The sequence below is a fragment of the Streptococcus sp. 151470009-6 genome, assembly GCF_053628175.1.
In genome coordinates, this window is the sequence record NZ_JBSEZF010000003.1 from 57672 (window position 1) to 113721 (window position 56050).

59 protein-coding genes (2 of these 59 only partly in view) are annotated in these 56050 nt (G+C 42.2%); 41 read left to right on the forward strand and 18 right to left on the reverse strand.

Features of this window, described 5'->3' with window-relative positions:
- The 4 genes from ACUW6H_RS05315 to ACUW6H_RS05330 all read left to right on the forward strand — a co-directional run.
- Positions 1-518, forward strand: partial view of an ABC transporter substrate-binding protein gene (locus ACUW6H_RS05315; RefSeq protein WP_454362163.1) — the 3' portion only. Its footprint begins 967 nt before the window's first position; the window shows 518 of its 1485 coding nt (coding positions 968-1485); its start codon lies off the left edge, out of view; its stop codon occupies positions 516-518.
- Between the two features lie 439 nt (positions 519-957).
- Positions 958-2151: an L-lactate MFS transporter gene (locus ACUW6H_RS05320; RefSeq protein WP_447266365.1), complete on the forward strand. Its 1194-nt coding sequence runs from the start codon at positions 958-960 to the stop codon at positions 2149-2151.
- 173 nt (positions 2152-2324) lie between these two features.
- Positions 2325-3311, forward strand: coding sequence for an oxygen-dependent tRNA uridine(34) hydroxylase TrhO (gene trhO / locus ACUW6H_RS05325; RefSeq protein WP_454362165.1), 987 nt, complete (start codon positions 2325-2327; stop codon positions 3309-3311).
- Between the two features lie 121 nt (positions 3312-3432).
- Positions 3433-4293: a DUF4299 family protein gene (locus ACUW6H_RS05330; protein ID WP_454362167.1), complete on the forward strand. Its 861-nt coding sequence runs from the start codon at positions 3433-3435 to the stop codon at positions 4291-4293.
- 62 nt (positions 4294-4355) lie between these two features.
- Here the strand turns inward: ACUW6H_RS05330 and ACUW6H_RS05335 are convergent, their stop codons facing one another.
- The 5 genes from ACUW6H_RS05335 to ACUW6H_RS05355 all read right to left on the reverse strand — a co-directional run bounded on the left by ACUW6H_RS05335 (position 4356) and on the right by ACUW6H_RS05355 (position 8511).
- Complete coding sequence (locus ACUW6H_RS05335; protein ID WP_454362169.1) at positions 4356-5318, reverse strand: DUF6574 domain-containing protein; 963 nt, start codon at positions 5316-5318, stop codon at positions 4356-4358.
- 62 nt (positions 5319-5380) lie between these two features.
- Positions 5381-6310, reverse strand: coding sequence for a DUF4097 family beta strand repeat-containing protein (locus ACUW6H_RS05340; RefSeq protein WP_454362171.1), 930 nt, complete (start codon positions 6308-6310; stop codon positions 5381-5383).
- Positions 6303-6896: a DUF1700 domain-containing protein gene (locus ACUW6H_RS05345; RefSeq protein WP_454362173.1), complete on the reverse strand. Its 594-nt coding sequence runs from the start codon at positions 6894-6896 to the stop codon at positions 6303-6305. Before ACUW6H_RS05345 ends, ACUW6H_RS05340 begins: the two co-directional genes overlap by 8 nt.
- The gene (locus ACUW6H_RS05350; RefSeq protein ID WP_000273861.1) at positions 6883-7209 is read right to left on the reverse strand and encodes a PadR family transcriptional regulator; all 327 of its coding nucleotides are present in this window, start codon (positions 7207-7209) and stop codon (positions 6883-6885) included. The genes ACUW6H_RS05345 and ACUW6H_RS05350 overlap by 14 nt, the downstream gene beginning before the upstream one ends.
- Positions 7210-7344: 135 nt before the next feature.
- Positions 7345-8511, reverse strand: coding sequence for a CynX/NimT family MFS transporter (locus ACUW6H_RS05355; RefSeq protein WP_454362176.1), 1167 nt, complete (start codon positions 8509-8511; stop codon positions 7345-7347).
- A gap of 221 nt (positions 8512-8732) precedes the next feature.
- On the opposite strand from ACUW6H_RS05355, the gene ACUW6H_RS05360 reads away from it, so the two are divergent.
- From ACUW6H_RS05360 to ACUW6H_RS05370, 3 genes are all read left to right on the forward strand, one after another.
- The gene (locus ACUW6H_RS05360) at positions 8733-9563 is read left to right on the forward strand and encodes a glycosyltransferase (protein WP_454362178.1); all 831 of its coding nucleotides are present in this window, start codon (positions 8733-8735) and stop codon (positions 9561-9563) included.
- A gap of 82 nt (positions 9564-9645) precedes the next feature.
- Entirely contained in the window at positions 9646-11502 is a 1857-nt protein-coding gene (locus ACUW6H_RS05365; RefSeq protein ID WP_001035411.1) for a polysaccharide biosynthesis protein, read from the forward strand.
- A gap of 166 nt (positions 11503-11668) precedes the next feature.
- Positions 11669-12091 carry a DUF805 domain-containing protein gene (locus ACUW6H_RS05370; protein ID WP_096408590.1) on the forward strand — a complete coding sequence of 141 codons (423 nt, stop codon included), beginning with the start codon at positions 11669-11671 and terminating at the stop codon, positions 12089-12091.
- A gap of 124 nt (positions 12092-12215) precedes the next feature.
- Here ACUW6H_RS05370 and ACUW6H_RS05375 read toward each other — a convergent pair whose 3' ends face one another.
- The 3 genes from ACUW6H_RS05375 to sdaAB are packed head-to-tail and all read right to left on the reverse strand — an operon-like array spanning position 12216 to position 14419.
- Positions 12216-12845: an HAD-IA family hydrolase gene (locus ACUW6H_RS05375; RefSeq protein WP_454362181.1), complete on the reverse strand. Its 630-nt coding sequence runs from the start codon at positions 12843-12845 to the stop codon at positions 12216-12218.
- Between the two features lie 21 nt (positions 12846-12866).
- Complete coding sequence (sdaAA, locus tag ACUW6H_RS05380; RefSeq protein WP_000500048.1) at positions 12867-13739, reverse strand: L-serine ammonia-lyase, iron-sulfur-dependent, subunit alpha; 873 nt, start codon at positions 13737-13739, stop codon at positions 12867-12869.
- An 8-nt stretch (positions 13740-13747) separates the two neighbouring features.
- A complete protein-coding gene (gene sdaAB / locus ACUW6H_RS05385; protein WP_061853263.1) occupies positions 13748-14419 on the reverse strand; it encodes an L-serine ammonia-lyase, iron-sulfur-dependent subunit beta in 672 nt (223 codons plus the stop codon).
- A gap of 241 nt (positions 14420-14660) precedes the next feature.
- On the opposite strand from sdaAB, the gene apf reads away from it, so the two are divergent.
- The gene (gene apf, locus ACUW6H_RS05390; protein WP_447266378.1) at positions 14661-15287 is read left to right on the forward strand and encodes an aggregation-promoting factor; all 627 of its coding nucleotides are present in this window, start codon (positions 14661-14663) and stop codon (positions 15285-15287) included.
- Positions 15288-15302: 15 nt separating this feature from the next.
- Here apf and ACUW6H_RS05395 read toward each other — a convergent pair whose 3' ends face one another.
- Positions 15303-16166, reverse strand: coding sequence for a helix-turn-helix domain-containing protein (locus tag ACUW6H_RS05395; protein ID WP_001268190.1), 864 nt, complete (start codon positions 16164-16166; stop codon positions 15303-15305).
- Positions 16167-16544: 378 nt separating this feature from the next.
- Here ACUW6H_RS05395 and ACUW6H_RS05400 point away from each other — a divergent pair, with 378 nt between their 5' ends.
- The 7 genes from ACUW6H_RS05400 (at position 16545) to mnmG (ending at position 24286) form a co-directional block, all read left to right on the forward strand.
- Positions 16545-16829 (forward strand): lactococcin 972 family bacteriocin, encoded by a 285-nt coding sequence (locus ACUW6H_RS05400; protein ID WP_000737526.1) that lies wholly within the window; start codon positions 16545-16547, stop codon positions 16827-16829.
- Between the two features lie 54 nt (positions 16830-16883).
- Positions 16884-18992 (forward strand): bacteriocin-associated integral membrane family protein, encoded by a 2109-nt coding sequence (locus ACUW6H_RS05405; RefSeq protein WP_049538052.1) that lies wholly within the window; start codon positions 16884-16886, stop codon positions 18990-18992.
- Entirely contained in the window at positions 18989-19618 is a 630-nt protein-coding gene (locus ACUW6H_RS05410) for an ABC transporter ATP-binding protein (protein ID WP_049538054.1), read from the forward strand. The genes ACUW6H_RS05405 and ACUW6H_RS05410 overlap by 4 nt, the downstream gene beginning before the upstream one ends.
- A gap of 501 nt (positions 19619-20119) precedes the next feature.
- Positions 20120-20326 carry a hypothetical protein gene (locus tag ACUW6H_RS05415; RefSeq protein ID WP_454362187.1) on the forward strand — a complete coding sequence of 69 codons (207 nt, stop codon included), beginning with the start codon at positions 20120-20122 and terminating at the stop codon, positions 20324-20326.
- Between the two features lie 321 nt (positions 20327-20647).
- Positions 20648-21769, forward strand: a complete 1122-nt coding sequence (mnmA, locus tag ACUW6H_RS05420) for a tRNA 2-thiouridine(34) synthase MnmA (RefSeq protein WP_454362189.1) — start codon at positions 20648-20650, stop codon at positions 21767-21769.
- 139 nt (positions 21770-21908) lie between these two features.
- Positions 21909-22364, forward strand: a complete 456-nt coding sequence (locus ACUW6H_RS05425) for an NUDIX hydrolase (protein WP_096408571.1) — start codon at positions 21909-21911, stop codon at positions 22362-22364.
- Positions 22365-22372: 8 nt separating this feature from the next.
- Positions 22373-24286 carry a tRNA uridine-5-carboxymethylaminomethyl(34) synthesis enzyme MnmG gene (gene mnmG, locus ACUW6H_RS05430; protein WP_454362192.1) on the forward strand — a complete coding sequence of 638 codons (1914 nt, stop codon included), beginning with the start codon at positions 22373-22375 and terminating at the stop codon, positions 24284-24286.
- Between the two features lie 49 nt (positions 24287-24335).
- Here the strand turns inward: mnmG and rnjA are convergent, their stop codons facing one another.
- Entirely contained in the window at positions 24336-26015 is a 1680-nt protein-coding gene (gene rnjA / locus ACUW6H_RS05435) for a ribonuclease J1 (RefSeq protein WP_096408568.1), read from the reverse strand.
- A gap of 1 nt (position 26016) precedes the next feature.
- Entirely contained in the window at positions 26017-26250 is a 234-nt protein-coding gene (locus ACUW6H_RS05440; RefSeq protein WP_000639585.1) for a DNA-dependent RNA polymerase subunit epsilon, read from the reverse strand.
- Positions 26251-26548: 298 nt separating this feature from the next.
- On the opposite strand from ACUW6H_RS05440, the gene ACUW6H_RS05445 reads away from it, so the two are divergent.
- The 15 genes from ACUW6H_RS05445 (at position 26549) to ACUW6H_RS05515 (ending at position 38427) form a co-directional block, all read left to right on the forward strand.
- Entirely contained in the window at positions 26549-26707 is a 159-nt protein-coding gene (locus ACUW6H_RS05445; protein ID WP_454362195.1) for a hypothetical protein, read from the forward strand.
- A 235-nt stretch (positions 26708-26942) separates the two neighbouring features.
- A complete protein-coding gene (locus tag ACUW6H_RS05450; RefSeq protein ID WP_454362197.1) occupies positions 26943-27158 on the forward strand; it encodes a hypothetical protein in 216 nt (71 codons plus the stop codon).
- A 253-nt stretch (positions 27159-27411) separates the two neighbouring features.
- Entirely contained in the window at positions 27412-28095 is a 684-nt protein-coding gene (gene tsaB, locus ACUW6H_RS05455) for a tRNA (adenosine(37)-N6)-threonylcarbamoyltransferase complex dimerization subunit type 1 TsaB (protein WP_454362199.1), read from the forward strand.
- Complete coding sequence (gene rimI / locus ACUW6H_RS05460; RefSeq protein ID WP_454362201.1) at positions 28092-28529, forward strand: ribosomal protein S18-alanine N-acetyltransferase; 438 nt, start codon at positions 28092-28094, stop codon at positions 28527-28529. Before tsaB ends, rimI begins: the two co-directional genes overlap by 4 nt.
- The gene (tsaD, locus tag ACUW6H_RS05465) at positions 28519-29529 is read left to right on the forward strand and encodes a tRNA (adenosine(37)-N6)-threonylcarbamoyltransferase complex transferase subunit TsaD (RefSeq protein WP_454362203.1); all 1011 of its coding nucleotides are present in this window, start codon (positions 28519-28521) and stop codon (positions 29527-29529) included. The genes rimI and tsaD overlap by 11 nt, the downstream gene beginning before the upstream one ends.
- A gap of 96 nt (positions 29530-29625) precedes the next feature.
- Complete coding sequence (locus ACUW6H_RS05470) at positions 29626-30489, forward strand: XRE/MutR family transcriptional regulator (RefSeq protein ID WP_454362205.1); 864 nt, start codon at positions 29626-29628, stop codon at positions 30487-30489.
- A gap of 115 nt (positions 30490-30604) precedes the next feature.
- Positions 30605-31273 carry a lysostaphin resistance A-like protein gene (locus tag ACUW6H_RS05475; protein WP_444817576.1) on the forward strand — a complete coding sequence of 223 codons (669 nt, stop codon included), beginning with the start codon at positions 30605-30607 and terminating at the stop codon, positions 31271-31273.
- 203 nt (positions 31274-31476) lie between these two features.
- A complete protein-coding gene (locus ACUW6H_RS05480; RefSeq protein WP_454362208.1) occupies positions 31477-32085 on the forward strand; it encodes a hypothetical protein in 609 nt (202 codons plus the stop codon).
- Between the two features lie 141 nt (positions 32086-32226).
- Positions 32227-32922 carry an AzlC family ABC transporter permease gene (locus ACUW6H_RS05485; protein ID WP_220106702.1) on the forward strand — a complete coding sequence of 232 codons (696 nt, stop codon included), beginning with the start codon at positions 32227-32229 and terminating at the stop codon, positions 32920-32922.
- Positions 32912-33235, forward strand: coding sequence for an AzlD domain-containing protein (locus tag ACUW6H_RS05490; RefSeq protein WP_454362211.1), 324 nt, complete (start codon positions 32912-32914; stop codon positions 33233-33235). The genes ACUW6H_RS05485 and ACUW6H_RS05490 overlap by 11 nt, the downstream gene beginning before the upstream one ends.
- Positions 33236-33337: 102 nt before the next feature.
- Positions 33338-34180 (forward strand): amino acid ABC transporter substrate-binding protein, encoded by an 843-nt coding sequence (locus tag ACUW6H_RS05495; RefSeq protein WP_096408542.1) that lies wholly within the window; start codon positions 33338-33340, stop codon positions 34178-34180.
- 152 nt (positions 34181-34332) lie between these two features.
- Positions 34333-35187 (forward strand): MetQ/NlpA family ABC transporter substrate-binding protein, encoded by an 855-nt coding sequence (locus tag ACUW6H_RS05500; protein ID WP_061407494.1) that lies wholly within the window; start codon positions 34333-34335, stop codon positions 35185-35187.
- A gap of 118 nt (positions 35188-35305) precedes the next feature.
- Positions 35306-36679: a M20 family metallopeptidase gene (locus tag ACUW6H_RS05505; protein WP_096408540.1), complete on the forward strand. Its 1374-nt coding sequence runs from the start codon at positions 35306-35308 to the stop codon at positions 36677-36679.
- Positions 36672-37733, forward strand: coding sequence for a methionine ABC transporter ATP-binding protein (locus ACUW6H_RS05510; protein WP_096408537.1), 1062 nt, complete (start codon positions 36672-36674; stop codon positions 37731-37733). The genes ACUW6H_RS05505 and ACUW6H_RS05510 overlap by 8 nt, the downstream gene beginning before the upstream one ends.
- Before the next feature lies 1 nt (position 37734).
- Positions 37735-38427, forward strand: coding sequence for a methionine ABC transporter permease (locus ACUW6H_RS05515; protein ID WP_096408535.1), 693 nt, complete (start codon positions 37735-37737; stop codon positions 38425-38427).
- A gap of 28 nt (positions 38428-38455) precedes the next feature.
- Here the strand turns inward: ACUW6H_RS05515 and ACUW6H_RS05520 are convergent, their stop codons facing one another.
- The gene (locus ACUW6H_RS05520; RefSeq protein ID WP_096408532.1) at positions 38456-39025 is read right to left on the reverse strand and encodes an MptD family putative ECF transporter S component; all 570 of its coding nucleotides are present in this window, start codon (positions 39023-39025) and stop codon (positions 38456-38458) included.
- A gap of 133 nt (positions 39026-39158) precedes the next feature.
- Between ACUW6H_RS05520 and ACUW6H_RS05525 the strand changes: the two genes are divergently transcribed.
- From ACUW6H_RS05525 to nrdI, 5 genes are all read left to right on the forward strand, one after another.
- Positions 39159-39773: a YesL family protein gene (locus ACUW6H_RS05525; protein ID WP_049536854.1), complete on the forward strand. Its 615-nt coding sequence runs from the start codon at positions 39159-39161 to the stop codon at positions 39771-39773.
- The gene (locus ACUW6H_RS05530; protein WP_454362219.1) at positions 39751-41421 is read left to right on the forward strand and encodes a sensor histidine kinase; all 1671 of its coding nucleotides are present in this window, start codon (positions 39751-39753) and stop codon (positions 41419-41421) included. Before ACUW6H_RS05525 ends, ACUW6H_RS05530 begins: the two co-directional genes overlap by 23 nt.
- An 11-nt stretch (positions 41422-41432) precedes the next feature.
- Positions 41433-42719 carry a response regulator transcription factor gene (locus tag ACUW6H_RS05535; RefSeq protein ID WP_454362221.1) on the forward strand — a complete coding sequence of 429 codons (1287 nt, stop codon included), beginning with the start codon at positions 41433-41435 and terminating at the stop codon, positions 42717-42719.
- 59 nt (positions 42720-42778) lie between these two features.
- Positions 42779-43312, forward strand: coding sequence for an ABC transporter permease (locus ACUW6H_RS05540; RefSeq protein WP_447266391.1), 534 nt, complete (start codon positions 42779-42781; stop codon positions 43310-43312).
- Positions 43313-43388: 76 nt separating this feature from the next.
- Complete coding sequence (gene nrdI, locus ACUW6H_RS05545) at positions 43389-43853, forward strand: class Ib ribonucleoside-diphosphate reductase assembly flavoprotein NrdI (RefSeq protein ID WP_454362224.1); 465 nt, start codon at positions 43389-43391, stop codon at positions 43851-43853.
- 109 nt (positions 43854-43962) lie between these two features.
- On the opposite strand, the gene ACUW6H_RS05550 is transcribed toward nrdI, so the two are convergent.
- Entirely contained in the window at positions 43963-44208 is a 246-nt protein-coding gene (locus tag ACUW6H_RS05550; protein ID WP_454362226.1) for a MarR family transcriptional regulator, read from the reverse strand.
- A 365-nt stretch (positions 44209-44573) separates the two neighbouring features.
- A complete protein-coding gene (gene argS / locus ACUW6H_RS05555; protein ID WP_268705679.1) occupies positions 44574-46262 on the reverse strand; it encodes an arginine--tRNA ligase in 1689 nt (562 codons plus the stop codon).
- A 156-nt stretch (positions 46263-46418) separates the two neighbouring features.
- Between argS and argR the strand changes: the two genes are divergently transcribed.
- Positions 46419-46865, forward strand: a complete 447-nt coding sequence (gene argR, locus ACUW6H_RS05560; RefSeq protein ID WP_004239711.1) for an arginine repressor — start codon at positions 46419-46421, stop codon at positions 46863-46865.
- Positions 46866-46915: 50 nt separating this feature from the next.
- Positions 46916-49450 carry a DNA mismatch repair protein MutS gene (gene mutS, locus ACUW6H_RS05565; protein ID WP_454362229.1) on the forward strand — a complete coding sequence of 845 codons (2535 nt, stop codon included), beginning with the start codon at positions 46916-46918 and terminating at the stop codon, positions 49448-49450.
- A 40-nt stretch (positions 49451-49490) separates the two neighbouring features.
- On the opposite strand, the gene ACUW6H_RS05570 is transcribed toward mutS, so the two are convergent.
- Complete coding sequence (locus ACUW6H_RS05570) at positions 49491-49949, reverse strand: DUF3021 domain-containing protein (RefSeq protein WP_268705677.1); 459 nt, start codon at positions 49947-49949, stop codon at positions 49491-49493.
- Entirely contained in the window at positions 49946-50386 is a 441-nt protein-coding gene (locus ACUW6H_RS05575) for a LytTR family DNA-binding domain-containing protein (RefSeq protein ID WP_268705676.1), read from the reverse strand. The genes ACUW6H_RS05570 and ACUW6H_RS05575 overlap by 4 nt, the downstream gene beginning before the upstream one ends.
- 208 nt (positions 50387-50594) lie before the next feature.
- Between ACUW6H_RS05575 and mutL the strand changes: the two genes are divergently transcribed.
- The gene (gene mutL, locus ACUW6H_RS05580; protein WP_454362232.1) at positions 50595-52544 is read left to right on the forward strand and encodes a DNA mismatch repair endonuclease MutL; all 1950 of its coding nucleotides are present in this window, start codon (positions 50595-50597) and stop codon (positions 52542-52544) included.
- A gap of 151 nt (positions 52545-52695) precedes the next feature.
- Here the strand turns inward: mutL and ACUW6H_RS05585 are convergent, their stop codons facing one another.
- The gene (locus ACUW6H_RS05585) at positions 52696-53193 is read right to left on the reverse strand and encodes a helix-turn-helix domain-containing protein (RefSeq protein ID WP_454362233.1); all 498 of its coding nucleotides are present in this window, start codon (positions 53191-53193) and stop codon (positions 52696-52698) included.
- 159 nt (positions 53194-53352) lie between these two features.
- Here ACUW6H_RS05585 and ruvA point away from each other — a divergent pair, with 159 nt between their 5' ends.
- Genes ruvA through ACUW6H_RS05600 form a run of 3 tightly spaced genes read left to right on the forward strand, consistent with a single transcriptional unit; the run spans position 53353 to position 55191 of the window.
- Complete coding sequence (ruvA, locus tag ACUW6H_RS05590) at positions 53353-53946, forward strand: Holliday junction branch migration protein RuvA (RefSeq protein ID WP_454362235.1); 594 nt, start codon at positions 53353-53355, stop codon at positions 53944-53946.
- A 9-nt stretch (positions 53947-53955) separates the two neighbouring features.
- A complete protein-coding gene (locus ACUW6H_RS05595; protein ID WP_096408506.1) occupies positions 53956-54516 on the forward strand; it encodes a DNA-3-methyladenine glycosylase I in 561 nt (186 codons plus the stop codon).
- Entirely contained in the window at positions 54517-55191 is a 675-nt protein-coding gene (locus ACUW6H_RS05600; RefSeq protein ID WP_454362237.1) for a CPBP family intramembrane glutamic endopeptidase, read from the forward strand.
- A gap of 45 nt (positions 55192-55236) precedes the next feature.
- Here the strand turns inward: ACUW6H_RS05600 and ACUW6H_RS05605 are convergent, their stop codons facing one another.
- A protein-coding gene (locus tag ACUW6H_RS05605; RefSeq protein WP_454362239.1) for a S66 family peptidase crosses the window boundary here: on the reverse strand, positions 55237-56050 show its 3' portion. 224 nt of this gene lie beyond the right edge of the window; only the last 814 of its 1038 coding nucleotides appear in the window; its start codon lies beyond the right edge, outside the window — the gene reads right to left on this strand; it ends in the stop codon at positions 55237-55239.

Consider the following 56050-nt stretch of genomic DNA (forward strand, 5'->3'; position numbering starts at 1 on the left):
CTAACTTTGTTATCTCAAACAACTCTAAGAACAAAGAAAAATCAATGGAAGTGTTGAACCTCTTGAACACGAACCCTGAACTCTTGAACGGACTTGTTTACGGTCCAGAAGGCAAGAACTGGGAGAAAATTCCAGGTAAAGAAAACCGTGTTCGTGTCCTTGAAGGATACAAAGGAAACACTCACATGGGTGGATGGAACACTGGTAACAACTGGATCCTTTACATCAACGAAAACGTTACAGACCAACAAATCGAAGATTCTAAGAAACAATTGGCAGAAGCTAAAGAATCTCCAGCGCTTGGATTCATCTTTAACACTGATAGCGTAAAATCTGAAATCTCTGCAATCACTAACACAATGCAACAATTCGATACAGCTATCAACACTGGTACTGTAGACCCTGATAAAGCTATTCCAGAATTGATGGAAAAATTGAAATCTGAAGGTGCATACCAAAAAGTATTGGATGAAATGCAAAAACAATACGACGAATTCTTGAAAAGCAAAAAATCATAAGACAAACTGATTTCGTGTATTCATTCCTAAAAAATGTTATCACTACCTCCTCTGGGACTCCCGGGGGAGGTAGTGGTTTTTTTATTAGAGTAGCTAAAAGTAAAAAAATCTTGTTAAAAACTTTGTGAAATACCAGTATAAAATAAAGATATCGATTAATTGGACTAATACCTCTATTAGTTTAATTAAGTAGATTTTTAGAATGAACTAGCTTATAATAAGAGTACGATGAAAGCGCTTAACATTGTGAAATTTAACTGGATTTTGATTTAAGAAGTGGACAGGATTTCTTCTTAAATGTTTCATTTATGTCTGATTTCAGCTTGTTCCTATTTTGTAAATTATGAAAGGTTCAAGTGAAACTCAGTAAGTGAAAATCCGATAAAAAGTTGTTTGCTATCCCTTTTGGGAACAAGAAATATTACATGAGGTTATTCATATGAAAAAAACACCCAATCGATGGTTAATTTTGGCTGCGGCCATTTTAACGAATCTCTCTCTAGGTGCAGGATACGCCTGGTCGGTCTTTCAGAAGGCACTCCTAGAAACCAATGCTAGTCAAGGATGGGTTCAAGCTCAGACTTCCTTAGCCTTTAGCATTTCTTTTGCTATGGTACCTGTTGGAATGATTCTTTTCGGACCCAAAGTAGATTCGGTTGGACCTAAAAAGTTTGTCTTTCTAGGTGGTATTCTCTTTGGTACAGGGATGTTTGCGACTGGTTTTGCCAACTCACTACCCGTGCTTTATCTAACGTACGGTGTCATCCTAGGACTTGGTATCGGCTCTGCTTATGGGGCATCTACGTCCGTTGCGACAAAGTGGTTCCCAGACAAAAAAGGCCTAGCTGGTGGATTGACAGCGGCAGGATTTGGCTTGGGTCCACTAATTATCGGACCGGTTGCAAAATCTTTGATTGCTTCTATGGGGATTTACTCTACCTTTAAGGTACTAGGTATCGTCCTTTTACTAGTGATCTGTACATCTTCCCTTGTTATGGCCAAAGCTCCTACTGTTGCTCCAGCGGCTGGGAATGCTCAACCAGAAGGAAAAACTTATAAAGAAATGCTCCGTGATGGAAATTACTGGCTTCTATGGTTGATTTATGTTCTTGGTGCTACAGGCGGAATGATGATTATCGGAACTGCAGCAGCGATCTCAGACCAATACCAACTTGTTGGAGAAGCGACCCTCTTCGTTATGCTGGTATCCATTGCAAATACATTTGGTCGTATCTTCTGGGGTACGGTATCTGATAAGATTGGCCGCTACCCTACCGTTATTGCCATGTTTGGAGCGGTCGCTACTGGTTTGTTGCTTACAGCCTTATTCAAAGGTCCTGGAAGCATCTTGGCCATCCTTGGAATCATGATGGTTGCCTTGTCATTTGGTGGCTTCCTCGGTTCCTTCCCAGGAATTACTGCTGAAAACTGGGGAGTGACCTACGTAGGGACAAACTATGGATGGATGTTTACTGCTTATGGTGTAGCTGCTATTGCTGGTCCTCAGTTAGGGGCACGTCTTGCACAGGCAAACCAAGGAGATTATACAATGGCCTTCTTTATCGTTATCGGTATGGCTATCATTGGTATTCTGCTCCAACTCTTCTATATGGCTAAAGCTAAAAAAGTTTAAAAATGAATCCTTGGATCATCCAAGGATTTTTTAAATTGGAGTAGACATTCGTTGGGATTAGCTCCTTTTTAATTTCCGGTCAAATAAATTGCATTCGTTTTCTCAAGTGGGTATACTAGAATAGTTGAATGAAAAATTCTGAAAATTCAAGAATAGAAAAGAGAACAAATCTTATGGCAAAAGATATTCGTGTCTTACTTTACTACCTCTATACTCCAATTGAAAATGCAGAGCAATTTGCGGCAGATCACTTGGCTTTCTGTAAATCAATCGGCCTTAAAGGTCGTATCCTAGTCGCTGACGAGGGAATCAACGGAACCGTTTCAGGTGACTATGAAACAACTCAAAAATACATGGACTACGTTCACAGCCTCCCAGGTATGGAAAACCTCTGGTTCAAGATTGACGAAGAAAATGAACAAGCCTTCAAGAAGATGTTTGTTCGCTACAAGAAAGAAATTGTCCACCTTGGTTTGGAAGACAACGACTTTGATAATGACATCAACCCACTTGAAACAACAGGTGCTTACTTGTCTCCAAAAGAGTTCAAAGAAGCCCTTCTTGATGAAGATACAGTAGTTCTTGACACACGTAACGATTACGAGTACGACCTAGGACATTTCCGTGGGGCTATCCGCCCAGACATCCGCAACTTCCGTGAGTTGCCACAATGGGTCCGTGATAACAAGGAAAAATTCATGGACAAGCGTGTTGTGGTTTACTGTACAGGTGGCGTTCGCTGTGAGAAATTCTCAGGTTGGATGGTTCGTGAAGGCTACAAAGATGTTGGCCAATTGCACGGAGGAATCGCAACTTACGGTAAAGACCCAGAAGTCCAAGGTGAGCTTTGGGATGGGAAAATGTACGTCTTTGACGAGCGTATCGCCGTTGATGTTAACCATGTTAATCCAACCATCGTAGGGAAAGACTGGTTTGATGGAACACCATGTGAACGCTATGTCAACTGTGGAAATCCCTTCTGTAACCGTCGTATCCTAACATCAGAAGAAAATGAAGACAAGTACCTTCGTGGATGCTCACACGAGTGCCGTGTTCACCCACGCAACCGCTATGTTGCTGAAAATGAATTGACACAAGCAGAAGTAATCGAGCGCCTAGCAGCTATCGGTGAAAGCTTGGATCAAGTCGCTACTGTATAACATCAAACAGTCCTCAGGGGCTGTTTTTCTATGCTTTTTATCTAAAAATCTAAAATTTGTTTCTGTATCTTTCAGGAAAATAGGGTATACTATGTGTAAACGATTTCAAAGGAGGCCAGTTATGGCGAAAACATTTTTTATCCCAAATAAAGAAAGCATTCTAGGACAACAGGAGGTCTTGACTGCCAAGTCCATCTTGGCCTTGGTGGAGGGCTTGGAGTCATACAGTTATGATGCGGTCTATCTTCGTCAGCCCCTCAATCGTCTCGAGTATATCGAGTGTGGGATTGTAGGTCAGTCGCAATTTCTCTTCAAGGTGAACTATGCGGATAGCCGAAAAGGCTATCAAGTGGTGATTCCAGACTTCCTTACCAGAGCGGACTGGGAGATTGTAGAAGCTCTCCTCCAAGCCCTATCGAGTAAGTTGGGGCAAGCGGTAGAAGGACTAGAAGGATTTGACTTTGAAACCTATTTCCGACAAACGGTCAAGCATTATCTAGCTGACAAAGCGGTTCGTTTAGTCTATTGCCAAGGGCTCTTGGCCCCTATCTATCTCAACAAGGAATACCTCGAGAGTTTTTTGGCTGAGGATGGATTGGCACGTTTTGAAGAGCTGGTCAAGAAAGTTCAAGGTTCTGATGCCTATCTTGCCAGTGTGAAATTTTACCCAGACGCCCAAGGCAAGGTGCACGGTATCTATCACCTGGCCCAGGGAGTCAAGACAATTTTGCCAAAGGAACCCTTTGTACCAGCACCCTATACCGAGCAGCTAGCAGGCAAGGAGCTTGTTTGGGAGATTGACCTAGTGACGATTTCTGGTGATGGCTCAAAAGCAGAAGACTATGAAGCCATCGCTCGCTTGGACTATGCAAGATTTCTAGAGTCACTACCAACAACATTTTACCACCAACTAGATGCCAATCAACTAGAAGTACAAGCCATCCTAGGACAAGACTTTGAAGAATTGGCAAGCATCGAGTAGACCTTGTCCAAAAAAGAGTAAGCATAAAAATCCCTGTCATTAACAAATGGCAGGGATTTTGGTTAAAAGAAGGTCAGGATGCGAAGGTAGTCCACTGTTAGCGCCAACTCTGCAATGAAGAAGGGTAAGAGAATAGCAGCATCAAGTAAGACAGCTAGTAAGAAACGATAAAATGGGTCAAGGCTACTGGTCTTACTTGGCTTGCTAATCACAAAGAGATTTCCAAGGGCAAAGATGGTCATGCTTAGAAGAGTGAGGATGCCAGCAAATCGTAAGCCACCAAAAAGTGCAAAGAAACTTGCTAGAGCTGTTAGGACAAGTGGGATAGCAAAGAGCCGGCTGTAACGATCGCAAGCTTCTTGGAATGTGAAGTCGCTCTCCTGGTCCAGCACACGTCGGACAGTAAAGCCTCCCAAAATGATAGAAAAGTAAAATAGAGCGCTAGCGACCAAGATAGAAAGCCCAGCAAAGAGATCTAAAGGAGGGAGCTGGTTAGGTAAACTATTGGCAATAGAGGCCATATAGCCGTAGTAGAGGTGCTTGATATGATAGATACTAAAGAAAAGGCTAATCGAGGATAGCAAAGTGAGCAAGCCAAAGACACTATAACGATGCCTTTGGTCCGTATTCTTGCTGGCAGTTGGTTCTTGGATAGCCTCCAGCAGCCAAGTCCAAAATAGTGCGATTTCTTCTTTTAATCGGGTAGTTTTACGAGGGTCAATATCTGGGATATAGGGGCTTTCTAAAGCCTTGCTGAGGATGCTTTTCTCTTTTACAGAGTTTTCTTGCTTGTGTCCCTCTTCAGCTTTCCCTTCTCCCTCTTCCTCGGTTTGGGCTTCTTCTATCGTTTCGGGAGCTTCCTCCTCATGCCTTTCCGACTCTTTAGATAAGATAGGAGTTTCTTGGCTTGCTTGTGGTTCGGTCTCTACAGTTTCCGAAGTCTCTGCTTGGTCGGGCTGGATTTCCGATTTCGTCTGAGCTGATTTCTTCTCAAGATCGGCGCTTTCAAACCATTCTTGTGTCATGGTGGAACCTCCTTTTTTATGGTCATTTTCTATTTTTAGATTAGCAGATGAAAGCGTTTTTGTCAATGGTTTCTAGATGGAGCAGAGTGCTCCTCTTTAGGTAGGTAGATATCCTGATTGGCTTTTGTAATGAGTAAATCCTTGATATCTGCTTTTTCGGTTTTATAAGGGTTGGCAAGTACATTCTCTTTTTGTCCACGATGTTCTTCTTTGGGTTGACGATAGATACCACCATGCTGAGAAGAAATTTCTAGATTGATACGGTCGGTCTCTTTCTGGGAGAGAATGAGTGTTAGAGTGGAATGGGCCTCTAGCTCAACCTTACCGTGAACCTGAATATTTTCAGCGTAGATGTGTCCCCCCTCCGTCTTGACCTGACTATCTGTCAGTTCGGTATCAAAGATATTGATGATATGGGGTGTCGTTAGTGTGCTGTTCTTGATAGAACTTTCTGTTAGTCTTAAGAGATAGCCTTTTGTTTTGATGGTTGCATTTTCAAGGTTGGCTTGACGAATATTAGTTTGTCCACGATTGGCTGAGACGGTGATAGCTTGCAGCTTTCTTCCTTTAGGTAGGGAGAGAACGACTTCGTCAAAACGATTAGAATAGTTGCTGGCGATACGAAGTAGGCTTTCGATTCCTGAACCGAGAAAACGATGTTGGGAGGCTTGTTTGTCAGTGACGCTCAGTGTTTTGTCACTCATGCCAGTAGTCAGATCGTGACGACCAGACACGGAAGGATGATAGCTGATATGGATCTTGTCATCTACAGACTCTGTGATGGTTAGGCTATGTTCTTCAAGGGTCAAATCAAGTTTTTCCACTTCACTTCCAAAGGTTACTTCTTCGATACGATTGTCATAGACGGGGTCTTTTGACATGGCAAGTAAACTTTGAATACCATTAGACTGGGCGCCTACAATGATCATGATAAAACCAAGGATTGTAGAAACCACACCAAAAATGAGAAATCCTTTCGTCAATTTACGCATGTCTGTCACCTCTCTTTCCTTTTTTAAGAATCCATTGCACCAAGCGGACGACTAGGAGGCCAAAGAAACGAGCTACATAGGAGATGCCTAGTAGAACAAGAGAAGAAGCACCGATAGCAAGCAAACCAGCCCCGAAAATCAAGATAAAGGCAGATTTGGCTTCGACCAGGACGCTAAAACTCTCTACGATAAAGAGTCCACCCAGCAGGATACCTGTCACAGAGACGGTAAAGAAGGCTAGAATGACGGAGACAGCCGCGATAAAAAGCCCGATAATGGTTAAGATAATTGCAATTCCAACAGGAATTCCGATAGGGGCTGCTAGTAAGGCAAGTAGGGCAATGTGTAGTAGTTGGCGGTCATTCTTTTGAGCAGGGGCTTCATTGACCTTTTTATCGAGAAGATCAGAGAGGATATCATGGGCAGCTTCTTTTGGTGTTCCTAGACTGGCAATGAGTTCCTCTTCGCCCTCTGGACCTGCATCGTCAAATAGTTCCTTAAAGTAGTCCATGGCTTCGATGCGGTCAACTTCAGGCAGTTTATGGAGATAGGTTTCTAACTGAGTCAGATAGTCAGTTCTTGTCATGGCGGATACTCCCTTCTATGATGCCGTTGACGGTTTCGGTATAGAGCGTCCACTCTTCCTTTAGAGTAACGAGCTGCTCTACGCCCCGATTGGTCAAGGAGTAGTATTTGCGCATACGCCCCTGAAACTCTCTAGAGTAGGTGGTGAGAAAGCCACTGGCTTCCAATTTTTTGAGAATGGGATAGAGCGTAGATTCTTTGATATTGGCGATGAGCTTAATGGTTTGACTAATCTCATAACCATAAGAATCCCCCTGCTCCAGTACAGCCAAGATGAGAAACTCGATCAAGGCAGAGGATGTTGGGAAGTACATGGGAAACCTCCTTTATATTATATAAAAATTTTATATATACTCTTTTCAAATATATTCTATCTCAATGTGAAAGCCCTGTCAAGAGAAATGTGTAAAAATTTTACATATAAAAAACTCCTAGTAAAAACTAGAAGTTTAGAGAATCTTATCAGCCCTATCCACCATAAAGAGTGAGAACGTCATGATGATATCGATGGCTAGAAGGGCAAGAACCGCTGGAATCCAAGATTGGAACATGTCAAAACTATAGCCAAACAAGGTAGGACCAAAGGCCGCCAAGATGTAGCCCCCTGTTTGCGCTAGTCCTGAGAGTTGCGCAGTCTTTTCAGGCGAGCTGGTCTTAAGTGAGAAGCAAACCATGAGGTAGGGGAAGAGGGCACTGCAGGCCGTTCCAATCAAGAGATGGACGACTAACCAGTAGAGGAAATTATTGGCTGGATACAAGAGCATGGCAATTCCCATCATACCAGCGATAGAGATAATTGCCAGCATGATTCGACGGTGACCATCTGACAGACGAGTTGTCAGACTTGGAACAGTCATTGAAAAAGGAATGCTGATCAGCGAGAAGATAGAAGCCAGAAGAGCCGCATCACTATTAGAAAGACCAGCACTAATGGCCATAGTTGGCAACCAGGTCATGCTTGTATAGAAGAGCAAGGACTGAAGCCCGCCAAAGATAATGATAGCCCATACATCTTTACTTTTTAGAATATTCTCTTTCGATTTCTTTTCTTGCTGCCCTTCTAGATAGTGGTTGTGGCGATGATTTGGCAACCAAACTAGCAGAGTGACCAGACAGAGAAAGCTGAGAACGAGGATGAGGCCCTTCCAAGAACTAGCTTGGGTGATAGGGACAGATAGATAAGAAGCAATAGCTGTGGAAATCCCCATAGAAGTGACATAGAGTGTCGTTAGGAAGCTAATCTTTTGAGGCTGATTTGCCTGGATCATGCTTGGGAGGAGTACATTGAAGATCGCAATGCTCGCTCCGACAATCAAGGTACCTAGATAGAGAAGGGGAACGCTGAAGATACGAATGACAGAGCCAATAGTTAAGAGAAGAAGACAGTAAGTAAAGAGATGCTCTAGCCCAATCTTTTGCGCCAAGCGACTCGTAAAAGCAGAGAGAAGGGCGAACATCAAGAGAGGGAGACTGGTTAAAATTCCAAGGGAGCTGACCTCCACTCCTAATCCCTGAGCGATATCTCCTAAAATGGTTGGAAGAGCAGTAAAAGGAGAGCGTAAAACAGTCCCGATTAAGACAATTCCTAGAACAAAAAAGAGTGATTGTTTTTTCATAAAAACCTCGATAAGATGACTTTAATAACAGCTTATTTTAAGGTTTTTTCTATATAATGTCAAGTAAAGACTGGGAGGAAAGCTGGAAAGATTTAACTGAAAATATACAGAAAGGAAGCAGATTTCTTTACTAGAATTTTCCTTGATTTGATATAAAAATAGGAAACTAGGAAATTTTGTGATAAAATAGTGGAAGGAAATCTATATATTGGAGAAAAACTGTGTCTGAAAAGCAAAAAATCAGCGTCTTGATGTCGATCTATGTAAAGGAAAATCCGACATTTTTGAGAGATGCCATCAAAAGTGTTCAAAACCAGACCTTAAAACCGAGTGAGCTTGTTCTCGTAGAGGATGGGCCTCTCACACCAGAACTCTATCAGGTGCTAGATGAAGTGGAAGCTCAGTCAGACATTCCAGTGAAACGTTGCCCCTTAGAGGAAAATCAAGGTTTAGGTTTGGCTCTTCGATACGGTGTTTTACAGTGTCAGTACGATATCATCGCTCGCATGGATACGGATGATATAGCGGTAGCTGACCGCTTTGAAAAGCAAGTCCAACTAATGGAAGAGGAAAATCTGGATCTCTTAGGTGGACATATTGCAGAATTTATTGACAATCCTGACGAGATTGTTTCTTACCGTCGTGTCCCAACTCGGCATGCAGACATTGTGGCTTATCAAAGAATGAGAAGTGCCTTCAACCATATGACAGTGATGTTCAAAAAGGACATGGTCCTCAAGGCGGGTAACTATGAAGATGGCCTTTACATGGAGGATGATCTCCTCTGGCTCAATATGATTGCCGCAGGAGCTAAGACTGGAAATCTGGATCAGATCTTGTGTCAGGTTCGTGTCGGTGCAGGGATGTTTGAACGTCGTGGTGGTTTGCGCTACCTCAAACTCTATCGCCAGGCCCGTCAGCGCATGCTTGAGAGAGGGCAAATTTCCTACATGGAATATGCGAAAAGCATTGCCATTCAAGCAATCGTTGCACTCTGCCCAGGCTTTGTACGTCAGTTTATCTTTGTCAAACTTCTAAGAAAAAGCAAATAAGCCTCGGATTGAGTATGATGAAACGAGGCATATTATGATGAAAACAGCTTTATCCGACTCTTGTAAGGGGGAGTAAACTTCGATGAATAAAAAACTAGCAGATTATGTTATTGATCTGGTTGAAATTTTGAATAAACAACAAAAACAGGTGTTTTGGGGGATATTCGACATTCTGAGTATGGTGGTTTCCATCATCGTATCTTATATCTTGTTTTATGGCCTAATAAATCCTGCGCCTGTGGACTACGTGATCTATACTCTTTTAGCCTTCTTCTTCTATCAGATCATGATTGCTTTTTGGGGTCTGAATGCTAGTATTAGCCGCTACAGTAAGATTACGGATTTCATGAAAATCTTTTTTGGAGTAACATTTAGTAGTGTTCTTTCCTATGGAATCTGCTATGCCTTTCTTCCACTATTTTCTATCCGTTTCATCGTGCTCTTCATCTTGTTGAGTACCTTCCTCATCTTGCTTCCTCGTATCACTTGGCAATTGATTTACTCCAAACGTAAAAAAGGTAGTGGAGATGGGGAACACCGCCGGACCTTCTTGATTGGTGCTGGTGATGGTGGTGCCCTCTTTATGAACAGCTACCAACATCCAACTAGCGAACTTGAGCTAGTGGGAATTTTGGATAATGATGAAAAGAAAAAGGGACAAAAACTAGGTGGCATCCCAGTTTTGGGTTCCTATGACAATCTGCCTGAATTGGCTAAACGTCACCAAATCGAGCGTGTCATCGTAGCGATTCCTTCACTTGACCCTTCAGAGTACGAACGCATCTTGCAGATGTGTAATAAGCTAGGCGTCAAATGTTACAAGATGCCTAAGGTTGAGACAGTTGTGCAAGGACTTCACCAACCAGGTGGAGGCAGTGGCTTCCAGAAAATTGATATCACAGACCTTTTAGGACGCCAGGAAATTCGTCTGGATGAGTCCCGTCTGGGTTCAGAACTGACAGGTAAGACTATCTTGGTGACAGGAGCTGGTGGTTCGATTGGTTCGGAGATTTGTCGTCAGGTTAGCCGCTTCAATCCAGAGCGTGTCATCTTGCTGGGGCATGGCGAAAACTCCATCTACCTCGTTTATCATGAATTGATCCGTACATTCCAAGGGATTGATTATGTTCCTGTCATTGCAGATATTCAGGATTATGACCGTCTCTTACAAGTGTTTGAGCAGTACAAGCCAGCCATTGTCTACCATGCTGCTGCCCACAAGCACGTTCCGATGATGGAGCGCAATCCAAAAGAAGCCTTCAAAAACAATATCCTCGGAACCTACAATGTTGCCAAGGCTGTGGATGAGGCCAAAGTACCTAAGATGGTCATGATTTCGACTGACAAGGCGGTCAATCCACCCAATGTTATGGGGGCAACCAAGCGCGTGGCAGAATTGATTGTCACTGGCTTTAACCAACGTAGCAAATCAACCTACTGTGCAGTTCGTTTTGGAAATGTTCTTGGTAGCCGTGGTAGCGTGATTCCTGTCTTTGAACGTCAAATTGCTGAAGGTGGTCCTGTTACGGTGACAGACTTCCGTATGACACGTTACTTCATGACCATTCCAGAGGCCAGTCGTCTGGTAATTCATGCTGGCGCTTATGCCAAGGACGGAGAAGTCTTTATCCTTGATATGGGCAAACCAGTCAAGATCTATGACTTGGCTAAGAAAATGGTCCTTCTAAGCGGACATACAGAAAGTGAAATTCCAATCGTTGAAGTTGGGATTCGACCAGGGGAAAAACTCTATGAAGAACTCTTGGTTTCGACCGAATTGGTTGATAATCAAGTCATGGACAAGATTTTCGTTGGTAAGGTAAATGTCATGCCTCTAGAAGCCATCAATCAAAAAATAGAGGAGTTCCGTTCACTCAGTGGAGATGAGCTCAAAGAAGCAATCATTTCTTTTGCAAATGAGACAACCCATGCTGAGTAAGGATTTCGACTGATTTTTAAAATGAAAATGCTAAACCAGTTTTCTGTTTAAAGCAGGAGGCTGGTTTTTGAGAATTAAGTAGATCTGAAACGATAGATTTATTTTCGAAACCAAGATAAAGATATGGGCTAGATGGTGAATAGATATAATGAAAGGAGGTCCATGCATGCTGAATGCTTATAAAAATTTTTGGAAGGGGTATTTAAATTTTTCTGGTCATTCTACACGTCCAGAGTTTTGGTGGGTTTGGCTGCTAAATATGGTGATTTTCTTTCCCGTCTACTACTCGCTGTTCACTGGATTAGAATTTGACAACCCCATCATCAATATAGCGCTTTTCAGTATGTATATTATTTTGTTGCTAGTTGAGTTTGTTCCTCTACTAGCACTGATAGTACGTCGCTTACGAGATGTGGGTATCCATTGGGCCTATATCTTTATTGTATTTGTCCCTTTGGGTGCATTAACACTGTTAATTATGCTCGCTATGCCCAGTCAACGCTTTGAAGAAAAAGTAATAAAAAATAGCGAAAAAAATGAAGAGAATAAGAAAGACTCTCAGTTTGAAGACATGGTACGAAAATATTAAGCTATTTTTAGTCTAGTTAAAAACGGCTGAGTCGTTTCACAGCAAATAATCGCTTATAGTAACAACCTATACAAAAAAATACTCCTCGACCTAGTTCACTAGTGTTAGGAGTATTTTTGTATGATTAGAGCTGGCTAATAATATCGTCAATGGTATGAGCAATCCAGTCAGGTTGATAGCTGAGTAAATCGGCCTCTTCTCCAAATCCCCAAGTAACAGCGAACTTTTTAATGCCAGTTTCTTGGGCTCCAATCATATCAAACTTGGTGTCCCCGATAATGAGGACTTGGTCTGCAGGCAGTTGATGCATCTGCAAGGCGTAACGGATGACATCCGCCTTGTGTGGCGTTTCAGGACTGGAACCATAAATGCCATCAAAGAAATGATGGATTCCCAGATTTTTAGTCATATCCTGGGCAGTCGGAGTATTCTTTGTTGTAGTGATATAGAGAGGGTAGTTTTGAGAGAGTTCTTGGAGCAATTCCGTCATTCGGGGGAAGAGTTGCGCTTCGTGAATCCCTTTTTCCTTGTAGTAAGAACGGTAGATTTGCACAGCCTCTGAGATTTGTTCTTTTGGAAGGCAAGTCGCAAAACTACTTTCAAGAGGCGGACCCATGAAACCTCGAATAGTTTTGGCATCAGGGCTAGGCACTCCTAGCTCTTTAAAGGTATGGGTAAAGGCATTGTGGATCCCGATGGAACTGTCAACCAGGGTTCCGTCTAGATCAAAAAAGATTGCTGAGATAGAGGGCATACTTTCTCCTAATAGATGAGTTTATTCGCCGAAGATTTCTTTTTGTAGGCGACGACCAGTAGGTGTGGCAGCGAGTCCACCCTCAGCCGTTTCACGAAAGGCAGTTGGAAGACTTGATCCGACTTGGTACATGGCATCGATGACTTCGTCAACAGGGATCTTAGACTCGATACCTGCCAAGGCCATATCTGCTGCGATAAAGGCAAAGCTGGCTCCCATGGCATTGCGCTTAACACAGGGAACTTCGACCAAACCAGCGACGGGGTCGCAGATGAGGCCCAGCATATTTTTAATGACAAAGGCAATGGCTTGGCTAGCCTGATAGGGCGTTCCACCTGCGGCCAAGGTCAAGGCTGCGGCACTCATGGCAGAGGCAGAGCCGACTTCGGCTTGACAGCCACCTTCAGCACCTGAGATAGAAGCGTTGTTTGCGATAACCAATCCAAAGGCACCTGCGGCAAAGAGGAAATCCAGCTGTTCTTCGTGGCTGAGGTCAAGTTTTTGGATAGCAGCAGTGAGAACAGCTGGCAAACAACCAGCGCTTCCTGCGGTTGGAGTGGCGCAGACCAAGCCCATTTTAGCGTTGTGTTCATTGACTGCGATGGCATTTCGGGCTGCTGATAGGATGGTAAAATCTGACAAGGCCTTGCCACTTTTGAGATGGCGATCTAGCTTGGCCGCATCGCCACCTGTTAGGCCACTGCGGGATTTGTTTTCACTAAGACCGAGCTCAACGGAGGCTTTCATGACTTCTAGATTGCGTTCCATGAGGAGGAGAACTTCGTCTCGGCATCGGCCGGTCAGTTCATATTCTGTCGCAATCATGAGCTCTGCAACATTTCCTCGGAAGTCTAGATCCGCCTGCTCGACCAATTCTTTGATAGAATAAAACATGTTTCCTCCTACTTAAAGAAATTGACATTATGGAGATGAGGGATTTTTCGGATTTCTTCAATCGCCTCTTCGCAACTTCGACTATCGACTTCGATAATCATGATAGCTTTTTCTCCAGCTTTTTCCCGAGTCACATTCATCTGGGCGATGTTGATGTCAAAACGAGAGAGGGCTTCTGTGACATGGGCAATCATACCCGGAATATCCTGATGCACGATGATGATAGTCGGGGTATTCATGTTAAGAGAGACGGCAAAGCCATTGAGTTCCGTGACCTGGATATTTCCCCCACCAATGGAAATCCCTGTCACACTAATGGACTTGTGTTCATTCTTTACAGTGATTTTAGTGGTGTTAGGGTGAGGAGCATTGCTGTCTTTCTGAATGGTCCAGACAATCTTGATACCCCGTTTATGGGCAATCTCTAGACTATTTGGAATGTCGGGATCGTCCGTATCCATACCTAAAATACCAGCGACGAGAGCAAGGTCAGTTCCATGACCACGGTAGGTCTTGGCAAATGAGTTAAATAATTGAAATTCTACCTCTGTTGGCGTATCGTCAAAGATGGATGAGACGATTTTTCCGATACGAACAGCACCAGCAGTATGGCTACTTGATGGGCCAATCATGACAGGTCCGATAATATCAAAGACAGATTGAAAACGAAGTGAGTGCATCTGTTTCCCCTTACAAAGATTCTTATATCTATTATATCAAAGAATGGACCGCTACGCTTATTTCCCTAATCAAAACCTCAAAATGATTAAAGATAGTATAAAATAAGGCCTTTTGTGACAAAAACCTCCTTAAAACGGTAAATATAAAACATTTTTGTAATATTTCTACACAAAACCGTCAAGAAATGGTAACATTCGAGGAGTAAAATAGTATCATAGATAAAAAGGAGAATTTTTAGATATGACATTAACAACTAAAAAAATCAAAACAACTTTTGCAGGACTAGCAGCCTTGCTTGCTTTCTTTGCACCAGCCCTTGCATCTGCACAAGAAACTGTAACTTACACAGTTAAATCAGGTGACACTCTTTCAGAAATCGCTGAGAAGTACAACACTACTGTTGAAAAATTGGCAGAAAAAAACAAGATTGAAAACATCCACTTGATCTTTGTGGACCAGGTTTTGGTCATCGAAGGAACAGCTCCATCGACAGCAACTGCAACCGCTGCAGCTTCTGCAACAACTTATGAAGTACCAGCTGCTACAGAAGAAACTGCAGAAGAAACAACTGAAACAACAACCTATGAAGCGCCAGCAGCTCCAGCAACAGAAAGCAACACTGCAGCAGCTTCTACTGTAAGTGGTTCTGAAGCAGAAGCCAAAGAATGGATCGCTCAAAAAGAATCAGGTGGTAGCTACACTGCTACAAACGGACGTTACATCGGACGTTACCAATTGACAGATTCATACTTGAACGGTGACTACTCAGCTGAAAACCAAGAACGTGTAGCAGATGCCTACGTTGCAGGACGTTACGGTTCATGGACAGCTGCCAAGAACTTCTGGCTTAACAACGGTTGGTATTAAGAATACAAGAGTCCTTTAGGGCTCTTTTTTGTTTACAAAGATGTTAACTTCTCGCTCTAGCTCTGTTAGTAAGTGTTCATCTTCTACTAGTTTAGCTAAGGAGAGTCCATTCTGTATCAACTGAGCATCATTAGCACAAATGCCGATACGAATATAGGAAAACGCAAGTGTATCGTACTGTTTGCTTGCTTTTGCCTCCTCTAAGAGAGTGTAGCAAAGCTGTTTGCAAAGCAACTTATCACCATTGTAAAGATAAAGAGTTGAGAGATTCAGAAGCAACATCATACGAAGCTGAAAGACAGGACTATAGTGTTTATAAACCTCTAGTCGTTCGAGAATTTTTTCGGTAATCTGATGAATATACTCCATAGGAAAAGCAAAGAGAATGGTATTAAGGACTTTGAGGTCACTCTCATACCAAGTATCTTGTTTCTCAATCTTATCCCATAATCTGTTTACAATGTTGTCAACCTTACTTGACAATTTTTCTATCCCATTTTCACGGATGTAGATAACGATTTCGAGCATATCTTGCAACTGCTGGATGGGAAAATCATGATGTGTTTTTAGATAATGTTGGCATTTTTTGAGTAATTTACTTAAGTCGCTCGTACCACTAATAGAAGCCATTTTTAGAAAAGTCTGCATGATAGTTGATCGTTCACTTGGGTGGTAGAGATGGCAAATATATTCAAACTCTTCAAAACTCATATTAATTTGCTGGAGAAGAAATTCCATATTCTCATATTTTGGAGTTGTCTTGCCACTTTCTATTTTTGATAGGCTGGTTCTTGAGAGAACACCCCCACAGACCTCTTCTTGAGTCAATCCTTTTGACTCACGGATTTCTTTATAAACATTTCCAAAATCGTAGCGCATGATTCCCTCCTTATTTGTGAAAAAAGTTAACAATAAATTGAAACTGATTAAAAATATTGTATCATAGTAATATAAAAAGTAAAAAAGAAATCTAAAATAAATTTGTGAAAAAGGTTAACAAATTTTACGACAAGGTATATTGTATTTTATAATCAAGATGATGAAGTACTAAGGGGGTATCAAATGTATAAAAAAGTATATCGTCTGTTGTTATTTATGTTATGGATGGTTATTTTCTTCCCTTGGGGATGGCTCTTATAAAATTTTGATTAAGTAAAACGAAAGGAAGGTGAGTCCAATGGACTTCAATGTTTACAAATGAACCAATTCATCTGTTTCTGTGAAACAGTTCAAGATATAAGATGTGAGGAAAATATCATGAAAAAATTAGTAAAAATTGGTGTCGCAACCGTAATGGCATGTGGTCTGCTTGCTACGACAAATGCTTTAGCAGTATGGGTAGATGGTGGTCAATGGAACTATGGAGTAGGTTGGACAGGAACTTTTGGATATTCTGATTATTTACATTCTACTCGCTCTCATACAGCAACTGTCCGACATGGAGGTAGAATCTCTAAGGATCGTCAGGGTCCTAGGGTTTGGGCACAAGCTTCCCTTACTAAAATTCCGCCAACAGGATTAGAATATTTCTATGGATTTTAAGTGAAATTTTCCCTCTCCTATTAGGAGAGGGAGAACTTTATTGGAGGTATCTTTATGAAAAAAATCAGTAATTTCTGTATGTTACTACTGCTTCTGTGTACCACTTTCTTTGTTTTTAATGTAAACTATACACGAGAAGTAGTTCGGATTCAGGAAATGGGAAAGACAGCGAGTTCTTTGGATGTATACTTGAAAGATGTCAATGAACCTGCAGAATCTGTTCTTCGATTTTTTGAGTATGTATCAAAGGAATACAAAGTATCCATCATCAAAACAGACAGTGGTGATGAGGTAATCAAGTCTGGTGTTTTTGATAAAGATACCTTCCCCTACCAAGAGTTTGGGATTTCTTCCCTTGGTTTTACCACAGATGGTGAAGGAGTCTACAGTAATAAAGAAATTTCCAATAAACTTGGTACGATTCCGACCTTTCTAAAAGCCAAGCCTATTCAGCTTATGACTTTTCAAGCCTACATCAAGGATACATCTCGTAGTTTAAATGGTCGCTACACGATTAGTTCGGCTCAAGAGATGGATAGAGATCAGATTTTACAGAAGTGGAGTGATTTTTTCAAGACTGACCAGACTACCTTGCTAGAGCCAACCTACAAAAGTGCAGTGGAAGTCTTAAATCGAGATTTGCTCTTATCTGCTATTATTTTTGTCTTGGCTATTTTGCTTCTTGTCTTAGTAACAGTGTATCAGCCAATGATGGAGATGAAAAGAGTTGGGGTACAAAAATTACTTGGTTTTCAAGATCGGGCTGTTTTAGCTGATGTTGTGAAAGGCAACCTCTACCTCCTCCTAGGTGGGGCGCTTGTGATTAATCTAGGGGTGTTTTTCTTGCTTGATTATAAGCCGAAAGATTTGTTCCCTATGCTGTGGTTGTCTCATTTTTTGCTTTTGCAGCTTTATCTCTTTATCAGTTGGTTGACCTATCTCTTGATCCAAAAAATGACAATCAGCTCTCTGCTGAAAAGTTTTTCATCTTTTAAATTTGGTTTACTCTTTAATTATTTGATGAAAATTGGAACTACCATTTTACTGACAGTCTTGCTAGTTGGGGTAGGAAAAAGTTTGGAGCAAGAAAACAAAGAGTTGGATTACCAGAAACAGTGGATCAGTCAAGGAAATTATCTGACCTTGGAAACTTTCCAACTCAATGATAACCTGTGGCAAGAGCAGTTGGCAGGCTCAGGGCAAGCAGTGGATTATTTCTATCGATTTTATCAGGATTTGGTAGAAAAAACGCAGGCGGGCTATGTGCAAACTAGCAACCTGCCTATAAAAAATTTTGCCACTGCAGAACAAGTGCAGCGGTATCAACTGGCTGATATGCTAACTGTTTACTATGCCAACCGTCATTTTTTAGAAAGTCAGGGATTCAAGTTACCAGATACCGGCGCAAAAAAAGTTATTTTGATGCCAGCAAGTACGAAAGGTGAAGAAGATAAAAATCAGCTCTTGGGGAAATTAATTGCCTATCTTTCGATGAAGTATGAAGAGCAGCAAAAACGAACGATAGAGGAGATGGATGTCGAGATTGCCTATTATGAAGGAGATTGGTCGTTCTTTCCATATAGTGATAAGCGAAAGGAAAATCTCTACAATCCAATTATTAGCTTGGTCAATGATTCTGATATGATGTGGGATGAAAAAGCTCGCCTGTCAACAACAGGTTTAAATAACCCGATTAAAATCGAAAATACGGCTCAACACCAAAAAGAGGTGACAGCGTTAGTTGGGAAATTATCAGATGGGAATTATTTAAAATTTTCATCTATTCAAGCCATTCAACAAGATAAAGTAGATTCTTATCGAGATGCTGTTCGGAATTTCAACATACTCTTTGCTTTGGTTGGTCTTCTTAGTATGATGATTTCCTACTTCTTACTAGTAACAACTTTCTTATTGAAGCGAACAGATATCATCACCAAGAAGTTCATGGGTTGGAAATTGATAGATCGGTATCGTTCTTTCTTGAGGATTCTCTTGTTGGTATATAGCCTCCCTTTTGTAGTCCTGCTATTCTTTACACAGGCACTTTTCCCGCTCCTACTTTTTGCAGGATTTACAGGCTTAGATATCCTGTTTGTGCTTTTCTTGGGCTCTAAGATGGAAAAACGAAATGTAGTGCAGTTATTGAAAGGGGACATCTTATGATAAAGTTGGAAAATGTTACGAAAACCATTGGGAAAAAAGTTATTTTGGAGAATTTATCTCTAAAAATTAACCAAGGAGATTTAGTTGCCATTGTTGGGAAAAGTGGCAGTGGCAAGTCAACCTTGTTAAATCTTTTGGGTTTGATAGATGGCGATTACAGTGGACATTATGAAATTTTCGGTCAGCAAAATGTACCTGTCAATTCTGTTAAGTCGCAAGCGATTATCCGCGAACATATCTCCTATCTGTTTCAAAACTTTGCTCTGATTGATAATGAAACAGTAGAGTATAATCTCATGCTCGCTCTAAAGTATGTAAAATTATCCAAGAAGGACAAAGTCAAAAAGATAGAAGAAATTTTAGAGAGAGTGGGATTGTCATCAACTCTACATCAGAAGGTTTCAGAGTTATCTGGAGGGGAACAGCAACGAATCGCAGTTGCTAGAGCCATTTTAAAACCGAGTCAGCTCCTTTTAGCAGATGAACCAACCGGTTCTCTAGATCCTGAAAATCGAGATTTGGTTTTAAATTTTCTCTTAGATATGAACAAGGAAGGGAAAACGGTCATTATCGTTACCCACGATGCCTATGTGGCCGAACAGTGCCATCGAGTCATTGAATTGTGAAAAATACAGAAATCTTATCAAAAATCTTTAAACTTAAGGACACCTTTAAAATTTAATTTTAAAACACTAATTTATCAATATTTTTTGATTGATAAAAATAGAAAATCGGTTGTTTTGAGGAGATTCCCTAAAATTACCTTCTAACCACACTTACTAAAAAAGATAATTCCTATGGAGATTGTATGACTCTGAAGCTTCGAATGCCTTAGTTCTCGTGATTTTGAGCTATTCTAGCTTTAGAATCCTTCAGAACGTAAAATTTTAAGCAGTCAAAGACTTAGAATAACCATAAAACATTTATTTTATAGTAATTCTAAGCTTAGAATTGCATGGATATGTATGTATTTGACCTGTTCGATGGTTTGGACAGCTCTATTCTGAGAAATCTGAGCTATCAATGCTTTAGAATAGTATTTCGCCAAGGAATTTTGTTGAAGGATTGATTATTTTATGATACTCTAAAATAAAACTGATTTAATGTATTAAATGGAGAATCGTTACATGAAACATTTTTTTGCAGGAATTGGTGAGATAAGATTTATTAGTTATCTATTGTCTCTATGTGTAGGACTAGCCCCTCTTTTTCATATCTATGTCATAGGTTCGGAATTGAGTTTTGTGAACTTAGTATTATCTATTTTGGGAATTATATTTGTTTGTGTTTTAACTATTGCTCGAATTTATAGGAGTTTTTTCTATAAAGAATAGTTTGGATTTGAACTGTGTTTAAAAACAGAGGTTGGTCGATTGACAGCCTCTTTCTTGTCTTCTCCAACCAAGCGTGTTATAATGAATACTGCTCAAGCGACCTTCAATCGTTAAGCACACACGACCTTCAATCGTGAACTAGTCATTTCGTTTATCTTTTATTACGTCGTTAACTCGTCTTGCCTAACTCAAGTTATGCCTGCAACTCGTTGCCTAGTACTAAAAGCAAACGAAATGACTATACTCAAATAAATTCTATTGAAAGTCATAGTAAATAGAATTTTGAGGGGTATAAATAAACGAATAGATGGGAGACTTACCATGAGTGATAACTCTAAAACACGTGTTGTCGTGGGGATGAGTGGTGGTGTTGATTCGTCGGTGACGGCTCTTTTGCTCAAGGAGCAGGGCTACGATGTGATCGGTATCTTCATGAAGAACTGGGACGACACAGATGAAAACGGCGTCTGTACGGCGACCGAAGATTACAAGGATGTGGCTGCGGTGGCAGATCAGATCGGCATTCCTTACTACTCTGTCAATTTTGAAAAAGAGTACTGGGACCGCGTTTTTGAGTATTTCCTAGCGGAATACCGTGCAGGGCGCACGCCAAATCCAGATGTTATGTGCAATAAGGAGATCAAGTTCAAGGCCTTTTTGGACTATGCTATGACCTTGGGTGCAGACTATGTAGCGACTGGGCATTATGCTCGAGTGGCGCGTGATGAGGATGGCATCGTTCACATGCTTCGTGGCGTGGACAATGGGAAGGACCAGACCTATTTCCTCAGTCAACTTTCGCAAGAACAACTCCAAAAAACCATGTTCCCATTGGGACATTTGGAAAAGCCTGAAGTACGAAAACTAGCAGAAGAAGCAGGCCTTGCGACTGCCAAGAAGAAAGACTCGACAGGGATTTGCTTTATCGGAGAAAAGAACTTTAAAGAATTTCTCAGCAACTACCTGCCAGCCCAGCCAGGTCGCATGATGACTGTGGATGGACGCGATATGGGTGAGCATGCGGGTCTGATGTATTATACGATTGGTCAGCGTGGCGGACTCGGTATCGGTGGGCAACACGGCGGTGACAATGCGCCGTGGTTCGTTGTCGGAAAAGACCTCAGCAAGAATATCCTCTATGTCGGACAAGGTTTCTACCATGATTCGCTCATGTCAACCAGCCTAGAGGCCAGTCAAGTTCACTTTACTCGTGACATGCCAGAGGAATTTACACTAGAATGTACAGCTAAATTCCGCTACCGTCAGCCTGATTCTAAGGTGACTGTACATGCCAAAGGAGACAAGGCAGAAGTCATCTTTGCAGAGCCACAGCGCGCCATCACACCAGGACAGGCAGTTGTCTTTTACGATGGCGAAGAGTGTCTAGGTGGTGGTTTGATTGACAATGCTTATCGAGATGGACAGGTTTGTCAGTACATTTAGATTGACAAATTTTCTCAATTTGCTACAATAATAAAAGCAATAGAAATGATGGTCAAAGCTCATGGATGTTGCAGGCTTTTTGTCCTGCACTTCTTTGGAGTTTTGACTGTTTTTGTTTCGTTTTGAGGAAAGGAAAGAGATGACTCAAGTGGATTTTCGGACCAAAGTGGGAAATACGGTTTTTGGAGTTCGGGCGACAGCCTTGATTGTCCAAAATAATCAGCTTTTGGTTACAAAAGATGAGGGCAAGTATTACACTATCGGTGGTGCGATCCAAGTCAATGAAAGCACGGAAGACGCGGTAGTCCGTGAAGTGATGGAAGAACTGGGTGTCAAAGCTCAAGCTGGACATCTAGCTTTTGTGGTTGAAAATCGTTTTGAACAAGACGGTGTTTCCTATCACAACATTGAGTTTCATTATCTGGTGAACTTACTTGAAGATGCTCCATTGACCATGCAGGAAGACGAAAAAATGCAGCCTTGTGAGTGGATTGATTTGGATAAGCTCCAGAATATCCAGCTAGTTCCAGCCTTTTTAAAAACAGCCCTACCAGATTGGGACGGCCAACTAAGACACATTCATCTTGAGGAATAGGAGAGAAAATGACTTATAATTTTACGGAAGAATACGATATTATTGTAATCGGTGCGGGACACGCTGGAGTCGAGGCTTCCTTAGCTGCCAGCCGTATGGGCTGTAAGGTCTTGCTTGCGACCATCAACATTGAAATGCTGGCTTTCATGCCTTGTAACCCTTCTATCGGTGGTTCTGCCAAGGGGATTGTCGTGCGTGAAGTCGATGCCCTCGGTGGCGAAATGGCTAAAACCATTGACAAGACCTACATCCAGATGAAGATGCTCAACACTGGGAAAGGTCCAGCTGTTCGTGCCCTTCGTGCGCAGGCTGACAAGGAACTCTACTCTAAAGAAATGCGCAAAACCGTCGAAAATCAAGACAACCTGACCCTTCGTCAAACCATGATTGATGAGATTTTGGTGGAAGATGGCAAGGTTGTCGGTGTTCGTACAGCTACCCATCAAGAGTATGCTGCCAAGGCTGTTATCGTGACGACAGGGACAGCCCTCCGTGGGGAAATCATCATCGGAGACCTCAAGTACTCATCAGGACCTAACCACAGCCTAGCTTCGATTAACCTAGCTGATAATCTCAAGGAACTTGGGCTTGAAATTGGTCGTTTCAAGACAGGAACCCCTCCACGTGTCAAGGCTTCTTCTATCAACTACGATGTGACAGAAATTCAGCCAGGAGATGAAGCGCCAAATCACTTCTCTTATACTTCACGTGATGAGGACTATGTTAAGGATCAAGTGCCATGCTGGTTGACCTATACCAATGGTACCAGTCATGAGATTATCCAAAACAACCTCCACCGAGCGCCTATGTTTACAGGTGTGGTCAAGGGAGTGGGGCCTCGCTACTGTCCGTCGATTGAGGATAAGATTGTGCGTTTTGCAGACAAGGAACGCCATCAACTCTTCCTTGAGCCAGAAGGGCGCAATACAGAGGAAGTTTATGTGCAAGGCCTCTCAACTAGCCTGCCTGAGGATGTCCAGCGTGAGCTGGTTCATTCTATCAAAGGTTTGGAAAATGCAGAGATGATGCGTACAGGTTATGCCATTGAGTATGATATGGTCTTACCACACCAGTTGCGTGCAACGCTTGAAACCAAGAAAATCTCAGGACTTTTCACAGCTGGCCAGACAAATGGTACATCTGGTTACGAAGAGGCGGCAGGCCAAGGGATTATCGCAGGTATCAATGCGGCTCTGAAAATCCAAGGCAAGCCTGAGTTGATTTTGAAGCGCAGTGACGGCTATATCGGGGTGATGATTGATGATTTGGTGACCAAGGGAACTATTGAACCCTACCGTCTCTTGACCAGCCGTGCTGAATACCGTCTCATCCTCCGCCATGATAATGCCGATATGCGTTTGACTGAGATGGGGCGCGAGATTGGGCTTGTTGACGATGAACGTTGGGCTCGTTTTGAAATCAAGAAAAATCAATTTGAAAATGAAATGAAGCGTTTAGACAGCATCAAACTCAAGCCAGTCAAGGAAACAAATGCTAAGGTTGAGGAGATGGGCTTCAAACCCTTGACAGATGCGGTGACAGCCAAGGAATTCCTTCGCCGTCCAGAAGTTTCTTACCAGGATGTGGTGGCCTTTATCGGACCTGCTGCTGAAGAGTTAGATGACAAGATTATCGAATTGATTGAAACAGAAATCAAGTACGAAGGCTATATTTCCAAAGCCATGGATCAGGTTGCTAAGATGAAACGCATGGAAGAAAAACGGATTCCAGCTAACATCGACTGGGATGACATTGATTCCATTGCTACAGAAGCGCGCCAGAAGTTCAAACTCATCAATCCAGAAACCATCGGCCAAGCTAGCCGTATTTCAGGTGTAAACCCAGCAGATATTTCTATTTTGATGGTCTATCTTGAGGGTAAAAATCGTAGTATTTCGAAGAATCAAGAAAAGAAAGCATAGAGAAAAACAGCTCCGAAGACGGGGCTGTTTTGTTGATTTTCGAAGAGTATTATTCTTCATCTGGTGTGAGGATCATCGGGATGATAATCGGTTCACGTTCAGTATTTTCATAGAGGAAGGGGCGAATGGCGTTGACAATAGCACCATTGACAGATTGCACGCTAGCATCTTTGTTTTTCAATGCGATACGAATGGCATTGAAGAGGATACGCTGGCTTTGGCGAATCAAGTCGCCAGACTCTCGCATGTAGACAAATCCTCGGCTGAGGATATCTGGACCAGACAAGATCATTTTAGACTTGAAGTCAACAGTTGCGACTGCTAGAACGACACCGTCTTCGGATAGATCACGACGGTCTTTGAGGACGGCTGCACCGATTTCACCGATACGATTTCCATCGACATAAATGTCTTGGGCATTGAAGTGACCTGCGATACGAGCTGAGTCAGCAGTAAGGGCAAGCACATCACCATTGCTCATGATAAAGATATTGTCCTTCTCAACACCAGTATCCACTGCTAGTCCAGCGTGGACTTTTTGCATGCGGTATTCGCCATGGACAGGCATGAAGTATTTAGGCTTGATCAAACGGAGCATGAGTTTTTGCTCTTGTTGACCACCGTGTCCAGAGGTGTGGATATTATTGATTTTGCCGTGAATGACTTCGACGCCAGCTTCTGAAATGATGTTAATCAGTTTGTTGACGCTAGTCGTATTTCCAGGGATTGGGCTAGAAGAGAAGATAACAGTATCGCCGGGTTGGAGTTGCACCTGGCGGTGAGTTCCATTAGCGATACGAGAGAGGGCTGCCATCGGCTCACCCTGACTACCTGTACACAGGATTAGAATCTCGCCTGCAGGGTAGTCTTTGATCTCATTTGGCTCGATAAAGGTTCCCTTAGGAGCTTTGATGTAGCCAAGCTCGATCCCGTTGACAATGGCCTTTTCCATCGAACGACCAAAGACCGCAATCTTGCGTCCAGTCTTAACAGCGGCATCTGTTGCTTGCTGGAGACGGAAGATATTTGAGGCAAAGGATGCAAAAATGATACGTCCTTCAATGCCTTGAATGATTTTCATGATGGACTGGCCAACGACTTTTTCAGAGTTGGTAAAGGTTGGCACTTCTGCATTTGTCGAGTCAGAGAGGAGACAGAGAACACCCTCTTCACCAAGGGCAGCCATCCGGTGCAAGTCTGCAGGTTCCCCAACTGGAGTAAAGTCAAACTTAAAGTCACCCGTACAGACGATTTTCCCTTGAGGAGTATGAATGACAATCCCCAAAGGCTCTGGAATGGAGTGAGTGGTTCTAAAGAAAGTTGCCTTGAGGTTTTTAAAGGTCAACTCAGTGTTGTGGTTGATTTCGTAAAGTTTGGCGTTGCGCAAGAGGCCGTGTTCTTCGAGTTTTCCACGGATCAAAGCCAGGGCAAGTGGCCCAGCGTAGATAGGGACATTTGCTTGCTTGAGCAGGAAAGGAATCCCACCGATGTGGTCCTCATGTCCGTGTGTAATCAAAACAGCCTTGACGCGGTCGATATTGTCCACGATGTAAGAGTAGTCAGGGATAACGTAGTCGATACCCAGCAAGTCATCTTCTGGGAATTTAATCCCAGCATCGACGATGATAATTTCGTCTTGGTATTCAATTCCGTAAGTGTTTTTCCCGATTTCTCCCAGACCACCGATGGCAAAAACGCCGACTTCTTCAGGTTTAAGAGTATAGGCCATATTAGAACTCCGTGATTTCGAAAGCGCCAGTTTCTTTTTCGTAATCTAGCAATTTGTCAGACAAGAGTTCGATAAATTCGATGTTGTACTCTGGGCGGTTTTCTTCGACAAGTTGGCGAGCAGCGATACGGCCCTCAAGTTCTGAGCTAGCATCGATGTCTAGGTAAAGTGAGCGTGTTGTTTCACGACGTGGGCTACGTTCTTTTGTTTCTTGATAAAAAACTTTGTAAATCATATAGTTCCTTTCTATTTACAGGTCAGCTTATTCCAAACTTTTAGTAGAGATTTGCTTGATTTCATTCCATTTTGTGTCTAGATTGACCTTGATTCGTTACAATTATTTCAATTATACCACAAAATGAAAAATTAGTAAAAGACGGAAAATGAGAAAGTAAAGACTGACAAAAGAGTAAAACTTGGATGACAAGATGAAATAAAATTGCTTTGAGCAAAAAAGAAAAAGCCCTTGAGAAATCTTAAGGGCAAGTCAAAAGGCTGAGACAAAACTCGGGGATTTTCCTGAAGCAGTTCAGGTGGCAGCACCTCTACCTGAAGCGAATGCATCGCAACCTTTGAATGACTTGTCACCAAATCAAACTCGATCTCAACCTTTACCTTATTTTATCATCTACGAGGCTAAGAAGTCAATCTATCAGTATAACGATGTAGAAATAGCACGGAGTGCTTACTAAAAGGTAAAGAAAAGCCCTTGACCGAAGTCAAGAGCCTACTAATAACATTGGGGGCGAACTAATCAATCGCAATTCCGGTTATTTAGAAGGCGAACCCTCAAGGACAGCACCACAGCCTGAAGAGCCAAAGGCTCAACCTGATTTTCCTACCAGTGTTGAATTACATTTTAACATTGATAGACCAACATTGTCAACAGTTTATATAAAAATAGCAATACCAAAAGGAGGATTAAGAATGTTTAGTTTGTTTGAATTTGCGATAGGAGCTCGCCTCTTGATGTTTATAGTCTTTGTAGCTTGTGTCTATGGGGGGAATGCCCTGTTTGTGCATCTGGAACACCGCAAAACAAAATTCCTTTGGAAGCTTGCTTTTGTGACGCTCTATTCAATTTTTCTCCTCCTGGTCACCTATGTTGTCTGGCTCGTTTTCTACTTTGGTTTAAATGCCTAAAGTCAATTATTCCTCTAGATATACAGAAAATCCACCTCGTCTTGATAGATGGGATGGATTTTTCTATTTTTAGGTGCTATCTTTATTGTTATGACGATGATTTCTAACGTCGAAAATCGAGTTAAGGCATATATGACTTATTTACACTTCTTTTTGTCTAAGTGGTAAGCCCTTTTGTTTCAAAAAGAAGAAAATTCCCATGCGTCAGCTTTTGTAGTATAATAGTAAGCAGACAAAAAGATAGGAATGTGTTATGAAAGTATTAGCTTTTGATACGTCCAGCAAGGCTCTTTCTCTCGCTATTTTAGAGGATAAGCAGGTTCTTGCCGAGACTATGATCAATATCAAGAAAAATCACAGTATTACCCTCATGCCTGCCATCGATTTTTTGATGGCCAGTCTGGATTGGACACCCAAGGACTTGGATCGTATCGTGGTGGCAGAGGGACCTGGTAGCTACACAGGTTTGAGAATCGCGGTAGCAACTGCCAAGACCTTGGCTCATACCCTGAACATCGAGTTAGTGGGGATGTCTAGCCTCTTGGCTCTGGTACCAAGCCAGAAAGAAGGCTTGGTAGTTCCTATTATGGATGCACGTCGCAACAATGTCTATGCTGGCTTTTATGAAAATGCTCAACCTGTCTTCCCTGAAGCACACCTGTCCTTTGCGGAAGTGCTAGAGCAGGTCAAGGATGCTGAACAGGTAACCTTTGTCGGAGAAGTTGGAGCCTTTGTGGAACAAATCCAAGAACAACTACCACAAGCCAGCTACCAAGAAACCTTGCCAAATGCAGCGAATCTAGCTCTTTGGGCCTGGGACAAGGAAGCAGACTCCTTGCACGACTTTGTGCCAAATTACCTCAAGCGTGTCGAAGCCGAGGAAAATTGGCTCAAGAACCACACCGAGTCTGGCGAGTCTTACATTAAACGCTTATGATAGAAATCAAACGAATCCAAAAACAGCCTGAACTAGCTCAAGCCATCTACGCTGTCATGGCGGATGTTTACTCAGTTAGCCCTTGGACGCTGGAACAAATCCAAGCAGCCCTGTCCCAAGACCAGACATGGTATGTTCTGGCTTTGGACGGGGCAGAAGTGATTGGCTTTCTAGCTGTTCAGGAGAATCTCTTTGAAGCAGAAGTCCTACAAATCGCTGTCAAAGGAGCCTATCAAGGGCAGAAAATCGCGACAGCCTTGTTTGCAACATTGCCGACAGATAAGGAGATTTTCCTCGAAGTCAGAAAGTCAAATCACCGAGCGCAAGCATTTTACAAGAAAGAAAAGATGGCGATCATCGCTGAGAGAAAGGCCTACTACCATGACCCAGTCGAGGATGCCATCATCATGAAGAGAGAAATAGATGAAGGATAGATATATTTTAGCATTTGAGACATCTTGTGATGAGACCAGTGTCGCTGTCTTAAAAAACGACGACCAGCTCTTGTCCAATGTCATCGCTAGTCAAATCGAGAGCCACAAACGTTTTGGTGGCGTAGTGCCAGAAGTGGCCAGTCGTCACCATGTCGAGGTTATTACGGCCTGTATCGAGGAGGCGCTAGCAGAAGCAGGGATTACCGAAGAGGACATAACAGCTGTGGCGGTTACCTATGGACCGGGCTTGGTTGGAGCTCTGCTAGTTGGTTTGTCAGCTGCCAAGACCTTTGCTTGGGCGCATGGCTTGCCGCTTATCCCTGTTAATCACATGGCTGGGCACCTGATGGCAGCTCAGAGTGTGGAGCCTTTGGAGTTTCCTTTGTTGGCACTCTTGGTCAGCGGTGGCCACACAGAGTTGGTCTATGTTTCTGAGGCTGGCGATTACAAGATTGTTGGGGAGACCCGAGATGATGCAGTTGGGGAAGCCTATGATAAGGTCGGCCGTGTCATGGGCTTGACCTATCCAGCCGGTCGCGAGATTGACGAGCTGGCCCATCAAGGTCAGGATGTTTATGATTTCCCACGTGCTATGATCAAGGAAGACAATCTGGAGTTTTCATTCTCTGGTTTGAAGTCTGCCTTTATCAATCTTCACCACAATGCTGAGCAAAAGGGAGAAAGCTTGTCTACAAAGGATTTGTCTGCTTCCTTCCAAGCAGCTGTCATGGATATTCTCATGGCAAAAACCAAGAAGGCTTTGGAGAAATATCCTGTTAAAACTCTGGTAGTGGCAGGTGGCGTGGCAGCCAATAAAGGTCTCAGAGAACGCCTAGCAGCCGAAATTACAGATGTCAAGGTCATCATTCCACCTCTGCGGCTCTGCGGTGACAATGCTGGTATGATTGCCTATGCCAGCGTCAGCGAGTGGAACAAAGAAAACTTTGCAGACTTGGACCTCAATGCCAAACCAAGTCTTGCCTTTGATACCATGGAATAAAGAGTCAGTTTGAATCTGGCTTTTTTGCTAAAATATTTTATAATATGTTAAAAAAGGAAAAGTTTTTACAAATAGAATAGTAAAGGGAGTTTGGCCATGATTGAAAAAATGGAATTGGGAGAATTTTACAAGGAATTGCGTCTGGCGAGAAAACTCAAGCAGTCAGATGTTGCTTGTGATGGACTGACAGCATCCCAGCTATCCAAGTTTGAACTGGGACAGTCTATGCTGTCTGCGGATAAGCTGATCCTAGCGATCCAAGGGATAAATGTGACCTTCGATGAATTTGGACACAAGCTTAATAACTATCAAGAATCTCCCCATATGAGATTTGGTAGAAGGGTTGTGGATCGCTTTGCCCATCAAGATATAGCAGGTTTAGAGCAACTATTAGAGAAGGTCGAGCAGGAACAGATGGCGCAGACTTATCGTCGTTTGAATGCTATTGTGATTAAAAATGCTATCCATTCCTTGGATAAAAGCTATCTACTCGAAGAGGAGGATCGTGAGTTTTTGACCACTTATCTCTATGCTATCGAGTCTTGGACCTGGTTTGAACTCTATATATTCTGTAATACCATGCCTTTCTTGAGTAATCAGGACCTAATCTTTTTATCAACCTCTTTACTTGAAAAATCAAAGGAATTTAAAGAATTGGCACACAATAGACTGTATATGAAACAAGGGCTGTTAAATATTATCTCAGAGCTCATGGAGCGTAAGCTTTTCTCTTACATCCCAATCTTTGAGTTCGAGTTGGAGAGCATGCTCCGTCCATACGATGTTTTTGAGAAATTATTGTGGCAGTTTTTAAAGAAGATGAGCATTTTCCTTCAAACCAAGGGAAGTAATCAAAAAGAGATTGAAGACTTTATCCAATCTCTACAAGTATTAGAAAATCCACAATTAACAGCCCTTTTTGAACTACGCTTACAGCAATATAAAGACCTTATCGATTAACAAACAATCGCAAAAATGAAATTTCTATAAGAAAAAATGTCAAATATGCGATTTTCTAAAATAGGGCATTTTTCGTGTTATACTGTCTTTATTTCATAGTATAGGAGAAAATAAAATGAAAAAGATAATCTCACGCTACTACTTGTTTGTAGCTATTCTACTTGTCATTACTGACCAGTTCTTGATTCGTCTGCTCTTACACAGCGACCTTGCTGCTGGTCTATCTGACTTTGCCTATTATTTGTCGGATATGATGTTGAATTTTCTTGTGGTTCTGCTTGCTATTATTGTTATGGTTTGGTCAGGTAAATGGCAGAAAATCAACAGTAGAAAATTTAAAGGGTCTTATCTTTTTTATTCCTTTTTAGCTCTTCTTGCTTTTGTTATTTGGAATTTTGTCACATTTGTTATTTTCCCACCTACCAAAAATGAAATTGCTTATCAACTGGATGTTCCTACTTTTACAGGTGCAACGGCATTTTTGATGTATTTTTTCTATCCTGTGATTGCAGGTCCCATTTTTGAAGAGATGATTTATCGTGGGTTGGTGATGACCGCTCTGGAAAAAGGAAAGAAATGGGGTCTGGATGTGCTTGGTTCTGCTGCTTTGTTTGGAATCTTGCACATTAGTAATCACGGTTGGGTCTTGACAGACTTTTTCGTATATATGGGTGGTGGCCTCATACTTGCAGTCTTGTTTAGAGTAACCAAGTCCATTTATTGGCCTATTGGACTGCATATAGTCAATAATGCCATTGGTCAAATTCTACCCTTGTTGTTTTAGAGTTTCTGCCAATCATAAAAACAAAAGAACTGACTAGCTAAGTATTATAAATAAGACTGTTTTTTCAGTCTTTTTTATTTTGACTGTCTGTTACTAATTTTTGAGTAGTCCTTTGTTTCCTCCAAATTTAGAGAATAAGTCTCAAAATGTAATCGGAAAATCCAAAGTTTGTCAGTCTGAGACTTTTTTTGTATTGTAGATATATGAGAATTACAAAAATAATCAGTAGTCTGCTTGCTCTTGGAGCTTTACTCATGCTTTTATCAGCTTGCCATAATATAAAAAAGACGCAACTGGTCTTGTTTGAATCCCTTTCTTTCGGTATGCCTGTTAAATCTTTTGAAAAAGTATTTGGAGAGGCTAGCCAAGTGGTGGAAGAAGAGGAAATGGCCTATCGCGATACTTGGCGTGCAGAAGATCTGTATTTCTATAAAACAGGTCGCCTTTTCTATGATTACGAAAATATTTCTTTGAAGGACCATAAAGGTCGAGTAAGATTCACATTTTCAAAATCGCATCGCTTGGAAGAAGCGACAGTTCATATTCCTGTAACTTCAAAGGTGGAGCAGAAAGTAGTGCTTAACAATCTATCCCAGACTGTAAAAAAAGAACTGGAAGAACTCCCAGATAACCAGTCCATGACCACTGATCCGGTAGGACTATACGATGACGGTTATCGCTACAAGGTCAAATTGAAAGGACAACAGTGGGAACTCTGGGTGGATGTCTATCCAACAGAAAATAAATATGCTACAGACACAGAAACCGATAAGTATACTATTCGAGTGGATCAATTTCTCATGTATCCATAAGCAGGTAAAATTTTTTTACAATGTTTACTAGCTCCAAGTTCCAAACTCTAAACTTTTTTCTCTTTTATGAATGTGTTATAATATTTCTTGCTGTGGCTGTGACCTTGAACAGCCTCAAACGAAGAAAATAAGAGGAAAAAGATGAAAGAAAAAGGATTTTGGGAAGGTGTTCAGGCTGCCATGCCGACTGCCCTTGGCTATGTTAGTATCGGTCTAGCTTGTGGGATTATCGGTGCGCCCTATGTGACACCTGTTGAGATGGGCCTGATGAGCCTCTTTGTTTATGCTGGGAGCGCCCAGTTTGCCATGTTGGCATTGATTGCGGTCCAAGCACCTGTAGCAGCCATTGCCATGACAGTCTTTTTAATCAATTTACGACTCTTTTTGCTGAGCTTGCATGCGTCGACCTATTTCCGTCATACCAGTCTCTGGCAAAATATCGGTATGTCTAGTCTCTTGACAGATGAGACCTACGGGGTTTTGATGGGAGAATTAGCCCATACAGATAAAGTCCATCCCATGTGGATGCATGGGAATAATCTCAACAGTTATGTAGCTTGGTTTGTTGGGACAGTTGTTGGGACAGCTCTAGGTGGTTTACTGCCAAATCCAGAAATCTTTGGCCTTGATTTTGCCCTTGTGGGAATGTTTATCGGGATTTTTGCTTCGCAGTTCCAGATTATGCAAAGACGGATTCCTGTCCGCAATCTGCTGAAAATCCTAGCAGTTGTTACGGTGTCTTTCTTTTTGCTCTTGACAGTGGTGTCTCAGTCTCTAGCTGTTCTATTTGCGACGCTACTTGGATGTACAATGGGGGTGGTCTTAGATGGTCAGTAAATATCTTTTGTTAGCCGTTATCTTTTCAGGCCTAGTGACTTGGATACCTCGTATGATTCCCTTCATCTTGGTTAAGTACAAGGGTTTGCCAGCTATCGTTGAGCGTTTTTTGAAATTTTTGCCTGTTTCCATCATCTTTGCCTTGATCCTTTCAAGTGTGGTGTCAGGTAAGGTTGGGAGCCTTCCTCAGATCAAGTGGCTGGACTTCATGGCAGTCTTTCCAACGGCTTGGGTAGCCTTTCGCTACCGCAATCTAGTGGGCACAGTTCTTTTTGGAGTGGTCTTGATTGCAGTCTTGCGTCTGGTCTTTTAGTCAGCCATAAAAAAAACCTATCACCGAGATAGATATCATATAATAGCGAAAAAAATTATTTTCTGATAAGATAGTAAGGTATTCTATTTTGGAGGAAATGACATGAAAAAAATCGTCAAATATTCATCTCTTGCTGCCCTAGGGCTTGTTGCTGCAGGTGTACTAGCAGCGTGCTCAGGTGGAGATAAGAAAGATGCAGCATCAGGTGAAGCAACATCTGGTAAAAAAGAAATCGTCGTAGCAACTAACGGTTCACCAAAACCATTTATCTATGAAGAAAATGGTGAATTGACTGGTTACGAGATTGAACTTATCCGTGCGATCTTTAAAGACTCTGACAAGTATGAAGTCAAGTTTGAAAAGACAGAATGGTCAGGGATTTTCCCAGGACTTGATAGTGATCGTTATCAAATGGCTGTTAACAACCTCAGCTATACCAAAGAACGTGCAGAAAAATACCTTTACGCAGCACCAACTGCTAAAAACCCTAACGTTCTCGTTGTGAAGAAAGACGACGATAGCATCAAATCTCTCGATGACATCGGTGGAAAATCTACTGAAGTTGTTCAAGGAACAACCTCAGCAAAACAATTGGAAGAATATAACAAACAACACGCAGACAATCCAACGGTTCTTAACTACACTAAGGCAGATTTCCAACAAATCATGTCTCGTTTGAGTGATGGACAATTTGACTACAAGATTTTTGATAAAATCGGTGTTGAGACAGTTATCAAAAACCAAGGTTTGGACAACTTGAAAGTCATCGAACTTCCAAGCGACCAACAACCTTACGTTTACCCACTTCTTGCTAAAGGTCAAGATGAGTTGAAATCATTTGTAGACAAACGTATCCAAGAACTCTACAAAGACGGAACTCTTGAAAAATTGTCTAAACAGTTCTTCGGAGACACTTATCTCCCAGCAGAAGCTGATATCAAATAAATTTGTAAATCATCCATTCTCTGGTAGATGGATGGTTTTCCATTCTGGAGGTATATAGTTTTAAACTATATGTCTGCCTATCTATTAACAATTTGTTAAATCAAACAATTTATGAGATACTGTTACAGTATTATTTTTAAGGAGAAAGAATCATGAAAATTAAAAAATGGCTCGGTGTAGCAGCTCTTGCTACAGTCGCAGGTTTGGCTCTTGCAGCTTGCGGAAATGCAGAAAAGAAAGCAGATAACGAAACAGTTGTCAAAATTGCAACAGTTAACCGTAGCGGTTCTGAAGAAGCACGTTGGGATAAAATCCAAGAATTGGTTAAAAAAGATGGCATTAAATTGGAATTCACAGAGTTTACTGACTACTCTCAACCAAACAAGGCAACTGCTGATGGCGAAGTAGACTTGAACGCTTTCCAACACTACAACTTCTTGAACAACTGGAACAAAGAAAACGGGAAAGACCTTGTAGCGATTGCAGATACTTATATCTCTCCAATCCGCCTTTACTCAGGTAAAAATGGGGAAGAAAACAAGTACACCAAAGTGGAAGAAATCCCAGATAACGGTGAAATTGCTGTACCAAACGATGCAACAAACGAAAGCCGTGCGCTTTACTTGCTTCAATCAGCTGGTTTGATCAAATTGGATGTTTCTGGAACGGCTCTAGCAACAGTTGCGAACATCAAAGAAAATCCAAAGAACTTGAAGATTACAGAATTGGACGCTAGCCAGACAGCTCGTTCATTGTCATCAGTTGACGCTGCCGTTGTAAACAATACCTTCGTTACAGAAGCAAAATTGGACTACAAGAAAGCACTCTTCAAAGAGCAAGCTGATGAAAACTCAAAACAATGGTACAACATCATCGTTGCGAAAAAAGATTGGGAATCATCACCTAAAGCTGATGCCATCAAGAAAATTATCGCGGCTTACCACACTGATGAAGTGAAAAAAGTCATCGAAGAAACATCAGACGGTTTGGACCAACCAGTTTGGTAATAAGACATAGGGAGGTGGGAGAGTTTCCACCTCTTGCTTTTGTCTAGACTGTTGGTTTTGAAGAAGATAATCTTGTAGTCCGTCCATAGACACAAGTCCTTAGAAAGGGAGAGAAAAAATGGTTTTTCCTAGTGAACAAAAGCAGATTGAAAAATTTGAAAAGGATCATGTAGCCCAGCATTATTTTGAAGTTTTGCGTACCTTGATTTCTAAGAAATCAGTCTTTGCCCAGCAGGTCGGGCTCAAGGAAGTCGCCAACTATTTGGGTGAGATTTTCAAGCGTGTGGGAGCTGAAGTCGAGATAGATGAGAGCTACACGGCGCCTTTTGTCATGGCGCATTTCAAGAGTTCGCGTCCAGATGCTAAGACCTTGATTTTCTATAATCACTATGACACCGTACCAGCGGACGGAGATCAGATTTGGACAGAGGATCCCTTTACACTTTCTGTGCGAAATGGCTTTATGTATGGGCGTGGGGTTGACGACGACAAGGGGCACATCACGGCTCGTTTGAGTGCTCTGAGAAAGTATATGCAGCACCACGATGACCTGCCAGTCAATATCAGCTTTATCATGGAAGGGGCAGAGGAGTCTGCTTCTATGGATTTAGATAAGTATTTAGAGAAACACGCAGACAAACTCCGAGGAGCAGATTTGCTAGTTTGGGAGCAAGGAACCAAAAATGCCTTGGAGCAGTTAGAAATTTCTGGTGGAAACAAGGGAATCGTGACCTTTGATGCCAAGGTGAAAAGTGCGGATGTGGATATCCACTCGAGTTATGGAGGTGTCGTGGAGTCAGCACCATGGTATCTTATCCAGGCCTTAAGTAGCCTACGCGCTGCAGATGGTCGTATCTTAGTAGAAGGCTTGTACGAGGATGTCCAAGAGCCGAATGAACGAGAGTTAGCCTTGGTGGACACCTATGCACAAGGCAACCCCGGGGAAATCAGCCGCATTTACGGCTTGGAATTGCCTCTCTTACAAGAGGAGCGCGCTGCCTTTCTCAAACGATTCTTTTTTGAACCTGCACTCAATATAGAGGGAATCCAATCTGGTTACCAAGGTCAGGGTGTTAAGACTATTTTGCCAGCAGAAGCTAGTGCCAAGCTAGAGGTTCGTCTGGTTCCTGGCTTAGAACCGCATGATGTTCTGGAAAAAATTCGGAAACAGCTAGACAAAAATGGTTTTGATAAGGTAGAATTGTATTATACCTTGGGAGAGATGAGTTATCGAAGCGATATGAGTGCGCCAGCCATTCTCAATGTCATCGAGTTGGCCAAGAAATTCTACCCTCAGGGCGTATCGGTCTTGCCGACTACAGCGGGGACAGGACCTATGCATACGGTCTTTGACGCCCTAGAGGTACCTATGGTAGCCTTCGGTTTAGGGAATGCCAATAGCCGAGACCACGGTGGAGATGAAAACGTGCGGATCGCCGATTACTACACCCATATTGAATTAGTAGAGGAGCTGATTAGAAGCTATGAGTAGAGATATTATCAAGTTAGATCAGATCGATGTGACCTTTCACCAAAAGAAGAGAACCATCACAGCGGTCAAGGATGTGACCATTCACATCCAAGAAGGGGATATCTACGGTATCGTAGGATATTCTGGAGCAGGAAAATCCACTCTAGTCCGGGTGATTAACCTCCTGCAAAAACCATCTGCAGGCAAAATTACCATTGACGACGATGTGATTTTTGACGGCAAGGTGACCTTGACGGCAGAGCAGTTGCGTCGCAAACGTCAAGATATCGGGATGATTTTCCAGCATTTCAACCTCATGAGTCAAAAAACAGCAGAGGAAAATGTAGCCTTTGCCCTTAAACACTCTGGACTCAGCAAGGAAGAAAAGAAAGCAAAAGTTGCTAAGTTGTTAGACTTGGTTGGTTTGGCAGATCGTGCTGAAAACTACCCTTCACAACTATCTGGAGGACAAAAACAGCGTGTGGCCATTGCGCGTGCCTTGGCCAACGATCCGAAAATTTTGATTTCAGATGAGTCAACCTCTGCCCTTGATCCTAAGACAACCAAGCAAATTCTAGCCTTGTTGCAAGATTTGAACCAAAAATTAGGCTTGACCGTTGTCCTGATTACACACGAAATGCAAATTGTCAAAGACATTGCTAATCGTGTGGCAGTCATGCAGGATGGCCGTTTGATTGAAGAAGGCAGTGTCCTTGAAATCTTCTCAGACCCTAAACAACCTTTGACCCAAGACTTCATCTCAACTGCCACAGGTATTGACGAAGCCATGGTCAAGATTGAGAAGCAAGAAATTGTGGAGCATTTGTCTGCGAATAGCCTTTTGGTGCAACTCAAGTATGCAGGGGCTTCGACAGACGAACCACTTTTGAATGAATTGTACAAGCATTACCAAGTAACGGCTAATATCCTTTATGGAAATATCGAAATTCTCGATGGCACTCCTGTTGGAGAATTGGTGGTGGTCTTGTCAGGTGAAAAAGCAGCGCTAGCAGGTGCTCAAGAAGCCATCCGTCAGGCTGGTGTGCAGTTAAAAGTATTGAAGGGAGGACAGTAAAATGACAGACTTGATTCAAACTTACTTACCAAATGTCTATAAGATGGGCTGGTCAGGTCAGGCAGGCTGGGGAACAGCCATTTACCTAACTCTTTATATGACAGTTCTTTCCTTCATTATCGGAGGGTTCTTGGGGCTCGTTGCAGGTCTTTTCCTTGTCTTGACAGCGCCAGGCGGTGTCTTGGAGAACAAGGTCGTTTTCTGGATTTTAGACAAGATTACCTCTATTTTCCGTGCGGTTCCCTTCATCATCCTTTTGGCTATCTTGTCACCTCTTTCTCACTTGATTGTGAAGACTAGTATCGGGCCAAATGCAGCCCTTGTTCCACTTTCTTTTGCGGTATTTGCCTTCTTTGCCCGTCAGGTGCAGGTCGTCTTGGCTGAGCTGGATGGCGGTGTCATTGAAGCGGCTCAAGCTAGTGGAGCGACTTTCTGGGATATCGTTGGGGTATACCTATCCGAAGGTCTTCCAGATTTGATTCGTGTGACGACTGTGACCTTGATTTCCCTTGTTGGTGAAACCGCTATGGCGGGAGCAGTTGGTGCTGGTGGTATCGGTAATGTGGCCATTGCCTATGGATTCAACCGTTACAATCACGATGTGACCATCTTGGCGACCATTATTATCATCTTGATTATCTTTACAATCCAGTTCTTGGGAGATTTCTTGACCAGGAAATTAAGTCATAAATAAAAAGAGCCGAAGGGCTCTTTTTTAGTGATTAGATTTTGTGTGTAAACTTTTTACTAATGACTTGCCCAAGCAAAGCACCAATCAAGGCACAAAGGAGAATGCTTGCGACAAAGAGAAAAATTTTGTCTAGCTCTGGAGCGACCATGATACGGTCAATGTATTCCTGAGATTTTCCACGAGCGAGGAGAGCTGCCTCGTAGGATGCTGGATTGATCCACATGAGGAGGATAGGACCACTTGTGCTAAAAGCAAAGACTAGGAAGGAGAAAAGATTTTTAATCTTATCCTGATAGTGACCGAGGCGAGCGGTGGCATCTGCTGCAAGACCGCAGGCGATAGCTGGTAGAAAGGCTCCAGCGCCGTGTTTACTAGCTAGGAAGAAGAGAGCCATAAAGAGCCCTAGAGTGGAAATGGCACCAAAACGAGGAACTTTTACCAGAAGAAACATGTAAACACTCCCCCCAACAAGGGTTGAAAAAGCAGGAGCATAGAACATATTGCCCGTTGAGTCAACCAGGTGTCCAAGTACTACTCCAATCCCTAGACAGAGGAAATAGAGGACGACAGCTAAGAGGGTGGTTAAGATATTTTTCTTCATGAGTTTCTCCTTGATATAAACTAACAAAATCAATTGTATCATGCTTTTAGATGATTGTAAATGGACACTCTATATTTTTGAAAACGTTTGAAATATGATATAATAGTTACACAGTTGTTTGAAGGAGGATATCATGGGAAAATTTCTAGAATTCGTCTTTAATCGTTTCTTTTTAGGAATGATTGTGACGGCTTTTTTCTGGTTATTCACACTAGCAGGAGGTGTGGTCTTTGGTTTGGCACCAGCTAGTGCAACCCTTATGAGTTTATATGCTGAGCACGGTTATACTTATCGAGCTTATAGTTTGAAAGAAGCTTGGGAACTCTATAAGAGTAACTTTGTCAAGAGCAACCTCGCTTTCTATAGTTTTGTATTTGTAGATCTAGTATTAGTTTATGGTCTGTATCTTTTGGTTCAATTGCCCCATCAAACTATTTTTCATCTCTTGGCAACCTTTCTTAATGTTCTTGTAGTGGCCCTTGTCTTTCTAGCCTATACTGTTTCCTTGAAACTTCAGGTATATTTTGATTTATCCTACCGAAATACCGTGAAATTGTCCCTTATTGGGATTTTCATGAGCTTGCCAGCAATCGCCAAGGTTCTGATTGGCACAGGCTTGCTTGTAGGAGTTGGTTACTATATGCCTGCTCTCCTCTTTTTTGTAGGAATTGGTGTGTGGCATTTCTTTATCAGTGATATGTTGGAACCTATTTATGAAAGTATCCATGAAAAATTGGCGACAAAATAGAATGAAGCAATTTTGGCTTCACTCTCTTTTACGGATTTATAGCCTCGTTATGATCATCATCATTGCTAGTTTTGCGGTGATGATTTCCTATGCCGACTGGGATTCGCGTGAGAAAGAAGCTCAGCGAGTAGCTCAACGCGTGACGACTCGGACAGTAAGTGAGATTGAATATTACCATAGAGAGTCGACTCGGCTTGCCCAGACTTTGGTTGAAAATCAGGCTCGCATCGAAGGGATTTACAAGTACTTTAGTCTCAGTACACCAGACTATTTTTATTGGCAATTAGAGCGCAAGGCTTCTCCTTATATCTCGGTATCCTTGTATGAAAATATCGACGATCTCTATGTTCGTAATGATTTTGTGACAGGGGTGGCAATTGTCCTCCAAGATTACAAAGAAGTTTTTGTTTCAACTAGAGGGAAACGAAGTGGAGAGAAAATTCCAGCAGAAAATTTCAAACCAGCTCCTAATAGTTTTGCCATTCCTGTATCCGATCCCGTTTCTGACCAGGATTTAGGAGTGATCTACATCTCTTTATCCCCAGATGTCTTACGTGGAGCTATTGACAATACCCGAGGTAACACACCAATGGCCGTGACGGTGACTTCGCCTTTTGATACGGAGATGTTTCAGCTTGGGGAGAAGGTGTCAGCTGAGCGGGAGGACTGGCTTGTAGGAGTCACCTCTCATGGCTATCAAGTTCGTGTGGCTGTTCCTAAGGATTTTGTTCTTAAGGGAACGTTGACTAGTTCGGCTGTCATTATTGGACTAAGTATTCTCTTTATCATCATTTTGTATATCACTCTGAGACAGACCTTTTCAAAATATCAAAAGCAGGTAGTGGATTTGGTCGAGTCTATTCAGGTTATTGCCCAAGGAGAAGAGGGACTTCGCATCGATACCTCTGAGAAAGATCAGGAATTGCTCCTTATCTCAGAAACAACCAATGATATGTTGGACCGACTGGAAAAAAATATCCACGATATTTATCAGTTGGAACTTAGCCAAAAAGATGCTAATATGCGAGCCTTGCAAGCTCAGATTAATCCGCATTTTATGTATAATACATTGGAATTTCTTCGCATGTATGCGGTGATGGAAAGCCAAGATGAGCTGGCGGATATTATCTATGAATTTAGTAGCTTGTTGCGTAACAATATCTCCGATGAGCGTGAAACGACCTTGCAACAAGAACTAGAATTTTGTCGTAAATACAGTTATCTCTGTATGGTTCGCTATCCAAAGTCAGTAGCTTATGGCTTTAAGATCGCGCCAGAATTAGAAAATATGAAGATTCCCAAGTTCACGCTCCAACCATTGGTCGAAAACTACTTTGCCCACGGTATTGACCACCGCCGAACAGACAATGTCATCAGCATCAAGGTCTTGAAGGGTCAGGGATTTGTTGAAATCCTAGTGGTAGACAATGGTCGTGGCATGCCTGCTGAAAAATTAGCTGCCTTGCAAGAGAAATTAGCTCAGAGAAGTTTTGAGCACGAAGCAAGCTACAGCGGCGAGCGACAGTCAATCGGAATAGTGAATGTACACGAACGCTTTGTCCTCTATTTTGGGGATCGCTACCAAATCAGTGTAGAGTCAGCTGAGCAAGAAGGTGTTCGCTATCGAATCACTATCCAGGATGAATAGAAAGGGCAGAAATGTATAAAGTTTTATTAGTAGACGACGAGTACATGGTGACAGAGGGGCTCAAGCGCTTGATTCCCTTTGAAAAATGGGATATGAAAGTCGTCGCAACAGCCAATCATGCCGACGATGCTCTGGGCTATGTCAAGCATCATCCGGTTGATGTGATTATTTCGGATGTCAATATGCCCGATAAAACAGGACTGGAGATGATTAAGGAGATGAAGGAGATTCTCCCAGATGCCTATTATATCTTGCTATCTGGCTATCAGGAGTTTGACTATGTCAAGAAAGCAATGAACCTGAGTGTCGTGGATTATCTGGTGAAGCCGGTGGATAAGGTTGAGTTGAGTCATTTATTAGAAAAAATTGCGAGCCAACTTCAGGAAAAGGTGGAGCAGAGCCAGACTCTTAGCCAAGAATTGGATGAAGAAGGCTTTGTCAACTTTTTAGCAGGTAAAGACAACTGGTGGATAGGCCTTTCTAAGGAAAAACAAGGTTCTTTCACTATTCCTTACTATGTTTTAGGTCAAGACTGGCAGATTTTTATCTCTGATCAACCACTAGATGGAATCGTAGTAACGCCTTTTGGAGCGCCCTACCAACAAGCTTTTGAAAAATGGAAAATCAACGCAGAAAAAGCCCTCTTTTACGGTTCTGTCAATCTAGAAAAATCCGAGAGTCTATTTGCTTATTATGAACCGATTTATCGCGTGATTATCCAAGGAAATATCAATCAAATCATCGAAGAATTGACCCTGCTGGAGAAGGTTGTCTTAGAGAACACACCGCGCGTGGCTATCACAAAACAACTCTTCACCCAATTTGTCATGGATGTCTTCCATTTGTTTGAACACCTAAAAGCAGATGATATGACCGAGATTGTCAAAGCCATCCATGCTATTAACTCCTTTGAAGAGTTGGTTGCCTACATCAAAGCAACCTTGACCAAGTTCTTTGGCCAGTATCGTATGAATGAAAATGTGGTCAGTGTTTTAGAGGTGATTGGCCGCGATTATCAAAAAGAGCTCTCACTTAAGGATATTAGCAAGGATCTCTTTATTAACCCAGTCTACCTCGGTCAGCTGATTAAGCGAGAAACCAACTCGACCTTTGCAGAACTGCTCAACAAACAGCGAATTAAGGCAGCGCAACAGCTCTTGCTTTCAACCAATGATAGTATTGAAGATGTTTGCTATGCCGTTGGTTACAGTAATGTCGGCTATTTTTACAAAGTTTTCCGTAAATTGTGCGGAAAATCACCAAAAGCATACCGTAAACAAGTCGAGACAGGCCTGTAAGAATTGTATTTCTGTACGAAAAATGCTATAATGTCCAAAAGGATTTATAGGAGGAAAATATGAAAAAGAAACCAATTTATCTCTGGATTTTGTTAGTCCTATCAGCACTCATTTCTGCTTCGTCATTATTTGGCATCTTGGGCCCAGTCCCTAGCAAAGAAGTTCTTCGTGCGAGTCTATCTAATAGTGGATCTCTTACTGCTCAGCAAATAGAAGACACGGTTAACTATACCTACCAAGTAACAGCATCATCGCACTCAATTTTTAATGTAGTTTTGATTGTTTTATCTGCTATTTTAGTTGTGGTAGCCTTTGTGTTCTTAGTTCGTAAAAACGTCCAATTTGCCAACTATGCTTATCTTGGCTATCTTTTGCTAGCGATTGTTGGTTTGGTCTATTCTTTTGTGAACATTCAAGATGCAATTCAATTGATCAAAGATGATACCCTAGGCTTAGGAATAGGCACATTAGCAAAAGGAACCGTTATTTTGTTCATGATTATCAATGTCCTCTTTTTAGCTTTAGTCCTTTACAAGATGTGGCGCCAACAAAAAGATTTGGCTGAGGAAGCCGAAGCAGAGGAAGTTGCCTAAGTATTGACAAAAGAGAACTATCAAGTTACAATCTTGGTAGTTCTTTTAATATCCAAAAATAAAAATCGAGGTCAATATGAAAAAAATATCCTTAGTTTATATCAGTTTGAGTGGGAATACAGAGAGTTTTGTAACCCGACTTAAGGACTATCTCTTGTCCCAGCACGAAGGGATTGAGGTCCAAAAGATCCATATCAAGGATTTGGTCAAGGAAGGGAAAGATTTCTTTGAGATGGACCATCCCTATGTCGCTTTCTTACCGACCTATCTGGAAGGTGGAAATGGTGTCGACAACGGCGATGTTGAGATCCTGACGACTCCAGTGGGTGATTTTATCGCCTATGGAGACAATGCTAGTAAGTGTTTTGGTGTAGTGGGATCTGGTAATCGCAATTTTAATAACCAATACTGTTTGACTGCCAAACAGTATAGTCAGCGTTTTGGTTTCCCTGTTCTAGCAGATTTTGAAATGAGAGGCATGCTGGGAGATATTAAAAAGGTTGCAGCTATTATCGCGGACTTATATGGATTGGAAAGTTAAGCTTCGGCCTAGCTTTTTCTTCTACTTTATTTGTTTAAAATCTAATAGGAATCTTTAGCAGTTTCATGAAGAAGAGAAAAATCCGAGAAGAAGACTTCTCGGATTTTGATTATTTGAGTTGATCAGTGATTTCCTTTGAAAGCATGAGTCCCAAACGATAGCCCTTGTTGATGTAGGCGATGACATCGTTGATATTCTCTGTTGTTTGGATTCTTTTGTGGATATCTGCTTTGAAAGTTTCGTCTTTTAAAAGCTGCTCCTGAAGGAGTTTCTGAAGTTTTTCTTTTTCGTATTTATTGATAAGAAAAAGAACGACAAGACTGATAAGAACTAAGATATAAGCGTACTGGCTCATAAAATCTCCCCTGATTTGATAAAAAATTGAAGGTATAAGAAAAGCGAAAGAAATTTTCGCTTTTCAACTAAGTCACTAGGCGAGCAGAACAGGTATCCAATAGCTAAAACCAGACAATGTGGACCTTTAACTGAAAAGTTCGCCCAGTTGAAATGAAGACTAGTAAAGCGCCAAGCCAAAGTCTGTATAGGATTTGGTGATAGTTACTTAGACTGCTTTACAATAAAGTGATTAAAAGATTACGACATGAGCCTAACCAAATCGATATTATTTGGTTAGGTGAATTAGTGAAGCAGTTAGCTAGTCCGCATATAGCGGCTAGCGTCTAACAATTAGGAACTTTAGTTCCAATTGTTAGTACTGAATCACATCTTCTCTGGCGCTTCTACTCCAAGCAAGCGAAGGGCTTCTTTGAGGACAACTGCGGTTGCGTAGCTGAGGGCTAGGCGGCTGTCGCGCTCTGGGCTTTCATCCAAGATACGAGTGTGAGCATAGTATTTATTGAAAGCTTGCGCCAAGCTGATTGCATACTTAGCAATGAGCGATGGGTCATAGTTGTCAGAAGCACGTTTGATGACACGGGCAAAGTCTTGGAGAAGTTTGATGATTTCCCAGCTTTCAGCATCATTTAGACTGTAACTTTCTTGAGCATTTGGTTGGAAGTCAGCTTTTCTAAGTAGAGACTGAATACGAGCGTAAGCGTATTGGATGTATGGCCCAGTCTCACCTTCAAATGAAACCATTGCTTCCAAATCAAAGTCATAACCATTTCGACGATCAGTTTTCAGGTCGTAGAATTTGACAGCTCCAACCCCAACAGCTTGGGCGATTTGATCCTTGTTTTCAAGGTCAGGATTTTTTGCTTCGATTTGAGCTTTAGCACGAGTGATGGCTTCTTGGAGAGTTGGCTCGAGCAGGATGATGTTTCCTTTACGAGTAGAGAGTTTTTGGCGATTTTTGGTTACAAGACCAAAGTCAACGTGAACCATATCGTCACTCCAAGCAAATCCCATTTTCTTCAAGACGGCTTTCAACTGTTTAAAGTGGTTAGATTGCTCTTGGCCGACAGCATAGATATTTTTAACAAAGTTGTAAGTACGAGCACGGTAGATGGCTGTTGCGATATCACGAGTGATGTAGAGAGTAGCGCCATCTGATTTTTTAATCATAGCAGGTGGCAAATCGAAATCATCCAAGTTGACAATGCAAGCCCCTTGAGACTCTTCTAGCAAGCCTTTTTCTTCCAAGATTTGTACGGCTTCATCCATCTTGTCATTGTAGAAGGCTTCACCGTTTAAGCTATCAAATTCAACACCGAGTAGTTTGTAGATACGGTTGAATTCGACCAAACTTTCATCACGGAACCATTGCCAAAGTTGAGTTGCTTCAGGATCACCATCTTCTAGTTTTTTGAACCAGAGGCGACCTTCATCATCGAGAGCCTTGTCAGTTTCGATTTCGGCATTGATGCGAACGTAAAGTTTCAACAACTCATCGATTGGGTTGGCTTCGATGGCTTCTTTAGAACCCCACTTCTTATAAGCAACCATGAGAAGACCAAACTGTTTCCCCCAGTCTCCAAGGTGGTTGATTTTAATGGTTTTGTAGCCCATCTTCTTAAAGATATTAGAGAGGGCATCTCCGATAACTGTTGAACGCAAGTGGCCGACTGAGAAGGGTTTGGCGATATTGGGACTAGAAAGGTCGATCGTAATATTTTGCTCTTGGCCTTCCGTTTGTTGGGCGTAGTCAGCACCTTTTTCGATGATTTCTTTGATAACTGCACCAGAAATAGCAGATTTATCAAGGAAAAAGTTTACGTAAGGACCTGTTGCCACCACTTTTTCAAAGGCTTGGCTGTTGATCTTTGCAGCAATATCGGCAGCAATCACTTGCGGTGCCTTGCGTTCGACTTTTGCTAATGAGAAAGCAGGGAAAGCGATGTCTCCCATATCTGAATTTTTAGGTTGTTCTAGTAAATTGAAAATAGCCTCTTGGTCCAGGCTATCAATGACGCTAGCCAATTCGCCAGCAATCAGTTTTTTTGTATTCATAAGTAGGCTCCTTTTGGGCTTTTCTTCTATTTTAACACAATTTACTACATTTTTTGAGAAAGAAAAGAATTTTTTTGAATTCTCTATTTTTTTTGGTATAATATAGTTATAAAATAAATGTAAAATTTGTTATAAATATTCGCTTAAGAGGATGATATGAGAAAAAGAGAACGGCATCAGTTGATTAAAAAGATGATCGCTGAAGAAAAACTTGGAACACAAAAAGAGATTCAAGATCGTCTTGAAGCTCAGAATGTCTATGTGACGCAAACGACTTTGTCACGTGATTTGCGTGAAATCGGCTTGACCAAGATCAAGAAAAATGATATGGTGTATTATGTACTAGCAAATGAGACAGATAAGATTGATTTAGTTGAGTTTTTGTCTCATCATTTAGAAGGAGTTGCAAGAGCAGAGTTTACCTTGGTACTTCATACTAAACTTGGGGAAGCTGCAGTCTTAGCAAACATTGTAGATGCAAACAAGGATGAATGGATTTTAGGAACGGTTGCTGGTGCTAATACCTTATTGGTTATTTGTCGAGACCAGCACGTTGCCAAGCTGATGGAAGATCGTTTGCTAGATTTGATGAAAGATAAATAAGGTCTTGGGAGTTGCTCTCAAGACTTATTTTTAGCAAGGAGAGACGGAAAATGGCAACAGAAAAGCTATCACCCGGTATGCAACAGTATGTGGATATTAAAAAACAATACCCAGATGCTTTTTTGCTTTTTCGGATGGGTGATTTTTACGAGTTGTTCTATGAAGATGCAATCAATGCAGCACAGATTTTAGAAATTTCTTTAACAAGTCGGAATAAAAATGCAGAAAATCCGATACCCATGGCAGGTGTCCCCTATCATTCTGCCCAGCAGTATATCGATGTATTGATCGAGCAGGGCTACAAGGTGGCCATTGCCGAGCAGATGGAAGATCCCAAACAAGCAGTCGGGGTTGTCAAGCGAGAGGTGGTTCAGGTCATCACACCTGGTACAGTAGTTGATAGAAGTAAGCCCGATAGTCAGAATAATTTCTTGGTTGCCTTAGATCGTGATGGCAATCAATTTGGTCTGGCTTATATGGATCTAGTGACAGGTGATTTTTATGTGACAGGTCTATTGGATTTCACGTTGGTTTGTGGGGAAATCCGTAACCTCAAGGCGCGAGAAGTGGTGCTGGGTTATGACTTGTCTGAGGAAGAAGAACAAATCCTCAGCCGTCAGATGAATCTGGTGCTTTCTTATGAGAAGGAAGGCTTTGAGGACCTTCATTTACTGGATCCACGACTGGCAGCTGTGGAGCAAGCGGCAGCTAGTAAGCTCCTCCAGTATGTTCATCAGACCCAGATGCGGGAATTGAACCACCTCAAACCAGTTATCCGCTATGAAATCAAAGATTTCTTGCAGATGGATTATGCGACCAAGGCCAGTCTGGATTTGGTTGAGAATGCTCGTTCAGGTAAGAAGCAGGGCAGTCTTTTCTGGCTTTTGGATGAAACCAAAACGGCTATGGGTATGCGACTCTTGAGGTCTTGGATTCATCGTCCCTTGATTGATAAGGAACGAATCGTCCAACGTCAAGAGGTGGTGCAGGTCTTTCTTGACCATTTCTTTGAGCGTAGTGATTTAACGGACAGTCTCAAGGGTGTTTATGATATTGAACGCTTGGCTAGTCGTGTTTCTTTTGGCAAGACCAATCCCAAGGATCTCTTGCAACTAGCGACCACCTTATCTAGTGTGCCACGGATTCGAGCGATTTTAGAGGGAATGGAGCAGCCTGCTTTAGCTTATCTCATCGCACAGTTGGATGCCATTCCAGAGTTAGAGAGTTTGATTAGCGCAGCGATTGCTCCTGAAGCTCCTCATGTGATTACGGAAGGTGGCATTATCCGTACGGGATTTGATGAGACCTTAGACAAGTACCGTCGTGTCCTCAGAGAAGGGACCGGCTGGATTGCAGAGATTGAGGCTAAGGAGAGAGAAAACTCTGGCATCAGCACGCTCAAGATTGACTACAATAAAAAAGATGGCTACTATTTCCATGTGACCAATTCGCAACTGGGAAATGTGCCAGCCCACTTTTTCCGCAAGGCGACGTTGAAAAACTCGGAACGCTTTGGGACTGAGGAGTTGGCTCGTATCGAGGGAGATATGCTGGAGGCGCGTGAGAAGTCAGCCAATCTAGAGTACGAAATCTTTATGCGTATCCGTGAGGAAGTCAGCAAGTATATCCAGCGCTTGCAGGCTCTAGCCCAAGGAATTGCGACGGTTGATGTTTTGCAAAGTCTAGCAGTTGTGGCTGAAACCCAGCATTTGATCAGACCTGAGTTCGGTGACGACTCACAGATTGATATCCAGAAAGGTCGCCATGCTGTCGTTGAAAAGGTTATGGGAGCGCAGACCTACATTCCAAACAGCATCCAGATGTCAGAAGATACCAGCATTCAACTGATTACGGGGCCCAACATGAGTGGGAAGTCTACCTACATGCGCCAGCTAGCCATGACTGCGGTGATGGCTCAGATGGGTTCTTACGTGCCAGCAGAAAGTGCCTATTTGCCGATTTTTGATGCCATCTTTACCCGTATCGGAGCGGCAGATGATTTGGTTTCAGGTCAATCAACCTTTATGGTAGAGATGATGGAGGCCAACAATGCCATTTCGCATGCGACCAAGAACTCTCTCATTCTCTTTGATGAATTGGGACGGGGAACTGCAACTTATGACGGGATGGCTCTTGCCCAGTCCATCATCGAATACATTCATGAACATATCGGAGCCAAGACCCTCTTTGCGACCCACTATCATGAGTTGACTAGTCTGGAGTCCAGTTTGGAACACTTGGTCAATGTCCACGTGGCAACCTTGGAGCAGGATGGTCAGGTGACCTTCCTTCACAAGATTGAACCAGGTCCAGCTGACAAATCCTACGGTATCCATGTTGCTAAGATTGCTGGTTTACCAGCAGAACTTTTAGCAAGGGCAGATAAGATTTTGACACAACTGGAGAGCCAGGTACAAGAAAGTCCAACTCCGATGAGACAAACAAGCGCCGTCACGGAACAGATTTCTCTCTTTGATACGCCAGCAGAACATCCTATCCTAGCAGAATTAGCTCAACTGGATGTGAATAATATGACACCTATGCAGGCTATGAATGTCTTAGTTGAGTTCAAACAAAAATTATAAAAAGAATCCCACTCGCGCCTTTGTGAGTGGGATTTTTCTATTACTTTTTATGAGCCAAGAGTTGATTGATGTGGTCTACTTTTTTAGCTTCCCTTTTATAGAGGATAGTCCAGATGATAAGGTAGACAATCGCAAACTCTGGAATGAGCTGGAGATAGAAGGTCCAGTGGAAGGGGAACCAACCAGCCAGAGTTGCTAGTGGAACAAAGCCAGCCAGCATGAGGAAGAAATGGGAAAGTGTGGCACGGAGCAAGCTCCAGTCACGGCTGAATAAGCGACTGCCAAAGCTAAAGAGAACGCCGATAGCTGACCAGATAATCGTGCAGTAGAGCAAGACCAAGGCACCGTGAACCTGATGTTGAACCATCACTTGGCCGATGAGAGACTCGGGGCTCAGTGGGGCATAGGTATTTGGTGCATAAATGAGTGAAAAGATGATAGAGAGGATGAGGCCGATGAGTACACCAGTGGCTGCATCGTGAAAGATTTGTTTTTTCATAGTTCTAATTTCTCCTTGATGGTTTTTAGGTAACGGCGAGATGAGTAAGTAAAGCTTTCGTTTTTGAGAAAGATTTCGACCAGGCCGTTGGGGGTTAGCTTGAGATGAGAGATAGCGTCAATATTAACGATTTCTGATTGGGAAATCTGGATAAAAGTGGTCGGCAGAATGTCAAGCACTTGATAGAGCCGCAAATCAATGGTATAGGTCTGAGATACAGTTTCTGCTAGAATCTTGCGATTCTCGATATAGAAGCGTTGTATCTTACCAATCTTAACTAGATAGACCTGATCATCAATCTTTCCTTTGATTGTTTCTTTTTGGTCAAGATTTTCTGCGAACTCGATGACTTTCTGGACTTTTTCGGTCGGCTGAGGTGCTTGGATAATCAGCTTTTCCTCCTCGTAAGTCTCCTTAATCTGTAGTTCTACTTTCATAAATTTCCCTCCTTTTCAGTTATACAAGGTTGTGATCACTTCCTGTACACCTTTATTAAACACTATTTTACGACCCATGGCAAGAGCTTTTGTCTATGTGGAGAGATTTGGAGTCTATGTGGTATTTGCTTTTTCTGATAGTATCTGAAATATGGTATAATAGCACTAATCAATTTCTAGGAAAATAGATACAGAAAGGGGCTGAAAGATGTCTCAAATTATTGAATTGCCAGAGGTGCTGGCAAACCAGATCGCAGCAGGAGAGGTTATTGAACGTCCTGCCAGTGTGGTGAAAGAGTTGGTAGAAAATGCCATTGACGCGGGCTCAAGTCAGATTATCATTGAGATTGAGGAATCAGGTCTCAAGAAGATTCAAATCACCGATAATGGTCATGGAATTGCCCACGATGAGGTGGAATTGGCCCTGCGTCGCCATGCAACCAGTAAGATAAAAAATCAAGCAGACCTTTTTCGGATTCGGACGCTTGGTTTTCGAGGTGAAGCCCTGCCCTCTATCGCTTCTGTCAGTGTTCTGACTCTGTTGACGGCGGTGGATGGTGCAAGTCATGGGACTAAGCTCGTTGCGCGTGGGGGTGAAGTAGAAGAAATCATCCCAGCGACTAGCCCTGTGGGGACCAAGGTTTGTGTAGAGGACCTCTTTTTCAACACGCCAGCCCGTCTCAAGTATATGAAGAGCCAGCAGGCGGAGCTGTCTCATATCATCGATATTGTCAACCGTCTGGGATTGGCCCATCCTGAGATTTCTTTTAGTTTGATTAGTGATGGCAAGGAAATGACACGAACAGCAGGAACTGGTCAGCTGCGCCAAGCCATCGCAGGGATTTACGGTTTGGCAAGTGCCAAGAAGATGATAGCCATTGAGAATTCGGATCTAGACTTTGAAATTACAGGTTTTGTGTCCTTGCCTGAGTTGACTCGTGCCAACCGCAACTATATCAGTCTCTTCATCAATGGCCGTTATATCAAGAATTTCCTGCTCAATCGTGCTATTCTTGATGGCTATGGCAGCAAGCTCATGGTGGGACGTTTTCCGCTGGCCGTGATTCATATCCATATCGACCCTTATCTAGCGGATGTCAATGTGCATCCAACCAAGCAAGAGGTGCGAATTTCTAAGGAAAGAGAGCTGATGGCACTTGTCTCAGAAGCTATCGCAAAGAGTCTTAAGGAACAGACCTTGATACCGGATGCCTTGGAAAATCTTGCCAAATCCACCGTACGCAATCGTCAAAAGGTAGAGCAGACCATTCTCCCACTCAAAGAAAATACGCTTTACTATGAAAAAACGGAGGTAACTAGACCCAGTCAAGCTGAGGTAGCTGATCATCAGGTTGAATTAACTGAGGAAGGGCAGGATTTGACCCTGTTTGCCAAGGAAACCTTGGATCAGCTGACCAAGCAGACAAAGCTCCATTTCGCAGAGAGAAAGCCAGCTAACTATGACCAACTAGACCATCCAGAACTAGACTTAGCCAGTCTCGATAAAGCCTATGACAAGCTGGAGCGAGAAGAATCATCAAGCTTCCCAGAGTTGGAATTTTTCGGGCAGATGCACGGGACCTATCTCTTTGCCCAAGGTCGAGATGGACTCTATATCATAGACCAGCATGCGGCTCAGGAACGGGTTAAGTACGAGGAATACCGTGAAAGCATCGGCAATGTTGACCAGAGCCAGCAACAACTCCTAGTACCTTACATCTTTGAATTTCCTGCGGATGACGCCCTTCGTCTCAGAGAAAGAATGCCTCTCTTAGAGGAAGTGGGTGTCTTTCTAGCTGAGTACGGAGAAAATCAATTTATCCTGCGTGAACATCCTATTTGGATGGCAGAGGAAGAAATCGAGTCTGGTATCTATGAAATGTGTGACATGCTGCTCTTGACCAAGGAAGTTTCTATCAAGAAATACCGAGCAGAGCTGGCTATCATGATGTCCTGCAAGCGGTCTATCAAGGCCAACCATCGTATCGATGACCACTCAGCCAGACAGCTCCTCTATCAGCTCTCTCAATGTGATAACCCTTACAACTGTCCACATGGCCGTCCTGTTTTGGTGCATTTTACCAAGTCGGATATGGAAAAAATGTTCCGACGCATTCAGGAAAATCATACCAGTCTTCGTGAGTTGGGGAAATATTAAGAACACAAAAAGCCTTTGTTCCTTTTCGAACAAGGCTTTTTAGTTTTTCCAAAGTGGGAACTTGATTGGACATGGGCAACTTGACACGAGGTTTACACTTGCTTGACAAGATCATTTCTAAAAAAATATTACGAAAACTGAATTAGGGGATTCAAGGTTTTGTAGAGTCGTCTTTGTCTGAAGGATTCTCAAGACCAATTACCTTATCAAGATAACGTTGTTTGGTTTTAAGAGCCTTGTTGATAGCAATCGCTGAAGCAATCAATAGAACAAAGGTTAGCCAGATCCAAGCAGTGAAATCGGCTGGGAAACTAGAACCGGCTAAAAAGAGATAGATAGCCAGAGCTAAGACGAAAATATAAATCACTTGCCAGAGGCCAAAGGATTTAACTTCTTTATAGTATTTATCCTTATCTTCCTCCAAAATCACTGCCGTGGAACCTTTTTCAAAGTTTTCATCCAGTAAGAGATAGTCAGTTGTTACTTGAAAAATCTTGCTTAATTCAATGATTTTTTCGATTTCAGGAAGTACTTGTCCAGACTCCCATTTGGAGATGCTTTGCCGAGAAACATTGATTTGTTCTGCTAGCTTTTCTTGGGACCAACCTTTTTCCTTTCTGAGCTCAAATAGTTTTTCTGCGAGTATCATTATTCTATCCTCCTTTTTCTACTTCTATCCTAACAATTTTTACTTATAATGAGAATACAATCTCCTGTACTATTTGTCAACCAGAGGTTGCACTTTTTGTTGCAGTCTGTCTTGGGGAAATATGGTATACTAGATAGGCAAAATAAGGGAGAAAAAATTATGTACGAATATCTTAAAGGAATCATTATCAAAATCACTGCTAAATATATCGTCCTTGAGGCGAATGGTATCGGTTATATCTTGCATGTAGCCAATCCCTATGCTTACTCAGGTCAGGTCAATCAAGAAACTCAGATTTATGTGCATCAAGTTGTTCGTGAGGATGCCCATCTGCTTTACGGCTTTCGCTCAGAAGATGAGAAAAAACTCTTCCTCAGTCTGATTTCGGTCTCAGGGATTGGTCCTGTTTCAGCTCTTGCAATCATTGCTGCCGATGACAATGCTGGCCTGGTTCAAGCCATCGAGACTAAGAACATCACCTACTTGACCAAGTTCCCTAAAATTGGTAAGAAAACAGCCCAGCAAATGGTTCTGGACTTGGAAGGCAAGGTAGTCGTGGCTAGTGATGACCTTCCTGCCAAAGTCGCTGTGCAAGCCAGTGCTGAAAATCAAGAACTGGAAGAAGCTATGGAAGCCATGCTGGCGTTAGGCTACAAGGCAACAGAGCTCAAGAAAATCAAGAAATTCTTTGAAGGGACGACGGATACAGCAGAGAACTATATCAAATCTGCCCTTAAAATGTTGGTCAAATAGGAGAAGAGTATGCCAAAACGTTGTTCGTGGGTCAAGATGACCAATCCGCTCTACATCGCCTACCACGACCAGGAGTGGGGACAGCCTCTTCATGATGACCGCGCTCTTTTTGAACTGCTCTGTATGGAGACTTATCAGGCTGGTCTATCTTGGGAAACGGTACTAAACAAACGTCAAGGATTCCGAGAAGCATTTCATGGCTATCAAATTCAAGCGGTCGCGGAAATGACAGATGGGGAGTTGGAAGCCTTGTTAGAGAATCTAGCCATCATCCGAAATCGTGCCAAGCTCTTTGCGACGCGTGCCAACGCCCAAGCATTTTTACAAATCCAGAAAACCTTTGGCTCTTTTGATGCTTATCTCTGGTCCTTTGTTAAGGGGAAAACGATCGTGAATGATGTTCCTGACTATCACCTAGCACCTGCTAAAACAGCCTTGTCTGAAAAATTAGCTAAAGATCTAAAAAAACAAGGTTTCAAGTTCACAGGCCCAGTTGCCGTTTTATCTTTTCTACAAGCAGCAGGTTTGATTGACGACCACGAGAATGATTGTCAATGGAAGGGGAATTAAGTGATGTCTAACAAAAATAAGGGAATTCTGATTTTTGCGATTCTCTATACAGTTCTCTTTGTATTTGATGGAGTTAAATTGCTGGCTTTCTTGATGCCATCTGCTATTGCAAATTATCTAGTTTATGTAGTACTAGCTCTATATGGCTCTTTTTTGTTCAAGGATAGATTGATTCAACAATGGAATGAGATTAGAAAGACGAAAAGAAAATTCTTCTTTGGCGTCTTAACAGGCTGGCTCTTTCTCATTCTGATGACTGTTGTCTTTGGCTTTGTATCAGAGATGTTAAGACGGTTTTTGGGACTAGATGGACAAGGCCTAAACCAGTCGAATATTCAAAGTACCTTTCAAGAGCAACCACTACTGATAGCCGTTTTCGCCTGCATCATAGGCCCTATAGTGGAAGAACTCTTTTTCCGTCAATTCTTATTGCATTACTTGCAGAAACAGTTGCCAGGTTTACTAAGCATTATTCTGGTAGGACTTGTTTTTGCTCTGACTCATATGCATAATTTAAGCTTGTCAGAGTGGATCGGTGCAGTCGGATATCTAGGTGGTGGCCTTGCCTTTTCAATTATCTATGTGAAAGAAAAGGAGAATATTTACTATCCCCTATTTGTTCACATGTTAGGGAATAGCCTCTCCTTCATCATTTTAGCTATCAGTAGTATGTGACGAAAATGCCAGTAATGATAATGAGAAAAAGCTGAGAAATTCATCTCAGCTTTCTTTGTTATAGTCAAAGCGAATGACTTGATCCGTTGCGTCTACATACGCGTGGACTCCAAAGGGAACAATTGCTCTTGGTGTGACATGACCAACGTTTAGATTATAGACAATCGGGGTATTGCTGTCAATGATATCCAATAGTGCCTCTTTATAGTCGTCATAGAAAGTTTCATCCATAGGTTTTCCGACCAAGAGTCCACTGATGACTTCAAATATCCCAGTTTCTTTTAAAGCCTGCAACATTTTTTTGAAATCATCAGGTTCAGGCTTTTCTTCACTTGTTTCTAGCAATAGAATCTTTCCTTTCCAGTCGGATAAGTCAGGGAAGAGTCTGTACTTTTGGCAGAGTTCTGTACTGTCTACATATCGAGAGTTGTCAAAGATATCGTAGAGGGATTCGAGGCAACCACCGAGGATTTTTCCCTCGAACTGGGCAGTTCCTTGTAACAAGTCAAAACCTGTATTTGCATGGCTGACACGAGGTATTCCCAAAGCTTTGGGACTGAAGTCAGTTCTTTCCTCATACCAAACGTCACTAGGTCGAATTTCCGAGATTCTTCCCGTCTCAATCAATTCTTTGAAGTAGTGGAGGCTGTATGGCAACATTTCTTTGTCTAACTCACAAATGTCTGCTAAAAAGGATTGACCATAAAAAGTCTTGATTCCTAGTTTATGCAACATGAGGTGGTTCATAGTTGTATCCGAGAAGCCAAGAAAAATTTTTTGTTTGATAACCTTTTGTAGTTGGTCATTTTCAAAAAGATAAGGCAATAAACGATAGGTATCGTCTCCACCGATGGCGCAT

What these genes read in the sequence shown, in the direction of transcription:
- ACUW6H_RS05595 (WP_096408506.1), top strand. Translation starts at nt 53,956, where the DNA reads ATGCCAAAACGTTGTTCGTGGGTCAAGATGACCAATCCGCTCTACATC.
- ACUW6H_RS05395 (WP_001268190.1), bottom strand. Translation starts at nt 16,166, where the DNA reads ATGCGCTACGATTTTGGAAATGTTTATAAAGAAATCCGTGAGTCAAAA.
- ACUW6H_RS05480 (WP_454362208.1), top strand. Translation starts at nt 31,477, where the DNA reads ATGAGAATTACAAAAATAATCAGTAGTCTGCTTGCTCTTGGAGCTTTA.
- ACUW6H_RS05530 (WP_454362219.1), top strand. Translation starts at nt 39,751, where the DNA reads ATGAAAAATTGGCGACAAAATAGAATGAAGCAATTTTGGCTTCACTCT.
- ACUW6H_RS05550 (WP_454362226.1), bottom strand. Translation starts at nt 44,208, where the DNA reads ATGAGCCAGTACGCTTATATCTTAGTTCTTATCAGTCTTGTCGTTCTT.
- ACUW6H_RS05495 (WP_096408542.1), top strand. Translation starts at nt 33,338, where the DNA reads ATGAAAAAAATCGTCAAATATTCATCTCTTGCTGCCCTAGGGCTTGTT.
- ACUW6H_RS05570 (WP_268705677.1), bottom strand. Translation starts at nt 49,949, where the DNA reads ATGAAAAAACAAATCTTTCACGATGCAGCCACTGGTGTACTCATCGGC.
- trhO (WP_454362165.1), top strand. Translation starts at nt 2,325, where the DNA reads ATGGCAAAAGATATTCGTGTCTTACTTTACTACCTCTATACTCCAATT.
- ACUW6H_RS05405 (WP_049538052.1), top strand. Translation starts at nt 16,884, where the DNA reads ATGAAAAAAATCAGTAATTTCTGTATGTTACTACTGCTTCTGTGTACC.
- ACUW6H_RS05490 (WP_454362211.1), top strand. Translation starts at nt 32,912, where the DNA reads ATGGTCAGTAAATATCTTTTGTTAGCCGTTATCTTTTCAGGCCTAGTG.
- ACUW6H_RS05475 (WP_444817576.1), top strand. Translation starts at nt 30,605, where the DNA reads ATGAAAAAGATAATCTCACGCTACTACTTGTTTGTAGCTATTCTACTT.
- ACUW6H_RS05540 (WP_447266391.1), top strand. Translation starts at nt 42,779, where the DNA reads ATGAAAAAGAAACCAATTTATCTCTGGATTTTGTTAGTCCTATCAGCA.
- ACUW6H_RS05585 (WP_454362233.1), bottom strand. Translation starts at nt 53,193, where the DNA reads ATGATACTCGCAGAAAAACTATTTGAGCTCAGAAAGGAAAAAGGTTGG.
- ACUW6H_RS05535 (WP_454362221.1), top strand. Translation starts at nt 41,433, where the DNA reads ATGTATAAAGTTTTATTAGTAGACGACGAGTACATGGTGACAGAGGGG.
- mutL (WP_454362232.1), top strand. Translation starts at nt 50,595, where the DNA reads ATGTCTCAAATTATTGAATTGCCAGAGGTGCTGGCAAACCAGATCGCA.
- ACUW6H_RS05375 (WP_454362181.1), bottom strand. Translation starts at nt 12,845, where the DNA reads ATGCCCTCTATCTCAGCAATCTTTTTTGATCTAGACGGAACCCTGGTT.
- ACUW6H_RS05505 (WP_096408540.1), top strand. Translation starts at nt 35,306, where the DNA reads ATGGTTTTTCCTAGTGAACAAAAGCAGATTGAAAAATTTGAAAAGGAT.
- nrdI (WP_454362224.1), top strand. Translation starts at nt 43,389, where the DNA reads ATGAAAAAAATATCCTTAGTTTATATCAGTTTGAGTGGGAATACAGAG.
- ACUW6H_RS05370 (WP_096408590.1), top strand. Translation starts at nt 11,669, where the DNA reads ATGCTGAATGCTTATAAAAATTTTTGGAAGGGGTATTTAAATTTTTCT.
- ACUW6H_RS05345 (WP_454362173.1), bottom strand. Translation starts at nt 6,896, where the DNA reads ATGACAAGAACTGACTATCTGACTCAGTTAGAAACCTATCTCCATAAA.
- ACUW6H_RS05355 (WP_454362176.1), bottom strand. Translation starts at nt 8,511, where the DNA reads ATGAAAAAACAATCACTCTTTTTTGTTCTAGGAATTGTCTTAATCGGG.
- ACUW6H_RS05410 (WP_049538054.1), top strand. Translation starts at nt 18,989, where the DNA reads ATGATAAAGTTGGAAAATGTTACGAAAACCATTGGGAAAAAAGTTATT.
- ruvA (WP_454362235.1), top strand. Translation starts at nt 53,353, where the DNA reads ATGTACGAATATCTTAAAGGAATCATTATCAAAATCACTGCTAAATAT.
- ACUW6H_RS05485 (WP_220106702.1), top strand. Translation starts at nt 32,227, where the DNA reads ATGAAAGAAAAAGGATTTTGGGAAGGTGTTCAGGCTGCCATGCCGACT.
- argR (WP_004239711.1), top strand. Translation starts at nt 46,419, where the DNA reads ATGAGAAAAAGAGAACGGCATCAGTTGATTAAAAAGATGATCGCTGAA.
- ACUW6H_RS05365 (WP_001035411.1), top strand. Translation starts at nt 9,646, where the DNA reads ATGAATAAAAAACTAGCAGATTATGTTATTGATCTGGTTGAAATTTTG.
- ACUW6H_RS05470 (WP_454362205.1), top strand. Translation starts at nt 29,626, where the DNA reads ATGATTGAAAAAATGGAATTGGGAGAATTTTACAAGGAATTGCGTCTG.
- ACUW6H_RS05520 (WP_096408532.1), bottom strand. Translation starts at nt 39,025, where the DNA reads ATGAAGAAAAATATCTTAACCACCCTCTTAGCTGTCGTCCTCTATTTC.
- sdaAB (WP_061853263.1), bottom strand. Translation starts at nt 14,419, where the DNA reads ATGCACTCACTTCGTTTTCAATCTGTCTTTGATATTATCGGACCTGTC.
- ACUW6H_RS05525 (WP_049536854.1), top strand. Translation starts at nt 39,159, where the DNA reads ATGGGAAAATTTCTAGAATTCGTCTTTAATCGTTTCTTTTTAGGAATG.
- sdaAA (WP_000500048.1), bottom strand. Translation starts at nt 13,739, where the DNA reads ATGTTTTATTCTATCAAAGAATTGGTCGAGCAGGCGGATCTAGACTTC.
- argS (WP_268705679.1), bottom strand. Translation starts at nt 46,262, where the DNA reads ATGAATACAAAAAAACTGATTGCTGGCGAATTGGCTAGCGTCATTGAT.
- ACUW6H_RS05515 (WP_096408535.1), top strand. Translation starts at nt 37,735, where the DNA reads ATGACAGACTTGATTCAAACTTACTTACCAAATGTCTATAAGATGGGC.
- ACUW6H_RS05500 (WP_061407494.1), top strand. Translation starts at nt 34,333, where the DNA reads ATGAAAATTAAAAAATGGCTCGGTGTAGCAGCTCTTGCTACAGTCGCA.
- ACUW6H_RS05510 (WP_096408537.1), top strand. Translation starts at nt 36,672, where the DNA reads ATGAGTAGAGATATTATCAAGTTAGATCAGATCGATGTGACCTTTCAC.
- rnjA (WP_096408568.1), bottom strand. Translation starts at nt 26,015, where the DNA reads ATGGCCTATACTCTTAAACCTGAAGAAGTCGGCGTTTTTGCCATCGGT.
- mnmA (WP_454362189.1), top strand. Translation starts at nt 20,648, where the DNA reads ATGAGTGATAACTCTAAAACACGTGTTGTCGTGGGGATGAGTGGTGGT.
- ACUW6H_RS05425 (WP_096408571.1), top strand. Translation starts at nt 21,909, where the DNA reads ATGACTCAAGTGGATTTTCGGACCAAAGTGGGAAATACGGTTTTTGGA.
- ACUW6H_RS05335 (WP_454362169.1), bottom strand. Translation starts at nt 5,318, where the DNA reads ATGACACAAGAATGGTTTGAAAGCGCCGATCTTGAGAAGAAATCAGCT.
- rimI (WP_454362201.1), top strand. Translation starts at nt 28,092, where the DNA reads ATGATAGAAATCAAACGAATCCAAAAACAGCCTGAACTAGCTCAAGCC.
- tsaB (WP_454362199.1), top strand. Translation starts at nt 27,412, where the DNA reads ATGAAAGTATTAGCTTTTGATACGTCCAGCAAGGCTCTTTCTCTCGCT.
- ACUW6H_RS05350 (WP_000273861.1), bottom strand. Translation starts at nt 7,209, where the DNA reads ATGTACTTCCCAACATCCTCTGCCTTGATCGAGTTTCTCATCTTGGCT.
- ACUW6H_RS05330 (WP_454362167.1), top strand. Translation starts at nt 3,433, where the DNA reads ATGGCGAAAACATTTTTTATCCCAAATAAAGAAAGCATTCTAGGACAA.
- ACUW6H_RS05575 (WP_268705676.1), bottom strand. Translation starts at nt 50,386, where the DNA reads ATGAAAGTAGAACTACAGATTAAGGAGACTTACGAGGAGGAAAAGCTG.
- tsaD (WP_454362203.1), top strand. Translation starts at nt 28,519, where the DNA reads ATGAAGGATAGATATATTTTAGCATTTGAGACATCTTGTGATGAGACC.
- mutS (WP_454362229.1), top strand. Translation starts at nt 46,916, where the DNA reads ATGGCAACAGAAAAGCTATCACCCGGTATGCAACAGTATGTGGATATT.
- ACUW6H_RS05320 (WP_447266365.1), top strand. Translation starts at nt 958, where the DNA reads ATGAAAAAAACACCCAATCGATGGTTAATTTTGGCTGCGGCCATTTTA.
- ACUW6H_RS05450 (WP_454362197.1), top strand. Translation starts at nt 26,943, where the DNA reads ATGTTTAGTTTGTTTGAATTTGCGATAGGAGCTCGCCTCTTGATGTTT.
- ACUW6H_RS05400 (WP_000737526.1), top strand. Translation starts at nt 16,545, where the DNA reads ATGAAAAAATTAGTAAAAATTGGTGTCGCAACCGTAATGGCATGTGGT.
- ACUW6H_RS05340 (WP_454362171.1), bottom strand. Translation starts at nt 6,310, where the DNA reads ATGCGTAAATTGACGAAAGGATTTCTCATTTTTGGTGTGGTTTCTACA.
- ACUW6H_RS05415 (WP_454362187.1), top strand. Translation starts at nt 20,120, where the DNA reads ATGAAACATTTTTTTGCAGGAATTGGTGAGATAAGATTTATTAGTTAT.
- mnmG (WP_454362192.1), top strand. Translation starts at nt 22,373, where the DNA reads ATGACTTATAATTTTACGGAAGAATACGATATTATTGTAATCGGTGCG.
- ACUW6H_RS05440 (WP_000639585.1), bottom strand. Translation starts at nt 26,250, where the DNA reads ATGATTTACAAAGTTTTTTATCAAGAAACAAAAGAACGTAGCCCACGT.
- apf (WP_447266378.1), top strand. Translation starts at nt 14,661, where the DNA reads ATGACATTAACAACTAAAAAAATCAAAACAACTTTTGCAGGACTAGCA.